The sequence below is a fragment of the Colwellia sp. M166 genome, assembly GCF_024585285.1.
In the GTDB taxonomy this organism is placed as follows: Bacteria; Pseudomonadota; Gammaproteobacteria; order Enterobacterales; family Alteromonadaceae; genus Cognaticolwellia.
The window spans coordinates 2,076,170-2,133,840 of record NZ_CP040755.1 but is presented as its reverse complement, the minus strand read 5'-3'; the positions used below and the strand labels follow the sequence as shown (position 1 = coordinate 2,133,840).

Sequence of the window (57,671 nt, the reverse complement as noted above, 5' to 3'; positions counted from 1 at the left end):
AAGGGGTTAATGAGTTAGCATATCGTTTTAATGGCGAGGATTCCAATATTAGCTTTAGCCGCACATCGCTCAATATAGATAATGATATAACTGTGTCATTTTGGATGAAACCCTCAAGAGATGAAGGTGTCATTGTTTCACAAGATTGGAATTATATCGGGCCAGAACATGGTTGGGCTATCTCGCTAGGTGCTAATAAACATGAAAGCAATAATGCTTTATCACTTACTTGGTCCTCTGGCGACTATAAAAATAATGCCAATAACAATAATGTTGTGCAAACTGCCGCTAATGTGGTGTCACTTGATGTTTGGCAAAATGTCGTTATAAGAAAAAATGCTAACCTTGTGGATATTTTTCTTGATGGCGTATTAGTTATGTCAAAAAACATTGCCTTTTCGGAAATAGCTTGGCCATTTAATAGCGAGCGACAATTATCTATAGGTAAAGGTATGAAGCACCCAGATATGTATAATCGTTATTTCGCAGGTGCTTTAGATGACTTAGCTATTTGGAATAGCGCTTTAACAAATGTTCAGATAGAGCAATTATATCGTCAAGATAATACTGAAAGCGTATATAAACTCGAGGTTTTGGCTAAGGATAATGCTGGTAATGTTGGCCGTAGTAGTGTCGACTTTTCAATACGAAAATGCAGTAATTAGCCCTAAAGTGATTTAATAGCTATAACATTATTTGATATATTTACATATCCTTTGCTTTATCTCACTTGTAGAGCATTGATTATCAATTGACAGCCTTGATATGGTAAATTGATCACGTTCAAACGTTTTATTGATACCTGGAATAAAGGTAAATGCAAATTTGTATCCTGCGTTAAGCGTTATGTCTAACGTTGTTTTATTGTAAGATTCGCTGCCCCCTACAGGGTAAGCCAATGATATAACCTCTTTTTTAATTTTCTCTTCTAGCAATGTTTTGGAATGTACAATTTCATGTAATTGCTCATCGTTTGATAAATGAGATAATATTCGATGAGAACATGTTTGTGAACCAATATCTATGCCATTTCGATTCATTTCATTTAGCATATCCCAGTCCATGAATAATTTTTCTTGCTCTAATTTAGCATCAAAGTTTCTCTTCGCTTTTGCCCTTAATATTTCCATTTTTTCATTGACTTGAGTGCTTTTGTTATCTTTGATTATTCTGAGTATTAACTGTATTTGCCTATGTTTTTCGGTAGTGGTAATATTTTTAGGGAATTCCCACGGAAGAGTTAAAAAGTCATTTAGATCGTTATTTTTTACTAACCAAGCGACTTCATCCCACCAAGGCAAAGTGTGCTGTGAAATGAAATCAGTCGCTATATAAAAAATTGCAGGGCAGTTTAGTTTTTTTAGAATTGGATAGGCAAGCGTGTAGTTATCTATATAGCCGTCATCAAAAGTAATGACTGCATATTTCTTGTCGATGGGTTTACCAGACTCTATCAACTTTAATAGTTGTTCGGAGTTTAGAACAGTAAAGTTCTTTTGGAAAAACCTAATATGTTCTTCAAATCGTGCAGCATCACAACTAAATACATTTGGATCAAAAGCGGTTTTATTCTTGTCACCAATTCGATGGTAGTTAAAGCAATAGACAGCATTAGGCCTTTTGTGCCATTTTAATTGATAAAGCCCTAATAAATTCTCTGTTTTTTGCCTTATTTTTTTCAACATTTATTTATTATCCTGCACTGCTGTTTTTATAAGTAGGTGCAGGTATTTGATAGTCTCGATAGGCGTTAGGATTGCCATTCTTTCCTGACTCTGCCGCTTTAATAATATTGAACATTTCCCTTGCTGAGACATAGTGAAGGACATAATTATCACCATCATTATACTTTTCTAATAAATATTGATTCATTTCTTCAAAAGGGTGACCAAGTAACGTATCCATATCTTGTTCTTGTGTACCATGGGTATGTATTTTAATAAAAAGCCAATCTTCTTTATTCTTCACGTGAATAGCTGTATCTACCCAAAGATCAATACGATCCTTAGTGGGTGGCATTGAACCTCTAATGTCACTATTTTCAATTTGTGGGAAAATACCTTTTTTACGATGCTTCCAATTTAAACCTAATGGCCCTGTTATTAGCATCATATCGCCCCAATTATGACCACCAACTTCTACTATCTTGCCTTTGTTATGAGATTTTGGCTGATCAGGATCGTCTTTGGCATAATAAATTTCATTAGCGTAGGCTGGTTGTGTATCACTTGGGGCAGATGGGAAAGTCAAATCTGCATAACAGCCGGTTTCTTTTAATACGATCAATTCATCATTAACACCGCACCATTTCCCGTCAGGGCGACTGTTATCTAAACACCAATTTCCGTGGATAAAAGTGTATTGCAATAACCCCGTATCTTCATTCCTAACGAAAGCGCCGTGATTAACATGCAAGGTCTCTGTGAAGCGTAATAATAACTTACGTAGATTATCACTGGTATCATTGTCATGGTGTAAATGAATTTCAATTTCACCAAAGCCAGCTGCGCATAAATTGGTTATTTTATCTAAGTGTTCTTGGCGATACTCTTCTTCGGGATAAAAAAATGAATGCTTAGGGTGGCAGCCATCAGCATCTTTAAATTGGCTTGCAACTTTTGGATAGTCTAAATGCCAACGCTCAACACGAGCACACTCTTGCTCATAAGAAATGTCTTTGCCCCACATGGGTTCATAATGATCGACAAAACAAAACATGATATGTTTTGGGCCAACGGTATGCTTGGTTTTTTTTAATTTACGCTTTAGGTAATGGCCTAACCACAAGTGCATTTGCTTTTTTCTGATGATCAGCGTTGTTAGTACAATGCCTATGAAAATAATGATGCTTATAGTGCTAAAAAGCATATTGTTATTCCTTAATGAGGTTTCGCTAAGTGGAAACTAAGCCAATAATTTGTGCGGCGTTGTGTTTCCACTGACGCTCGTTTTCTATGTAAACTCTAGCTCGTTTACCAACATGATTTTGTACTTCTATATTTGATGCAACCTCATATACACGCTTGACGCAGGCACTTTTATCATTTGCAGGAAAAAGCCAACCGGTTTCATTATCATTTACGACTTCAGTAATGGGAGAAAAGTCTGGCGCAACCACTCCTTTTTCCATCGCCATAAATTCAAATAGCTTCATAGGGGAGCCATAATCGTTTGAGTCAGGGAGGATTCCAAAATCCATCGCGGACAGATAGTGGCTTACTTCATTATGGGGAACACGACCTGTAAGAATTATTTGGCTCTCTAAATTAGCTTCAATAATCATGTTCTGAATTGGCTCTAAACTGACCCCATCCCCTACAAACAAAAGTACTAAGTTAGGATGTTCAGAAAGGTCTTTTACTATTTCTTCGATAAACCATTCTACACCATGCCACTTTGCAAAAACCCCAACATAGCCGGCCACTACTTTATCATCTATATTAAGTTTTTCTCTTAATTTTTTACCAGTGCAAGGATCTATTATGAAATTATCTAGATCCGCTGCATTTGGAGAAATAACGCTAGGGGCAATTTCACCATAGGCGTCGGTAGCAACTTGTTTGAATCGATTCGATATAAAAACTAGACCAGTCGCATTGCTAAATATCCATTTTTCAATCCATTTTGCTAATTTAATAAATGTTAATAAGCGAACTCGATGCACCAGGCAAGAGTCATTAATCTCTAAAATAATAGGGAGATTATTCTTTCTAGCCCACCAAACTGTTGCAAACATGAATAGTGAATAGCGTTCATATATCAACTCTATTTCTAAAGACTTCACTTTCTGCTTCACTCGCCAAAATGCAACAAAGTTATACATTAATTCAAAAAATTCAAATGTAAATTCAGGAACATATTTAGTGAGTTCTGTAAGTTTCGAAAAAAAACTAGTGCTTTTAATTTTTTCACCATACCCTTTAGTTGGCGACATACTCAGATTTGTATTTGATTCAGGTTCTGCTCCTGGCAATGAGAGTATGTTAACTACATGGTTCAGTTGCGTAAGACCTTTGACAACACCACGGATATGCGCTCCTTCAGCGCCCTGCCCTCGAGTTCTGTGATGAAATAATATATTCATAATAATTTATTGCTCCAATGCTTCTAATGTATAACCTTGTGTTTGCCATTTTGGAATTAAAATATCTAAGGCTTCGATACAACGAGGAACATCGTCATGAAAAAGTAAAATATCTCTTGGGTTCATAGGGTTAATTACAAAACGTTTAATAATGACATCTGATTTTTCTTTCATAAAATCCATAGAGTCACAACTCCAATGGATGGTGGGTATTTTTAACCGGGAGAGTTGATAGAGTAACCTCATGTCCCATCGGCCCTGTGGGGCGCGGAACATTTTACAGTCTTCATTGACAATATTTTTAATTAAAATATTGGTATCAACCACTTCCTTAATTTTTTGTTTCATCGTGCTTTTATGAAAGGGGAGGTGAGTAAAAGTATGGTTTGCTAATGCGTGGCCTTTTTGATGAATAAGCGTGAGCACTTCAGAATGTACCTTAGCGCACTCTCTAACAATGAAAAAAGTTGCTTTAACTTGATATTTGCCTAGAAGCTCTAGTAGGGGCGTCGTTACTTCAGGTACAGGGCCATCATCAAAGGTTAGATAAAGCGACTTCGATGAGCGGCCTTTATCAATCAAAAAGAGGCGATTAGGTATTAGTTTAGACCCTACGAAATATTTGAGCTTTTGTAACATTAAATCTACCGTTCCATTTTAATGAAAGTCCACTAGGGTACAGTGTAACAGAAAAATTATTATCACCAATATCAATTCACTAGCACTTCGTCTGTTTCTAATAAGTGTAAAAGGCTCTGTTTATTTTTTTTCCATGAAAACTGGCTGCTATGCCTTTTTATATCATTTCTAGACCAGTTTTTATTTAGTACTAATTGCAAGCCCCTTGCGACTGCATGTGACTGCTTGGCTTCAACCAAATGTCCACAAACTTTCTGGTCAATAACTTCTGGAATACCACCCACCCATGTAGCAAGTACTGGCGTTCCACAAGCCATCGCTTCTAGTAGCACATTAGGTACACCTTCATTGTAGCTAGGCAAAGCTACTAATCTCGCATTGACCATTAATTGTGGTAGGTCTCGATGGTTTATCGTGCCTAACATGCTAACTTTATTGCTGATATTTAACTGTTCAGCTTGTTTTAACAAAACACTTTTATTAACGCCTGGACCTGCATAGACTAACGTTAGGTCTGGATATAAATGACAAATTTCAGCGAAACCATTAAGTAACTCAAATATACCTTTTTCTTTTTTCAGGTTACCAACAAATAAAATATATGGGGTGGTTACCGGTGTTACTTTAATGGAACCAAATACTTGATGATTAACGCCGTTATAAATCACGTTGATTTTACTGCTTTCAATGCCCATAGCTATCATTTTTTCTTTCAAGGCATTAGAAACTGAAACAATAGCATTTGCGTGTTTAGCGGCTGCAACAATTTGTTTTGCTCTAGGTTTTATATTGCCATGCAAATTAATATCGTTGCCATGCACTTTAAAATAAAACTTTGTTTGATATATTCTACTTAGCCAGCTAACCGCAATAGCTTCAGGGAATGCCCAACTTGCAAATAAAATATGATTTTTTTTACGTTTTAGCCACAATCCAGAATGTATTAAAATAGAAAGAAACAAGAATATACTATAAAAACGTCTACCGATTTTTGGGGTATAAAAATAAGGCACATATCGAATGTTTTCTGTTTGCTTAAATAATTTTCTATTTTTAAACCAATCACCAAAAGCCACGGGAATTAGCATATTGCGTTGATACACATCATCGAGTTGTTCAAATTGTTGTTTGTTAAATGTGGCTCTATTTGGCTCCCACGGTAACGGATACAAATTGGTGATAATAGTTAAGTTATCTTTTTTAGACTTCACAAATAGTTACTCTATGCTTACCACTTACAGTTAGGGCTATTTCATTAACAATGGAAAAGTTTATAGCAAGCTCTCCTTGGGTATATTTGTTGATTTCGGAGGTGATTTTTTCTCGACTTAGTATGTCTAAGGGCGTATTTTCAATAATTAATATGTCGAGAGAGTCTAATGTTGTTTGTTTTACTTGAAAACGTTGTATACAGGTAAACTCTTTAAATAAATGAGGGAACAACTCGCCTGGAATTATTTTTCCTGAAGGTGTTTTTATAATGTCTAGTTTGCGTCCATCGACGCTTTTCATGATTGGCAATGGATTACCACAGCTACAAGCGGTCTCAATAAGCGTTGCTCTATCGCCGTTTAAGTAGCGAATAAGTGGCATGCCGTAATTATACAAATCAGTAATGGCTAAATCACCTGAGAGTCCTTTTACCGATTGTCCTTGTTCATTGACCGTTTCAATCACTAGGTGATCGCTGTTAATGTGAAGATTGTTATTTTTTCTACATTCAGCAGACATCAGCATAAACTCACGGCAACCAAAGGTATCATTTACTTGGCAATTAAATGCTTGTTGGATAGTTTCGCGTTGATGTGGATATAAAGGTTCAGCGCCGGTCAAAATAGTTTTTGGCTGATATACTGCAATCTTATGTTCTATTATAAAATTTGCTAACTCATACAGTGGGTTGACATAAGAGACTATCGCCGAGGGTTTATATCGGTAGATTTGATCAATATATTCCATCATATTGTTTTTATTCATCGCAAAAGAATTAAGCATCTTGCGATTATAAAAAGCATGATAAAGGTCGTTTTTTATAGCTTTTAAAAAAGTTTTTTCACCAATGTCAGCCCCCCACAAGTAAAGTGTTTTTTCGCCAAGGCCAGCACCTAGCCAACCATAACCTCGCCACATTATAGCTTCACGCCTAGTGTTACTTTCAAGGTTGTATTCAAAATGAAAGGGTTGTCCTGTTGAACCACCTGTCGACTTTCGAATATTGTTACTGTATTTACTAGAAACAAACTCTGCGTAATGCTGCTGGATATCCAACTTTGTAATTAAAGGTAAGGTGCTAAAATCAGTTAGGTTTTTTATATCTCGAATATCGGTTACACCAACCTCTTGCCATGCCTTACGATAAAAAGACGTGGTATTGTAAGCGTGGGAGAGTAATAAGGATAATTCTTGCCATTGATGTGCGGCAAGTTGTTCAGCGTTCCATTGCAAATGACTTTCATATTCATTCAGATGCCGTAATAACTCCTTTTTATTTAACATTTCATAAAAAGGCATTAAGTAATTGCGTAATATCTTCGAGTACATATTTCTTTTCCTGGTCGACCTTGGAAGCAGTGTTTGTCGTAGTGTTGAAATCTGCTTCGCTTGATTGCAATTTTTCAGTGTAATCAGAATTAAAAGAGTTGCCGCTTTGTGTTAAAAATAATGCATCAAGTAAAAATAACCCTGCTCATTGAGATGATCTTCATCTTTAATAATGAGGGGCGCATGATAAAAGAAAACACTATGATAGTTATCAAAAGAATAAATAAGAAAGCGAGCATTTATCACTTGATACTACGCCCTAAAAACCAAACCAAACCATACTATATTTTTCACGCTGTAACGCAGAATAAATAATGGCGGTATTTAAGAAGCCTAGTACAACAAAAAAACACATGAATTGTTCTTAAACCACCTATAATTCAAAACTCGTTAAGTCTACTATATTCAATGCACAGTGATTCATATTAGTTATATATTACTGTTTAATTTCAACAATACATTGACTATGCCATAATGTCATCATAAATAAATTTTTCAATAATTCATCATTAATCTAAAATTTAATAAGCTAAATCTAAGGCCCTTTATGTTTAAAAAACTGTTTTCAAGCTCCCTATTTAGATTTATTGAGAATATCATAACAGTAGCGATATCATTACTGCTAACCCCGTTTTTGATTACAACATTAGGCACTGAAAACTATGGTTTATGGTTGCTAATTTTATCAATGTTAGGGTGGTTTAATATTATAAATTTAGGCTTTCCTGCTGCTGTTCAACGTCATATAACTTGGGCATTGGAAAGTAAAAGCGACAAAAATTTAAACCGAATATTTTCAACGAGTGTTTTACTTTTTTCTGTCTTGGGTGCTATAGCGGTTGTTGGGCTATTTTCATTGGCTACAAACCCTTTAGTTTTTGGGATGACCAGTGCCAACGCTGAAGTTTTTACATTATCGCTAAGCTTACTTTGCATTAAAGTTTTGTGGGATTTTGTAATGTGCAGCTTCAATGGATTTTTTTCATGTTTACTTAGGTATGATATTGACGCGAATATTTCTTCTTTTAACGCAATTATTAAAGCAATTCTTGTCTACTTTTTACTCTTGGAACTCAATATATATGGTGCTGTTATAGCGACTTTAGCAGCCGATTTAATAAGTAACGTGTTAAAGATTATTTGTATAAAACGCTTGTTGCCTTCACTCAATTTTAGTGTGAAACATGCTTCATTGACGGAGTTTAAAGAGTTATTTCATTTTTCGAAACATGTTATAGCAACTGGCGTGGCTAAGACAATTAATAATAGAGTTGATCCCATTCTTGTAACTAAGTTATTTGAATTGTCCTTAGTGCCTATTTTTGGTATTGCAAGTCGATTAGCAGCACTTGTTGAAGGATTCACTATGTCAGTAAGCGGTGTTTTTCTGCCGATGTTTAATAAAATGGCTGCTAATAATAAAAATATGGAACACACTTTTTTAAAAGTAACCACGATAAATATTTTAGTATACTCTTGTCTATACTCAATACTCTTTGCATTCAGTGCGGCTTTTGTACAATTATGGGTAGGCCAAGAGTTTTTAAAATCTATCCCGATTTTAAATGTGCTTATTTTTTCATGTTTATGCCGTGCTGTTTTTCAATCAATTAGAGATTTACTCTTTGCACAAGCAAATCATAAATACCTGTCATTTGTGAGTATGTTTGGAGCAATATTTAATGTTGTATTGTCAATTATTTTAGCCAAGCAATACGGACTAATTGGTATTGCAATTTCAACAAGTATTAGTTTTCTTTTGTCAGATGTGTTACTTAGCTTGCTAGTAGTTAAAAAGTATAACGATTTTAACCTAAAACCTGTTGTTCTGCAGTTTATAACGGCGTTGATTCTTACTTATAGTATTGGTTTTTTTGGTCAGTACATGATCGAAAAATACGTCGCCATTACTTGGGTTAATTTACTGTTATTAGGGGTTATATTTACGCCTTTAATTATCACTATTAATATGTTTATTTTTGTCGATAAAGAAGATATTAAGTTCTTGTATGGTAAGTTAAGGTTGAAGCTGATTAAGTAATAAATCATTAGAAGATTAAGTAAGGGAAATGCTTAAATATCAGCATTAATTATCTAATGCTTTTTCATAACTCATCAGTACTTAAATATAAATACTTCCAACCGGCTATTAAGGCTGCAGAAGCTTATAAATACTGAAACCAAAGGTTACTTCATGCCATACTTAAGCATTCAATACGCCAAGAGAGTATATAAATAGAATATAGCTTGGAGAGCAAGTATTTATAGTAAATCATAGTTTCTTTATTTGGGGTTCTCGATATTATTGATGAATAATTCTTGCGGGATTACCTACGACGGCTGTATTGTCAGGGGGAGGCTTTTACGACTACAGCACCTGCACCAATCGTTACATTATTTCCAATCCTTTACACTACCTAAAACAATGGCCCATGAGGATGTCTTCACGTTATCTCCGATGCAAGGTACACCTAAGTCTTCGCTATTTTCACCTTTACTATTGTAGTGATATAGGAATAAACTTTACCATAAGTTGCTTTTTTATATATCACTATTGTTCCAAAGTGAGGTAAAAATAGCCCTCCCCCAATTTTCGTTCCCCTGGGGATCTGTACACCTGAAATAATTCGAGAAATTTTATAGATTGGAACATGTGCTACCCATTTATTATACGTTTGTTTATGAGAACTTTATCTCGGAATGAAATAGAATACCGGCATTGGAGAACCCACACTTTTTAATGCAATTGATTGATGCTTTATTATTCGTCTAGGAAGGTTCAATATATAAATTTTTGATTGAAGTTTTGACTGTGCGACAAAGCTAGATAATATTTTTTCATACTAGGGTAGAGTTGCTTACTTCTGTATTCGGCAAACGTTAAAGAGCCATGTATAACCCAATAGGTCGTTGTTACATGTGAGGTTGATTCTGTTATTTTAGATAGCCACGCTATACTTGCCGTACATTCCCCGATACTAGCGATAGCAATAATCTGGCCTGCTTCACGCTTAGAATTCATTTTCTCTATGTATTTAGAGCCGTATTTTTCTTCAATTTGTACTAATAAATTTTTTGGCAAGCTCTCGTCATGCATGAAAAGGCTGATACGTTTGTCATTGACTACTTTGTCCGTTTTATTACTCACAAATAATAGTACAATTTCTACACCTAATTTTTCTAATAATACTGTGCAGGCGAAATAAGCGACTGTAGACATGAAGCCTTGATTTCTGACTCGGGTAATTATTTTTTTAGCATGATTTATATTATAGTTCGCTTCACTAGTGTTTTTTCCATATCTGATCAGCACTTAAATATAAGTATTTCCAACCTGCTATCAAGGCTGCTAAATTAAGACTACAAAAACTTATGCATACTGAAGCCAAAGGTAACTTCAGGCCATACTTAATCATGCAATACGCCAAGATAGTATATGAATAGAAGATAGCTTGGAGAGCAAATATTTGTTGGTAGATAAAGCCATTTAATAATAAGCTAGTTGCTAGCATTGCTAGCAAGCTATAAGGCATTATTAATCGTAAAACTTTATGTGAAAAAAATTGAAAGAATAAAGGATTACGTAGAGGTGACATTAACCAAGGTAACTTAGATATTAACTGAAAGTTACCAGCCAATGTGCGGACCTTTCGGTGGAACTCCTCTGCGGTTGAAGACGAGCTAGTATCAATTGCTATGGCTAAAGGTTCAAATTTTATTTTGTAACCTTTATCTACAATGGCCATCGGAATGAACATATCATCTAACAATATATCTAACGGAATATCTGGGATCAGAGAGCGTTTTGCCATATAAATTGCACCGGTTACGCCAAGCATAGAATGGAGTTCGCTTTCTTTTTCTCGAATCCACTTTTCATACTTCCAATATAACCCTGGATCACTTTCATTATTATCGCTATCTGTTTCGATTTTCAAATTCCCAGAAACAGCACCAATATTAGCCCCGTCAATTAAAAAGTGTTTTACCATATTTTTTAAAGCGTGAGTGCAGAATGTTTGTCTAATATCCGCAAATGCAATTAAGTCGGTTGTTGCTTGTGATAATGCAATAGCTAGAGCATTAGATTTTCCCTTATTTTTTTCATACTCTATAAAAGTCAAATTAGGGTGGTTTAATGCGTTAATTATTGCTGCTGGATTATCTGTTGAACCATCAGAAATTACGATAATATGGATTTTATCTTGTGGGTAGTCACTTTTTTTTAAGTTATCTATTCTTGCTTTTAATTGGTTAGCACCATTATATATACATAGAATAATTGAAAGGGCTGGTAATTCTGCATCTTTTAATTCAGGCAGTTTTGTACGCGACTTTCTAAATGTTAGCACTTTAAGTATTAAAGGATACCCTACAAAGGTATATGCTAATATGAACGCACAAGACCAAAAAATTATATCCATGTATATTTAAACCTATTTTATTTAATGCATGATATTTTACATAAATAAAAGTATAAGTAATACAGCCTTGAGCAAAATAGTCTATGAAGTTAAAATAGTTTTTTTGTGCGCTTGAATTTACTTAAGGGACTTATGTATGAAGTTCGTATTAATTTGCCATGATGACGAGCCCTTGACAAATGAAGGGATGGCAAGATGGTTAGCGTCATTTTCAGAGTTAGCTGGCATTGTGATAATCTCTGAAAACTCATCACGGATAACAAAACGTATAAAAATGGAGGTTAAACGTTCAGGCATTCTGGGGTTTGTCGATGTATTAATGTTCAGACTCTATTATAAATTATTCATGGCTAAGCGGGATGTTAAATACAATTTAGAAGCAATAAATGAATTAAGGCTTAAATATCCTGAAATCCCCATAGATACTAAAATACATCAAACACAGTCACCTAATAGTGATGATACAATCGCTTTTTTACAGTCTATTCCACATGATTTCGCTATAGCCCGGTGTAAAAGCATTTTAAAGGAAGATGTCTTTATTCAAGCTGAAATAGGCACTTTTGTTATGCACCCTGGGATTTGTCCAGAATATAGAAATGCTCACGGTTGTTTTTGGGCGATGGTAAATGAAGATTATGACAACATAGGGATGACCCTTTTAAAAGTAGATAAGGGGATAGATACAGGCCCTATATACGGTTACTTCAAAAACGATTTTGATTTACTACAAGAAACACATAATACGATTCAAGCTAAAGTGGTCTTTGATAATTTAGATGCCATTAAAGATAAGTTCATTGAAATTTACCAAGGGTTAGCTGTGCCACTAGGTGTGGAGGGAAGACATTCAGGAACGTGGGGGCAACCATGGTTAAGTAAATATATTCTATGGAAAAATAGTTATGTAAAAGGCCCGAGTAAATGAAAGCAATAACGTTATTGTATCATGATGTAGTAAAAAATAATGATTATCAAAGTTCTGGTTTTCAGAGTAGTGATGCAGATTATTACAAATTAGATGAAAATGAATTTATTGCACAATTAGATGCAATAAAAGCAAAGTATAGCTATAAAGCGGAAGACCTTACACTGCTTCATAAAAATGAACAAAATGATATTGCTTTCTATATTACATTTGATGATGGAGGGAGCAGTTTTTTGACCACTATTGCTAGTTTACTAGAAGCTAGAGGCTGGCTCGGTATTTTCTTTATTTCCACCGACTATATTGGGACACCAGGATTTTTAATAAAAGAAGAAATTGTAGAGTTACGAAAACGCGGTCATGTCATTGGTAGTCATTCTTGCTCTCACCCAAAGCGCATTAGTAGCTGTAGTTATCAAGAACTAATAAATGAGTGGAAAAAAAGTAAAGAAAAACTTGAAATTATTTTAGGTGAAGAAGTTGAAACAGCATCTGTGCCAGGAGGTTTTTTATCTAAAGATATCGAACATTCGGCTGCAGAGGTGGGTTACAAGTCTCTGTTTACTTCAGAACCTCAGAAAACTATTTACGAAATTGATGGTTGTCAGATAGTTGGACGTTATGCTGTTACGCGCGGTACGTCAGCAACACAGGTATTAGCGTTGGCCAGTAAATCTTTAACGATCGCACAAATATGGCAGTACGCTTATTGGAATCTTAAAAAATTCGCAAAAAACAATTTTTCATCATTATACGCTCGATTTCGACTTAGGATGCGTCGATAAAATCTAGCTAATTAAAGAGCAATTTTCAAGGCGAGATAAACCACAATAATGATGGCCCAGCTATAGAATATCGATTTGATGACTAATGCTTTATTAATAAATTGGCTAAGTTCGGGGAGTAGCTTGACAACTCGGTAATGTGACGCGATGGTCATACCCATAAAAATAAAAAGTAAGACAGTGTATGAACGGCTTAGGAAGAAGCCCGTTACCATAAAGCCCGTCATTGAAAAAAACAGGGTTTTATTAATTGCTAATTCATTTCTTTGTTCTTCGGTTAAGTCAACTTTAAACTTTGTATGTTTAATGAATAAAAATCCTGACATGATGGTAAAAACTAAGGCTCCGCCCCAAAGGCAGTAACCTATAAAACCAAGCTCACCAGCAACTAAAACGTAAGAGTTATGTGCAGTTAAGCCGTGATGATCAACAAAGGCGCCTTTACCGATACCTAAGGGATAAGATATTAGCATTTGTATGCCAAAATACCAGGCTTCAAGGCGTCCTCGCGCCGACTCGTCAACATTACTTTGTAAAATAAGTAGTACCATTAAAGCAATTGGTGCAAATAATAGCGCAGCAAAGAATAACTTTTTTCCTGCTTTCATCACTAAGTAGTAAGTGCCTATAAGGGCCACAACACCAAGTGCTGTACCTCTTGAGTGAGTTATATATACGCCATAAAGTACGCAAACAAGTATTATGAGCATCATTGTTTTTGTAAATAATTTTCCTTTTGCATAAAAATATAAAATAAAGGGAATGTTCATGACAAAAAACATTCCTATATCATTAGGATCACTAAAAAAACCAAGATAAGTAATACGCCTAGCGTCAGTGCCTGGAAGGTGGTATGCCTGGGTATTTAAAGCCCAGCCTTGCCATAATGTATCAGTTTGTTGTACATGACCATTGTGTATCATACATAAGCTTGCGACTAAGCAAACGATCATTATCCAGTGTTGGCGTTTAATACTAGAGATGCAGTTGCTGAAGAGAAATAAAGGAATAATGGTAGTAGATAAGTACATATTTGCTTGTGATATCCCCCACATTCCAGAGCCATTAATAAAGCCTGAGAGTATAATAAGAGGGTATAATAAAAACAGCATGATGTGTTGAGGAGCAACATTGAGTGGCCTTTGATTAATGAGTGCCGCGAGAAATGAAATAATAGCGAAATACATTATTATGCTCCATTCAATTGAAGCTAAAAACATTTCATGAGGCCGGATTAACACAGCTGCCGCATAAAGAAATAGAGAAAAAAAGGCAAAGGTAGAGTTTTTATCTTTAACTTCTGGTTGATACCGTGCCATAGGAAATAAGTCCGTTAGATGATTTTTATGGTGTTTGATTTTATTAGTAAGTACTAACTGTTAATTAAATTTCAAGGCTAGTTTTTTTTGCAACCTACACAGCCAGTATTTAAAAAGTTGCCTTTCCTGCCTGACTGTAAACATATCAGCAATTTGATTGCAGCTATAACTATTTTTGTAACTTTGCTGGTGCTCCCCCATCATGAAGTCATAACAATCTAAGGCATTATTTTCAATGCTCCACTGGTGTAAAGAAAAACCTGGTGACAATGAAGCGTAGTTATTTTTCCAGCCACTTTGATAAAAATATAAACAATTATCGCCGATTAAATAATAATTAATTGCCGCTAATTTTCCTTTAATCTTTAAAATGCTTATTTTACATAAGCCTTGTTTTATTAGGTTTTGATGAAAAATATTAAAGTCTGCGCTGGTAAATGCTCCTGATTTATTTTTTAGTCGCCATCTTTGCGTATGAATTTCTTTTAATTTCAGCCAATGGTCTTGCAGTTGATCCGTGTCACACCAGAAAAAATCTGCATTGTTTTCCAATAACAATTTTTTGCACTTGTTCCACTTATATCGATTATTTTTACTAAGTAAAACTTCTTTGGAACATGCGTTATAAATAGCATAGCGAGTACCGGCAACGTTTACTCTAGCTTGAGGTAAGTGTTTACTAATTTTGAGCAGATTAGCTTGCTTGGATATTGCACGCCAAGTGAGGTTGTCATATGTTAACGCTTTAATTTGATTCGCGATTTTTGCATGTATTTCATCATGTTTAATGCTTATTAATATATCTTGATACTCTGAGGCGACTTCTGCATGTTCCACTTCACCTTGCCCTATTGGAAATAGTGCTTTGTAGGTAATGCCGAACGCTTTTTTATTTTGTATATAAAAGGGGGCTAGCACTGATAAAGTGTCATCAGTAGTGCCAATAATAACGCTTAATTGCCAACTTTTTTGCCAGTAGACATTAATCCACTCTAATAACCATTCTGGGGAAGTAAAAAAACCGTCTGGTGAATTTTTAGCAAGTTTTTGCCATTGCGACTTATAAGTGACTAATTCATCAATGCTTTTAATGATTTTCCAAGATATTTTAAGTGTCAAATTATACTTTCCTTGAAAAAATTTGTCAGATATTGAATAGTCTTTATTAAGGGTAAGCGCAGGAGCCTCTTTACTAATTAAATGTTAATATGGGAAAACACTCAATTAGTATTCTGCTATATTTTTTAATAATAACAGCGAGTTTGTAATATTTAAATAGAAAAATAGCTTCCTTCAAAGGAATATAAATAAATGAAAGCGGCTATTGGGTGAAACAATATTCATTATCTTATATATTCTTATGAATATCTCTACTATTATATTTACACATATTAAGTAATTATAAATATAAGAATGACAAAGCAACTTAAAATTATCCATATCGTTAGCAGTTTAAATGTCGGTGGCGCTGAACGCTTTGTGATAGATTTAGGCGAGAAGCAACTTTCCTTAGGAAACGAAGTTGCTATTTTATCATTCAGTTCAAATGACGATCCGTTAGTTGAAATAGCAAAAAGTAAAGCTATAGAAGTTCATAGTATAGAAAGAGCTGCGTCTTTTTTTGGGCAATTGAAAATATTACTTACCTTAAAAAAATTCGATATAATTCATATCCATACCGCTTATGCCTTAAAACCACTGTCAATTGTGATGAAAATTATAGGCGGTAATCGATGTGTTTATACCCGTCATGGTGCTGCACCAAACAACTCTTTGGAGTGGCAAAAAATTCATCAGAATTTTAAACCTTATATCAAAGCCATGTCATTTGTTTCTCAAGAGTCAGCGGAGATTTTTAAATCAAATTATCCTTGGCATGATATTCCAATGAGCGTTGTGGATAACGGTGTGTTATTACCTGATTTAGTTTCAGTCAACCGCGTATCAGAAAATAAACTTCATATTGGTAGTGTGGGCCGACTAGTACCATTAAAACATCAAATATCTCTACTAAAAGCTCTTTCGATATTACCTAAAGAAATTCAGCAATTAATCCAGCTTCATATTTTTGGTGACGGTGAGTGCGATCAGAAACTGCGTGCTTTTGCAAAAGACAATTTGCTTGAAGCTAACATTCGTTTCTATGGAATGGTGACGGAACGTGATCAAATATACCCTACGTTCGATTGTTTAGTTGTTACGTCTGAAACTGAGGGCTTATCCCTCGTTATTATGGAATCTATGGCCTACTGTAAGCCGGTGATCGCAACAAGTGTTGGAGGTAATCCTAAGCTTGTAAAACATAATGAAAATGGTTGGTTGGTAGATTATGACGATCACGAGCAATTAGCTAAATTGCTGTGTCATCTTAGTGAAAACGTGCAACAAGTAACAGCATTTGGATTATCAGCAAGAGAGTATATTACCAAAAATTTTTCTTTAGCAACCGCTGTTAATAAATATGCAGAAATATATCAAAAGTAGTATCAAAGTAATTGCAATTGTTGTCTTTAGCATTAGCTTTTTGGCAAGTGTTGTCGTTTTTAGTTTACCTATCTGGGCAAATTTCGATTCACTTTTAATGCTCGAACACTTAATTATATTTGCGCCTCGTTGGTGGTTAATTTCCTTAATTTTTATATTGTTAACTTTCTGGCAGTTTCTTGGTAAACGTCAGCGTTATATGCTCCCAGTATTGTTTTATATTGCTATTGTTTATTCTGATTTCCAAGTACCTAATGTATTCAATTTCAATAAGGAAGGACATACGAACATTAGAGTTGTTACCGTAAATATGGGTGAAGGCAGTCAATTAATTAAATTGAAGCAAGTGATTAAATACTATCAACCAGATTTACTTTTATTGCAGGAAATAAAATCTAAATCAATTGATGAACTTAATGCTGATTATGAGTTTACAGATTGTGAAGGTAGCCTTTGTTTGCTGAGTAAGTATCCATTCGAGCGCACAGTATCATTAAGTCGAAGTATGCTTAATGGCTTTGGAAATTTTGCAGTGTCGTATTCAGTCGTGATTAATGAGCAAAATATCAACGTATCAAATGTTCACTTTGAAACGCCGAGAGAGGTGCTGCTAGATATTATAAAATTGGGTAGGTTAAATGGTAGAGCAATCGAGAAGGCTGATAATCGAGAGCTAGAAGCTACTATTTTTGGTGAGACAGTAAAAGGAAAAACTAATGTAATTATCGCCGGGGATTTTAATATGCCTGACGATGATCCTATCTATGTAGCGAACTTTTCATGGCTTAGTAATGCAATTAACGAGCGTGGTTTGGGTTTTAACCATACGCAATATATTAATTGGCAGGGAGTTCCCTTTTTAAGCTTTCGTATTGACCATATTTTATACTCTGAAAATATAACAGCGAAGCATGTGAAAATACTTGCATCCCTTGGCGGAGATCACCGACCTGTAATGACGTCATTACAGGTCGGTGAATAATATGATCTGGTTTATTAGGTTCCTATCTCTTATCACAATAGTGCTTTTTTTCGGAAGCACTATCGCAAAAGAAGCTATAACCTTTCAAGTATCTTTAACTAAAGATAAAACACAACTGTTACTGCCGGTGCCTAATCGTTTAATTACAGTTGATGCCACTATTCAATTAACTGAGATGGATACGGATATTACTATTAAATACGAAGTATTTAATAGTTGGCCGGCGTTAGCAGGAAAGAAGTATATTAGATTATTACTGCTTGAAGTTGATCAAAGGCCAGGGGATAACGTTTCACTCACACTCGAATGGGATAATGAAAAATTAAAAGCCAGCGATCATGACTTAGTTGTACAAGAACATTTAAACCTTATTTTTCCGTCGTCAAATTGGTTGGCACAAGCTTTATTATTGCACCCAAAATCGTCGGCTTTAAACTCGGCATGGTATGTTGAGCCATTATCAGCTTATGCTAACTATTTTACAGATCATACAGCTTTGACTAAAAATGGTTACCCAATGAAAAGAGCTTCGCAATGGCTTTATGATAAGCCTCAAGCTATTTATCAGCTTTTTATTATGTCTAATAATAACGATTGGTTAGAAAAAGCTAATTTTTTAACAAAATATTACATTGAGAATATTGATCAAAATGGCCTTTTTAAGCTTATTGATAAAAATGATGTTAAGTACTCGATGCCTAAGGGACTTCTGTACCGATATTTACTTAGTGCTGATGATAAAGCTCGAGAAGCTTTAACAAAGGTATACCTTAATTCTTTAACTTGGGAGCCAGAATACAATCTCGCAAGAGGTTTCTGGACCGAGCGTAACCAAGCAGCAGCACTAAATGCAGCTATTTCTTATTGGGAATTAACTGGTGAGGTTTCTGCGTTGGAGCGCATTAATCAAATCATCGATGCAACCGTAGCAATGACATTTAATCCGGTCAGTGATTGGAATTTAGTCGGTTGTCCACAACACACTTATAAGTCTCATGAAGGGCAAGGAGGTAATTCTGCAACGTGCTCTCCATGGATGATGTCATTGCTTAGTGATGCTTTATGGCGATATTATCGTTTGACTGGAGATACGCGAGCGGCCTCATTAATAGAGGTCTTTGGTGATTTTGTTCTCAACCATGGTATATATTGGGGTAATGAGAAAGTGGACAATATAGTGATACCTAAATACCTGGTTGCATTAGAAAACCCAAGGTATGAAAGTAATGATCAATGGACTGATCATCAACATACTTGTGACGTCGCTGGTTTATTAGGGAAAGCTGCTTATATAAAAAGTGTAAATAAAGTAGATGATTTGTTGTTTACGGAATTATTTTCGGTATTTATTCAACAATGCAAAAAGAGTTTTGAACGTGCTAAATCTAAAAATAGCACTAATACGTGGATTTTTAAGCCTCCTAGAAGATTTAGTTGGACGTTTTCAAGCACTAGTGACCTTCCTTGGCTAGTTGACCTGCTTTTAACCGAAAATAAACAACACAGGTCTAAAGATTAAGCATCACAGCTTGTTTTACATAGTATAAACTTCCAGTGGAGTTTACTTTTTTCGATACTTATTAGCCCTGTCATAAGTCTATTCAGCTTGAACTGTCTTGGTGTTGCTGACCTCTTCAGTGCTATTTCATAGCTAACTTTGACAATAGCGTTTTTACTACCTTGATAAACAAAAAATACTTGCCAATCATCTTCAATATGACTGCTTTTAACTTTCCATTCTTTCGGAATTAATTCATTGCCGAAGAATGTCGCTTTACTATCTAAATCATCTTGATTAAATGAATATATATTATAAGTAGTCATATCATCTGAGTTGTCAGTGACAATATGCTCTACAGAATAATAAAATAAACGTTGAGGTTGTGGCTGCTTTATAGGTGACTGATTTTCTTGTAAGTTATTTATAGTGGGAGAAATCAGTGCTTTTAGTGAAACTGATGAAACTATAAGCGCGAAAATGGTAAAAATTAGTACAGATGGAGCGGCATTATTATTCGTAAAAGAACCTGTTTCTTTTACGGGTAAAGCAGGACTAGCCAGTCGACCACCCCAAGTAAAAAGTAAAATCATAAATGGCACATAAAGATACCAGCCAAAAGTATTATGGTCTTCCATTAAGCTGCTTTCCATATTGGTATATTCACCGATTAAAATAAGTGCGGTGATTCTTATCCAATTAGTCAGTAATGCGCCGAATATTGTGAGAGATAAAAATAAGATGGCTCGTTTAGTGTCTTTTATATTAAGAAAAATAAAAAGTGTACCAATCGCGAGTGAAACAATCATGTATCTTAAACCACTACAACCGTCTGCAATTTCGAATACTCCTGCGGGAATAGTGACAAAGTTACCCTCGACATAGGTTGGTACGCCTGTAAAACTCATAATATAAGTTACAGCCGTTATTGATAAGCTTTGTAATAAAGGGACCAGTAGACCCCAAAATGGTAAGATAAAAACTAAAAAAGCGGCAGGAAATACAATGCTCCAATTGAATTTGTAAAGCATATTAACACTGGTTATACATACGGCTAATAATGCCCCCCAATAACCAATACTTATTTGAGCGTTACTGGTGACAAATAATAAATAGCAACTTATGAGTAAAGAGATGGCGGGAGAAATGGCTAGTGTTTCTCGAAATTGCAATTTTCCACTTAACGATAGCTGGTAATAGAGATAGAGACTAATAAAAGGTACGAGGAAAGCATGAGAGTATGTGCCATCATCAAAGCCATGCCGCCATAAAGTGACCAGAATAGGAGTGTTCAACGCACAAATAGCAGCAAAAAGGACAAATATACCGATAAGGGGCTTGTTGGCTGTTGTTATGTCAAAAAAAGTCGCTTTAGTCATTATTTGTCTTAAATATCTATATTGTAAACGTTAATACTACCGAGAATATCTAATCAGTGATACTTGTTTTTCCTATAGACACATACGGTTTAGCTTACTCATTTGATCTTGCTTTAGGCAAAATAAATGAGAGGATCATAAATATAACATTTATAGGTCCCTTAGCTCGCCAACGTGAGAGTTCACAGGTACGTTGCAAAAAGTTTAATAATGAGAGTAAGCCATTGTGCTTATATAGTGTGTAGCCGTGTTTTTTTAAAATGTCGTTTCGGCCATAAAAGATAAACTGCCATTTTGCAGATTCATTACCATGATTATCTCTTCGCAGCCATGTTAATGCTTCGGGTATAAATTGGATTAGATAATGATTTGTTATCAGCGTTAGAAATAAATCATAATCTTCCACTCTAACTTTTGGGTCAAACCCTCCTACTTTTAGAAAAATACTTCTTCTTATCATGAAGCTAGAGGGCACTACATGTGATTCTATCGCACTATTTTTTAAATCTAATATCTTTGGCTTATTAAGGCATGTCTCAATGATATTCATGTCTTGTGAAAATATATTCACGCCAGTATGGCAACCGGCTAACTCAGGGTTATTTATTAATAAATGTTCTTGTTGTTGATTCTTTTCAGCTTGCCAAATATCGTCAGCATCTAAAAATGCTAGATATTCACCCGTTGAATTTTTAGCGCCTGTATTTCTAGCCTGTGCTATACCAAGGTTGACGTCGTGATCAATAATTGTAACTTTATCGCTAAGTTGTGCTAAAAACTGTCGACTTTTACTTGATGAACCATCATTAACGACAATGATTTCTTTGGGCTGACAAGTTTGTTGTAGAACAGAGTTTATACACTCTTCAATATAATCATCATTATTATAGAAGGGAATAATAACAGAGGTTTTTCTCATTTTGTGCTATCGCTTATTTAATTGCGCTGAATAATACTGGATTTGGCTTACCCATTGCTCAGCTGAAAACGTTTTTAGTGCATAGTCTCTGCCTGAAAAATTCACTGTCTCTATTTCTTTTGATACAAGCTTTTCTATAATCTCTTTTCTGTTTTTTGTACATAAGGTTGTATGAGGTATCACATTATTAAAAACGACATTTAAGCCAAAATACAACGCTTCTATAATCATTCGAGGAAAACCATCGTGTTCGGTAACTCTTAGAAGTATATGGGATTTTTTATAAAGCTCGATCATTGTGTTTTGGTTAACAACGCCTAGGGATTCCGCATTAGGTAAATCAGTTGTTCTTAAAGCGTTATTACCAATGAAAATAAACTTCAACTGCGGTGTTGATTTAGCAATATCGAGCATTAACTCAGCGTTATATAACCACTCTCTACCCTCATTTGTGTATATTAAAACAATTTTTTCTTTCGAAATTAATTCGTCATGAAGTGTCTTTTTAGCATCGAAATATAATGGTGTAGGGGATATCCAATGTTTTGACTTTATGCTTAGAACTTTTAACTCTTCACTTAACCATGTACTGTTAGTTAAGTGTAATTTAATCAGTTTATTTAAAAGAAATATCGAAAGTGTTTTTTTGAAAAATGGTAATTTATTTAAGTTGGAAACATCGGTACCAGTCCAAAACTTGATAATTTTAAAGCCTTTAAGTTTTATTTTTAATGCTGTTTGTATCGCCCTTCGAGTGTTAGTGTTGAAATAGATAACAAGATGTTCATTGGCATTAAATTTTGATAACTCTTTATTAGTTCGACAAACAGAAAAATTATCATAACCTTGGGTTAGTGCCTGCCACTGTTCTATAATTTGATGCTCTCCAAATAATATAATTCCAATACTGCTATTTTTTAAGTTAATCATTTTTAACATTTTCTCGAAGCGAATAAAAAATAATATAGGAATTTTTTAGAAAACCTGTTTATTTAAGTCTTGACATTGTTACAGTTATGTTAATGTATAGGCACTTGTTTTATCGTTGTTCTGGTCAAAATTAAGTATGTTAAATATTGCACATATTCTAAGCAGTTTGCAAGTTGGAGGGGCCGAACGATTTGTAATTGATTTGTGCCGTAGCCAAAAATCACAAGGGCATAATCCAATAATCATTTCTTTAGGGCGTCCGGGAGAGCAACTAGAGTCAGAATGTGATGCTCATGGGATCATATTTTTTAGTACTAATCATTCACCTATATTTAAACTCATTCAAGTAACTTTGCAGATTAGAGCAATGGATATTGTGCATGTTCATAGCCCTTACGCTTTAAAGTTTCTTCAGGTGGTTGCCTTTTGCTTGAAAGGAAAAATCATTTATACCCGACATGGCGCAGCGCCACTTATTGGGAGACTATGGAAGAATCTACACGTGAAGATGCAGCCGTTTATTAGTGCGATAACGTTTGTTTCGACAGAAGGTATGGAGAATTTTCAAAATTTTCACCAATGGACAAAAACGCCATGCTTGGTTATCGATAATGGAGTGTTAATTAAAACCACGGACTTTAAAAGAGCTAGTTCAGAAAAAGTACACATTGGTTCTGTGGGGAGAATGATCCCACTAAAAAATCAATTTTGTTTACTTGAAGCATTAACGAGACTAACTGAAGAAGTACAGAAGAATATAGTCGTCAATTTTTTTGGTGACGGTGAATGTTCGACGACTTTAAAGGATTATCGTGCTAAAAATTTACCAAACATAACTGTTAATTTCCATGGCATGGTAAACGATAGGGAAAATATTTATGCCAATATGGATGTTTTGGTCGTTTGCTCTGAGACTGAAGGTTTATCGATGGTGATCATTGAGGCTATGGCAAATAAAATACCTGTGATTGCGACAAAAGTTGGAGGGAATCCTAAACTTGTTTTAGAGCAACAAACAGGTTGGCTATTCGAATACGATGATAATGCAAAGTTAGCTGAAATTATTGCAAATATTGTAGAAGATAAACATATTCTCGAGCCTCTAGCTGAAGCAGCTTTTAATTATATTAATGCTAATTTCTCGATCGAATCATCAGCTAAGAAATACGCACAAATTTATGAAAATAATTAATGCTTACTGCGCTATCATTTACGCCCGTCATCAGGGGTTAATACAAAAGACTCTAAAGAATGCTGAAATTATTATTTTAGCCGGAGTTATGCATTAGTCGCTTGTTATTACTATCCTTATTTTGTAGTTGTAGGTGAGAAAACAATTGAAATCAGTGGATGTTATCTTTAACAGCACTATGCTAATATTTATCGTTATAAAAGTGCATAAATCTTAGAGCGACATAATTTTGTGCAGCGTATAAAAACTATTAATTAGGTCAAAAGTCTTTGGCTTGAAAGGGATGATATCATGAGACTGATTAAAATTGTTGTATGTGGACTGATTCTGTCAATCGGCACCGTTAGCTGCGGAGAAAAGCAAACGGCGAGTTCACATATAGCTACTGCCAAAAGCTTGAACGAAACAAGCCAAATAAATCAAGTTATTATTGAATTGAAAAATGCGATTCAATTAGAGCCAAAAAATGCAGAAGCGCGTTATTTACTTGGCCAAAGCTATTTAAATCAAGGTAGCGGTGTCAATGCAGCGAAAGAATTAGAAAAAGCCCTGAGTTTACAGTTTCCTCATAATGAGGTTGTTCCTTCGTTAGCTAGAGCCTACTTACTAACTGAAGATGATACAGGCATTTTATCTCTTGACGAACATAGTGATAAATTATCGAACACGGCTAAAGCGCAATATTATGCTTATAAAGTTTTAGCCGCTTTAAGAGCAGAAGATAAAGTCGTAGCTGAGTCTGCTGCAGCATTAGCGAATACGGCTGCGCCTAACGATGTCTATGCTTTGATAGCGAGTAGTTATTTAAAGTTAGCTAATAATGCCCATGAAGATGCTGAAAAACTAATTGCTCAAGCATTGGTCATAGCACCTAACAATCCTGATGCGTTAATGTTGCAAGGGCAAATATCAACAGCCGTAAAAGATTATGTTCAAGCAAGTAAAAGTTATGCTCGATATGTTGAATTACAGCCTTTGTCAGGCATAGGCTCAATTTACTTAACGGAGTCTTTGTTAAAAGAACAGCGCTTTGATGAGGCAGAAGCCTATGCTGACTCTATTTTAACTAACTTTCCTAACCAAGCATTTGCTCATTATGTCAAGGCAGCAGTCAAGTTTCAGTCAAAAGATTATAAAGCAGCAAAAATGCATGCAGAAAAAGCATTAACGAGTAATTTCAATAAACCTTACCTACAACTGATTGCGGGTATAAGTGCTTACTTTTTAAATAGCTATGAACAAAGTTATATGCATTTAAAACCAGTAGTGAGATACCTAGCACCAGAGCATCCAGCACGTAAAATGTTTGCTTATAACCAGCTACAGCTTGGTTTGGTTACTGATTTAAATGAAAGTATAGGCGAGCTTAACCCAACTTCAGATGCCGATATCAACTTTTTATCTTCGCTAAGTTTTCAATTAGCAAAAATAGGCGCATTTGAACAAGCAAAAGAGATATCTGAGAAGTTAATCACACAAGCTTCTAGTGAAGAAACATCCTCTGCGGAAAGTAATATGCGCGAGGGCTTTTTGAAATTAATGCTAAATGACCCCTCAGGTATTAAAGACTTAGAAAAGGCTGTCGAACAAGACCCAAATATGAAGGGAGCAGAATTAACCATTGCTTATTTAGCTATTGAAACGGGTGACTTTGAGCAGGCCGAGCGTATCGCTAAAAAATGGCAAGCCGCTTATCCTGAAAAGGTGGAAGGCTTTAATATCCAAGCTGCAATATACATTAAGCAAGGTAACTTTGAGTTAGCGGCAACGACTTTACATAAAAGTCTTGAATTACAAGCTGAAAACTTATTTGCGCTAAGAGAACTAACGAGGCTATCTCTGCGTCAAGGTAAAAAAGATGAGGCTAAGCAATGGTCATCTAAGGCAATATTATTATTTCCTAAAAATGTCAGCATTTTAAAGCAACACTATTTTATGGTTAAAGATGATCTAACCTTAGAAAAAATTAAGATGCTGTATGAGAACGAAAAAACAAATATTCAATATGGAATGTTATATGCTGAGGTGTTACTTGAGCTAGCAAAATTTAACCAAGCAGATGAAGTGCTGGCGTCTTATCCAACGTCAATTAAGTCACCGAAAAAACTTTGGCAATTAAAAATCATTACCAAAATGAAGCAGAATAATAATGCAGAAATGCAGAAAATTGCTCAAGACTGGTTGTTGACTAATCCTTATCAAATTGAACCCGTATTATTGCTTGTTAATAGTTACTCGGTAGCTAAAGAGTTAAACCGAGCGTTAAGTTTGATTGATAAGGCTATGATTAGTCAGCCGAATAATGCTAAAGTTTTACAGCTTGCAAAAATGAAGTTGTTACTAGATTCAAACAAAGTTCATGATGCTAAGGATTTGTTGCAAGCATTAGAGCAACAAGGCTTAAGTGAAACTAATCGCCAAGGAATGCAAGGGCGGATCTTATTGCTTGAAGGGGACTATGTCAATGCTTTGCCGCTTTTGGAAAGGTTTTATCAAGCTATTCCATCTAGCCAAAATGCAATTTTTATTGCGGTTGCCAATGCGAGAAATAACCAACGAGAGAAAGCGATAGCTGGACTCGAGCAGCATTTAGATAAAGATCCGCAAGCAGATAAAATTAGAGCGTTACTGGCGAATTTTTATACCCAGTCAAACCCTGAAAAAGCGATACAAAGTTATGAGGTGATAGTGGAAGCTCAGCCTAATAATGCTATTGCTCTTAATAATTTAGCATGGTTGAATTTAGAGTCTAGTAATTATGAAGCCGCTTTAGCTTATGCTGAAAAAGCTTATGAACTAGCGGGTAGTATTGCTAATATATCAGATACTTATGGACAAGTACTGCTAAAATCAGGTGATAAAGTTGCCGCGCTTGTTAAAGCTGATGAAGCCTACTCAATCTCATTGGGCAAAGATATTGATATTGCGCTTAATTATATCGAGTTATTAATTCTTAATAATAAAGTTGATATGGCGAAAAAGTTACTTACTGAGGTTAAACCTAAGAGTGATAAACAAATAGCAAAGTTTAATGTACTGCTTGCTAAACTTTAGTTTATACCGGCTCTTAGCGGCAAGGAATAACTAATGAGGCAAAATAAAACCCAGTATGAGGCACTGGGTTTTTTATTTGGTAAAGTTATTATATTATTTAAGTGGTTTTATCTGCGTTTATGTTATTAGGCTTATTTACGTTGACGCCTTGTTAATGCAATACCGATCAGCCCTAAGCCAAAAATTGCTAACGATGCTGGCTCAGGAACATTTGGCCGGTTATTTAATCCGGTAACAACATTATCAAACTCTCCGGCAATACCTGTGCTATTAACCATAACGCTATCAAAAGCAAAACCGTTATCAAAGGTAATATTTACATAAGCATTGGAGCTTGGGTCGCTTTGGTTGCCTGATGAACCATTTTGTAAATTTAGCAATGTTTGGCCAAGAATGGTTGCACTGGTTCCAGCAACACTATCAAAAAAGGTAAAGTCATTGTAATTATCGACTGAGCCCCAGTAAAAACCAAAGTAATCAATCAGAGCGCCGCCACCTAAATTAGCTAAAAAGCCCGTATAGTCAATAGTTACTGTGCCTGAACTGCCAGCTGCCGGCGTAAAACCGTAACACGTAGTATCTTCAATGGCGGGGTTGCCATTGCCTGGTTGTGCAGCAGTGTTAAGGATATTACCGATACCAACAGCAAAGCCACCACCGGTTGTGCTAAAGTTAATGCCAGAAGCGCCTAAGGTATTAACACCACAGCCTGCAGCAGTAGCTGCGGCATTATAATTATATGATGTATCTGCAGCACCTAAACCTCCGGGTATTATACCGTTGACATCTGTTACAGGCGTTCCAATATCGAAAGTCTCAATAAATAAACCGCTTGATGCATCTTGACTGTTGTTTGCATTGACCAAACTACTGGTTATACCTGAGCCATCTGTTGCTGCTTGACCACCAAAATTTACAATGATGCCAGCATTGGCTCCTGTACAAGATAGCCCTACTAATAAAGCGAGTGCTTTCACACGAGTATTGTTGATTAGATTTTTCATTATAGATAATCCCTTAAAAAGGTTAATAAGAATATACTTCTACAACTTTGATGAAAAATGCATTCAATATGCCAGTTTTTTAATTGCTTGCTAATACAATATCTTGGTTGGTCGATTTTTGTACACTGAATCTATCTGTCTTGTAATTGTAAATTTTCCTGACAACGAAATTGAGTGCAAAGCAGGTGATATAACTCGTGCAAGTGATACCGTTGCGGGCAATCAAAAATAAGCCTGATTAGAGATAAGGGGTCATTATTTTAAATTGGTCAGCATAAAAAAGGCTTGTTACTGAGTAACAAGCCTTGATAATCACAATTAAAAGTTAGAGCGTTTTGGAGTATGACGCTCTAGCTAAAAATAAATACTTACTTTTGAAACTTACGTTTACGATTAGCTAAACCTAGACCAAACAACCCTAAGCCAAATACGGCAATGGACATTGGCTCTGGAACGTCTCTATTGCGTGTTGTTAAGCCCGTAACTATGTTATCAAACTCACCGGCGATACCAGTACTTGTTACCACAAAACGGTTCCAAGAAAAGCTTTCAAAATCAATGTTAACGTAGGTGTTTGATGTTGGTGCACCTTGATTGCCTGACTGGCCACCTAATTGAGTTAATAATTGGCTACCAGTAATAGACACTGATGTGTTATCTGTATCGTTAAAAAACTGAAAGTCATTATAAGTATCTACTGAGCCCCAATAAAAGCCAAAGTAATCTAGTTGTGCGTTACCAGGGATAGCGTTTAAGAAGCTTGTGTAGTCAACTTCAACTGTACCTGAACTCCCGTTCTCAGGTGTAAAACCATAACAAGTGCTGTCGATGTAATTTGCAGAGCCGGTATTACCTGGTCTGGCTGCTTTGCCGGGTAAGTTTTGACTTGCAACACCTAATCCGCCACCTGTTTCAGTAACTGTAATACCATTTTGACTTAAAGTGTTAACCCCACAGCCATTTGATGCACCAGCAATATTATACTGTTCGTCTGCCATTCCTGGTAAATCTGTCATTGCAGTTGCAATATCAAAAGTTTCAATAAAATAGCCATTACTTGAGTCAATTAAGTTACTTTGGTCGACAAAGCTACTTGTTAGGCCAGATCCATCCGTTGCCCATTGACCTGAAGCGACATCATCACCAAAAAAAGTAATGATAGTTGCATTTGCTTGTGTGCATGTAAGCACTGCGCCTAACGCTAGGCTGCCTATAGTTTTTTTATTAATCAATTTTTTCATACTTCACATCTTCCATTGGTTTGATTTAAAAGCATCATCTATTTCCTGTGATTAAATAAGCATCAAATATGCCATTATTATTATTTTCAATTAAAACAATTATGTATGATTTTTCAATGTGAGTGAGTGATTAAGTTTTTTTTGGGCTGTAAAATATACTGACAACGACTATATTTTACCTGAAAGCGGGATGAGAGGTCTAAGAATAAGCCTAGTAAAACATTAATTTTCAAGATGATATTAATAAATAATCAAGCTATAGCTGATAGATTTTTTTAAGATTATACGTTTTGATTAAATCAGCTGAGTTGGGATAAAAGTCGTTGTCATGAGCTATGTGGCGGATTTTAAACTTAGCTTGACAGCATTGCTCTTGAAGGTCGTGTGCTCTGGGGTAAACTAATACCAATTTGATTAAATTTCTTCCCAATTCAGAGCTCGAGTTTAAAGGTTTACATGCTGCGTATTGATTTTGACAAGGTGCTCACAGGGACGTGAGTCATTAGAACAACGCAGGAGCAGTTGTCGAGAGTAACCCTTATCTTCAATCAATGCCTTGCCTGCATGGATGTAGGTACTGAGGTTCAGTCTGGAACTATGAACCTGTGCCTCTAAGCCTTTTAATTCTCGCTGAGTGGGAAAGAACTTTATCAATTTGGTATAAGTATAATGCTGTTTTAATTATACCGCTTGTTCTAGGACAGCTAGTAGCGTTTAGAGTGAACTGGCAAGGAACGCATAAGGCTATGTCGGGTTATACCTTCCAGGGCTAAGCACTTTGTTTGGATCTAATACTGCTTTCAATTGTGCTGTTGTTTGCCAAAAGTCAGAATTTTTGTCTAATAAGTATTGTTGTTGATCTATATTCAAGCGATAAGGAACAAAGCCCTTTTTTAGTCCTTTAGTGACCAGTTCTTTTAAGCAGTTGTGAGCATCTGCCACTGCTTGAGGGTTCTCCCGGTCAAAGACAATAGGTATCGTACTGTCAACACAATCATGCTTTAAATTAGTAAAGGTAATAAAAGGTTCGATATGATATTTAGGGCATACTTCTCTGACAAGCTGGGTAAACTCTTTCATGGCGCAGGGTTTCATCGGCATTAAGGGAGCATACCAGAGTAATCCACAATTATCTTTTCCAGGTGAAAGCTCAGAGCTAGCGAGTATATTTGTATTTTTATGGCGCCAGTAAGGTAATTTTAATGCCACTTTATTTGGTTTACCTAGCATTATTTCATTACCCAACTCAAACGATTTTAATTGCTCTTTTATCATATGAAGTGGCGTAATCAGCTTAAAAGCGAGCTCGGGTAGATTAGCAATGACAAATTTGCCAAAACGCACTATAAAGCTATTTGAAAATATTTGCTTGCTAGGTAAAGCTTTAAAAATATTAGAAATTTCTTGTTGAGCTATTTTTACCACGCCCTCACTACCATAGATGCTACCGACAATTGTCCAATAAGGGATATCATGTTTTTTGGCGAGCTTTCCAACATCGTTATCAGACATTACTTTATGCTGATCTGAGCCGTTTGGATTATCTGCCAACATAGCTAAAACACGACGTCTGTCCATTAAGTTGATAGAGCCAACAATCCCTTCATATTCTCTTAATACCTGTCGAATAATTGGTACAGCCCGATCAAGTACCTCATCATCTTTCAATTGAATGAAAAATGATGAGAAGGCCGGTTTACGAGAAGCGAGCCGTATGGTCATTTCAGTTACAATGCCAAAGCTTGACTGTGTAAAAAGGGCATCTAAATGTGGTCCAAGCCCCCATTTAAAGGTTTTATCAACAAACTTTGTTTCAGATTGATCTAACTCATAAATTGCTGATTGAAAAGGTCGACCATTTGCCCAAATACCTTTAATAGCATTGACGGCACTAAAGTGATCACTGTGAGGCGTAATGCCGTATCCACGCTCAATGGCATTACCCACTATTGAGCAATCAGGCCCAGCACCGGTAACGGGAACCATGAAGTTATCGCCACGATTAATTAAAAATGTACTCAGCTGTTTTTGTGTCACACCCGGCTCTAAAGTAACTAAACCTAATTCCTCGTCAAAAGCTATTTTAGTTAATGTTGATAGATCTAATATTAAGGTTTTACTATTAGGTTTAGGTGGCTGACTGGTACCATAACCCCAATTCCTGCCACTACTGATAGGATGAATACTGAAGCTTAATTGTTCGTTATCACTAACTAAGTTGGCTAATTCTAGCAGGGCTTTTATGTCATTTTTATCATGAGGTTTAACAGCGGCAATAACCGTACGTTTTTTCTCAGGAAAGCTGTTAAACCCTTCGGTACCTTGGGTGTACTTTGATAAATCATTATCTTTTATTAATAGTATAGCGTTTTCGTTTATTACGCTTTTAATTCTTTGATGGATATCTAGCATTTGGGTAAACGTCCTGTCATTTTGTTAACTTATTAATATCTGCTTAGCATGATTTGTAACTCGTTAGTATATGAGGTCTTGGCGTAATGCTAGGTGATAGTCGCTATATGCTTGCTAATATCCCTTGATATTTCTTTGTACAAGCATTTGAATCCAGGAGATAAGTTCTCCATAAATATTGTAGAATTAATATAATAGGGAGCTCTTAAACCATGATAATCAATGGCTTCACCAAGTTGAATGAAATTAATGCCAACAAATTTCATACTACGAGCTAGTCTTGGCTCCATCATGACATATACATGTTTAACGCCGGTTTCAATACTCATAGTTGCAGCAGCCATATATAAGCCAATAGCAATAAATGGAAAGCAACGTAGTTCGGTTTCTGAATAACTAGACTCACTAATTGCACCAATTGCTGAGCCTTTGAACTTATCGGTTTTACGTCGTCTAAAATCAGCTTTTACGGCAAGACGAGAAATTTCAGCAATTTCGTGGCGTGGAAAGTTACTTGGATGTAGTTCTTTATTCTGGATGGCTTCGAGACAATATTTTTCTATCGGCAATACTTCCGATGCATTTGCCGATTTTACCACTCGAACACAGCTGGTATAAGTATTAGAGGGTTTATGTTTGATCATTGAAAAAATCGATTGGGCATCAAATTCATCTTGCTCTTTGCCTTCATCTTTTACTTTTTCAAAGGCCAATTCTTCACAGTATACATTATGGCGAATACGGAATACTTCATCTCTAAGTTCATCGTTAACGGCAACTTCAGGCTTTAAGAATTGAGTGAAATGCTCAGCAATGTTCATTGCATCATGATTAACTTTCATTGATGCAATGCGTTTAGTGATATTTCCAATTACCGGCGCATTTAGCAATTTCTTGCTCCAATTCATTAGACCTCAGCTCCCTTATATATGATAATTTATGTTTACTATTATTACTTTTTTTTAATCTGCTTGTATAATCATTTAGCATTATCAGTGAGTAAGTATAGATTATATTAGTTAAGTACTTATTACATACTTGGCTATTTTAAGCAATTTTATCTGTTTCACTACCGAGTTTAGCTTTAATAGGGACTATTTCCATTGCGGTTTGATAACCGATATCAAACAATGAAAACTTTTTTGCTTCACTCATGCCAAAGTCAACAGCAGAGCACAAACCGGTATTGATGATAATGGTATTGTGCCAAAATGCGTCATTAATATATTCACGTGAAATAGTGGTCATAAAAGTACGGATCAGTAAGGTGACATAGTTAACGATGGGGAACATGCCATTGGTTTTAAGGTCATCATACTCATGCTCACCACGTAGACGAAAACACAGTACTGGCGTACCATCCATAGCCCAATCACGGTGTAAGGCATCTTCAGATAATATACTGCCATCAACCATCAAGTGTTGGCCAAATTTTTTGAAACTGAACACCAAGGGAATTGACATAGAGAAGCGCACAGCTTGAGAGATCTTCATGCCTGGTGTCCGTTCTCGATTAAAAATAACCGGGCGGCCTGTTTTAACATCCGTTGCGACAATATGTAAGTTTCGTTCGAGCTCGATAAAGGTTTTTCCTTGTAAGTGATGATCCACCCATTGCTCGAAGACATCACCAGAGCTTAGACCACCATTACGAATTAAACTGACTAATGAAAAACCTCTAAATTGGTTATAGTTTGTGGTTATTGCAATATGCTTAATATTGTCTATCGACAGTCCCGCAGCATATAAGCTTGCTATGATACTGCCACCAGATACCCCGACAATATGAGAAAAGTTAATATGCAAATCTTTTAATGCTTGCAATACGCCGATATGAGCAGGTAACCGTGTTCCACCGCCAGCTAAAATAGGTACAATACTTACCACGCATTCTTCTCCATGTACTTAGGTTATTTAATTATGGGCAAAAATTTAGAATTCGCTAGCGACAAAATGTGCTAACTTCAACGATAGTGATAAATTTTTAGGAAGGGTGAAATATGAGTCGACTATTATTGCGACTATTATTGATGAGTGTGCTGTTCAGCTCGACAGCCTACAGTAGCTTAGTTGAAACCGTGGGGTTAATAAAGCCTTCTGTGGTTGGTATTGGTGTTTACACACCTACAGGACAGCCAAAAAATCAACTGTATGGTAGTGGCTTTGTTATTGGTGATGGCACTTATGTTGTTACCAATAGTCATGTTATTGCTAAAGAGCTAGACGAGGGCTTGTTGCAAGAATTAGTTGTTTTTACTGGTAAAGGAGTGGCGGCAAAAGTAAGAATAGCGACCTTGATTGCTACAGATAAAGAGCATGATATTGCAATTTTGAAAATTAAAGGTCAGCCATTACCGGCATTACAACTTGCGCAAAGCAAGTTTAAGCCTGAAGGAAGTTCTATTGCATTTACGGGGTTTCCCATTGGTGCAGTACTAGGGCTTTATCCTGTGACGCATAGAGGTATTATTGCTGCGGTAACGCCAACCATTATTCCGGTTGATGATTCAAGACAAATCAGTATTGCGATGATTAAGCGCTTAAGAGATCCTTATTTAGTTTACCAATTAGATGCAACGGCTTACCCTGGCAATAGTGGCAGTGCTATGTACGATCTAGAAACAGGTAAGGTTATTGGTATTATTAATAAAGTTTTTGTGCAAGAAAGTAAAGAAACGGTGATCAGTAAACCCAGTGGCATTACTTATGCGATACCGGTTAAATATCTTCATCAACTTTTGAAACAACATAATATTAAAAGCTAGCCGTTGTTAATCTTCAGCATTAAGGCGTTGATTATGTTCCATGGCTTGATTGCTTAATAGTGTGGATATGGCGACAAGCTCAATTTTATTCTGTTTAAGTAATGGTAACAGCTTAAACAAAGCTGCAATTGTTTCAGGATGGGGATGAGCAATCGCCACGACACCATGATAGCGTTTAGCGTCTCGTATTAATTGCTCGAATTGACTTTGGATATAGCTATATTCTAGTTTATTGTCGAGAAAAATATGACGATGTAGACTAGGTACACCAAAGTTTATTGCTATTTTCTCTGCTTGGCTGGCACTGGTGGTCATACTGTCGACAAACATTAAATTTCTTTCACTGAGAAATTGCATGGTCCAAGCCATGGGTTGATATAATTCAGTTAGTTTGCTGCCCATGTGGTTGTTAATGCCTAAAGCGAAAGGTATCTCTGTAAAAGCATTGGTTAAACTTTGTCGAATACTACTTTCATTCATTGTGCTGGTGAGAGCTCCTGGACCGAGTTTTTTGCCATTTTTTGCTTCCATTGGAATGTGCAGGATGACCTCATTATTTTGTCCTTTCGCCTGTAACGCTAAACTCTTTCCATAGGGGGTATGCGGCAAAATTGCGTAACTGATAGCACCGGGTAAATAAAGCGCTTGAACATCACTTTTTCGATAACCAAGGTCATCAATAATAATCGCAACTTGTGCTGATTGGGCATAAATTAAAAAGGGACAGAGCAAGCTTAATATCAGCAGTAATCGAAGCACGGTAAGTTTTTCTCATGTTAAATAACGCTTTTAGGTTAACAGTTCGGCAGGGTAAAATCGATAAGTTCAACAGCTAAGAGTGCAGAGGATTATCGACACCAAAGTTTTGGATTGACGGCTTTACCTACATGCCTAATCTCAAAATACAACCCAGAGTCAGCTTGGCCACCACTTTGGCCAACTAAAGCTATAGGTTCACCGGCTTCAACGCGCTCGCCTACAGACTTAAGTAATGCCTGGTTATGACCGTATAAACTCATATAACCATCGCCATGATCAACAACTGATACCAGCCCATAACCGTTAAGCCAATCAGAAAAAAGAATTGTGCCACTGTGAATGGTTTTAACTTGTCGACCAACGGGGGCGGCAAGAAATACCCCTTTCCATTTTAGATAACCTTGTTTACTTGAGCCGAAGTTGTGACTAATCCGGCCTTTAACTGGCCAATTAAGCTTACGTTTTAATTTACTTAAGCCCACTAAGTTTTCAGCCGCTTGTGCAGCAGCAGCCATTTTTTTCAGCAAGGTTACAAGAGCTGATTCTTCTCGCTCCAATTTGCTCAGCTTTTGTTGGCCAGTAAGGGCTTTTTGATTCAAGGCTTTTAGGGTTTGCTGTTGTTTTACTTTTGAAAGTTCAAGAATTTGCTTTTGTTGGCTTTGCGCCTGAGTTAACTGAGTAAATTGTTCAGCTTTTACTTGCTGTTGAGTCCGAATGTCATTTAATTTGGCAATAGTACTTTTAAAGGTGTCTATTTCCTTAATGCGAGCAACATTGAGGTACTGGTAATGGGTTATTGTACGTTGCACACTGCTGGGCTGTTGTTGATTAAGAATTAGTTTTAAGTAGTCGTGATGTCCGGCAGAGTAGGCTGCTCTTAATTGCTTGGCTAATATTTGTTCTTGTTGTGATTTAGCTGACTCTAGTTGCTGCTGTTCATCAGCGAGCTGACTAATTTTTTTGCGCACGGCGAGCAAGCTTTGCTTAGTTTCTCGTAGCTTTTTAGTCATTTCTCCGATAGCTAAGTCATCTGTTTTTAATTGTTGTTCTAAATCGGTAATTTTTACTGTGGTGTTTGATAATGTTTGTTTTTGTTGGTTAATTCTGCGTTGAATATCATTGAGTTGTTGATTTGTTTTTGTCGTGTTTTTTGCACTTGTGTCAGCTTGGCCGTAGGCCGTTAGCGAACAGAAAAGTAGTAGCAGCGTTATATAATAAACATAGCCAAGGTTAAATTGACTATGTTGGTCTATTTTTGTTGTGCTATTCACCTTAAGAAAATCTTGCTGCTAAATTAACTTTAATAAATTACTACCTGTCATTTCTTCCGGCTGAGGCATATCCATCAGTGCTAGTATCGTTGGAGCTATATCGCTTAAAGCTCCCGTTTCAGCTATTTCTGCATTACGACCAATATAAATCAGTGGTACGGGTTCACAAGTATGTGCGGTATGAGCTTGTCCTGAAACATTGTCCATCATTTGTTCTGCATTACCGTGATCAGCGGTAATTAAGCATTCACTATGGGTTTTTTCTAATGCAGTAAGTACTCGCCCTATACTGGTATCGACTGCTTCACAGGCTTTTACTGCAGCATTAAAGTCTCCGGTATGCCCAACCATATCACCATTAGGGTAATTACAAACAATAAAATCATGCTCTGCACTTTCGATAGCGGCAACTAACTTATCGGTTAGCAGTGTTGAATTCATCTCTGGCTGTAAGTCGTAAGTTGCTACTTGTGGCGAAGGGACTAAGATGCGTTGTTCACCATTAAAAGTGTCTTCTTTGCCGCCACTGAAGAAAAAGGTTACATGGGCATATTTTTCTGTTTCTGATATCCGCAGTTGAGTTTTATTATGCTTTTCTAACCATTCTCCTAGTACATTATTCAGTTGTACTGTCGGGAAGGCGCAAGGGGCGTCGATATCTGCCGCATACTCGGTTAACATAACAAACTCGCTAAGTTTCGGCTGGCGTTGGCGTTCAAAACCTGAAAAGTTTTTTTCGGTAAAGCAGCGAGTAAATTGACGAGCACGATCGGCGCGAAAATTCATAAAGATCATGGCATCGCCATCTTGCACTTGAATAGTATCGCCATTTGGCAGAGTGATAGCAGAAGCTTGAACAAACTCATCATTTTCATCACGTGCATAGGCGGCATGTAAAGCGTCTGTAGCTTGGCTATATTGAAATTCAGCTTGGCCTGAAACCATTAAATTATAAGCTAACTCGACTCGCTCCCAACGTTGATCTCTATCCATAGCATAGTAACGACCAATAACCGAGGCTACTTGTCCACAGCCGAGCTCATCAAACTTTGCTTGTGCTTTTATTAGCGAGGCTTCAGCACTACGTGGCGGAGTATCACGACCGTCTAAAAAGGCGTGTAAGTAAACTGACTTTGCCCCTTGCTTAGCCGCCATGTCTAACATAGCAAAAATATGCTCTTCATGGCTATGAACACCACCTGGCGATAATAAACCAAAAACATGGATAGCTTTGTTATTATTAACGGCGTTTTCAACTGCTTTAACTAATGTTGGGTTGTTTTGAAATTCATTATCTTCAATAGCTTTGGTGATGCGGGTAAAGTCTTGATAAACAATTCGTCCGGCGCCTAGGTTAACATGACCGACTTCAGAATTGCCCATTTGCCCGTCTGGTAAACCTACCGCCATACCGGATGTTTCAATCAACATATGCGGCTTATTGGCCATTAAGTCGTCTATTACCGGTGTTTTGGCATGATAAATGGCATTTGATTCTGGGTTTTCTCGATACCCCCAACCATCTAAAATAATAAGAACTGTTGACTTCTTGTTTGGCATCACGGTTTCCTTTATACGAACAAAGATAAGTAAAATTATTTTTCACTCTGAGTATATCAAGACATGCAGTGAATATCTTGTGTCTGTTAAGAGAAAATGTTTCGAAGTGGAGATCAAATTTCATTGATCGCGCTTAAGTTATTTCAGCAATCTGATTGACGATGAAAAGTTCAGTTTGGGTTTAGTTTATTAGCCTGTATACTATGGCAAATTTTTAGTTAATTAGAATGTAACACTTATGGATCAACTTATTACTTTTGCAATGAGCCAACCTTTACTTAGTACGGCTTGGCTGGTTATTGTTTTACTGATTATTGCGATTACGATCAGAATTCAAATGTCACCGATCAAACAATTAAGTACACAGCAAATGACTTTTTTAGTGAATAGAGAGTCTGGTGTTGTGGTCGATAGTCGTAGCGAAAAAGATTTTAAAGCCGGGCATATTATCGATGCACTGCACCTTGATAATGAAAAAGTGAGTAAAAATGACTTCGCTACTCTTGAAAACCATAAAGATAATCCCATCATTGTAGTATGTAGTGCTGGTCTTAGTGCTGGCAAAGTCGCTAACCAGCTAGCAAAAGCCGGCTTTACCCGCGTAAATTTACTAAAAGGTGGTATGAATGCTTGGTTAAGTGCAGGTTTACCTGTCACCAAGTCGTAAGCACCTAACAACGGATTATCATGATGGCAGTTGACATATATACCAAAGTAACTTGTTTTTATTGCATGAGAGCGAAAGCTTTACTTGATGATATGAATGTTAGTTATAACGAAATTAAAATTGACGGTGATGCCCCATTACGTGAAAAAATGATCACACGTAGCCAGGGAGCTGCAACAGTACCTCAAATATTTATTAACAACAGCCATATTGGTGGTTGTGATGATTTATTTGCATTACACGCGCAAGGGAAATTAGCTTCACTTTTAGCATTATAATATCAGTGAAAAACTTAGCATAAAAGCCATTGGATAATGGCGTAAATAGACAGGAAATAAACCATGGCTGACGAAATTCAAAACAACGAAGAAGCAACAAACGAACAAGCAGTGCCACAATTTGCTATTCAACGCGTATATACCAAAGATATCTCATTTGAAACGCCTAATTCACCGGCAATTTTTCAAAAAGAATGGAAGCCTGAAGTACAATTAGATATTGACACTAAATCGGCTAAACTTGCTGATGATACTTATGAAGTAACATTATCTCTAACAGTAACCGCTAAAGTTGAAGAACAAACCGCATTTTTAGCAGAAGTTAAGCAAGCAGGTATTTTTACTATTGGTAATATCCCTGAAGCACAATTAGCACACACTATTGGTGCCTTCTGCCCGACCACGTTATTCCCATATGCTCGTGAAGCTGTGGCCAACTTAGTTAGCCGTGGTTCATTCCCACAAATTAACTTAGCCCCGGTGAACTTTGAAGCCTTATTTGCTAATTACGTACAACAACGTGCGGCACAAGCAGAGCAAGTGCAAGTAAGCACTGAAACGCACTAATTTATGAACCCTAATTCTGCCGCAATTTCAGTTATTGGCGCTGGCTCATACGGCACCGCACTGGCAATCTGTTTAGCGCGAAATGGTCATAAAACCTTGCTTTGGGGGCGTGATGCTAGTCACGTTGCCGAAATGGCGAGTACGCGTGCTAATGAGAAGTACTTGCCGGGCAGTAAGTTTCCTGAGCCATTACGGGTTAGTGATGATTTAGCTAAGGTGGTTGCTGCTAGTAAAAACATTCTATTAGTTGTGCCTAGTCATGCTTTTGGTGAAATGTTGGCGCAAATAAAACCACATTTACGCAAAGATGCACGCTTGGTGTGGGCAACTAAGGGCTTAGAGCATGAGTCAGGACGTTTGCTGCAAGATGTTGCTCGCGAAGCCTTAGGGAATGAAATTTCTTTAGCTGTGCTCTCTGGCCCCACTTTTGCTAGAGAAATGGCGGCAGGGCTACCAACAGCAATATCGTTATCTTCAACAGATGAACAGTTTGTTAGTGATATTTCTAACTTATTACACTGTGAGCGAACTTTTCGCGTTTACAGTAATAGCGATTTTATCGGTGTGCAGTTAGGTGGAGCGGTGAAAAATGTCATTGCCATCGGTGCTGGCATGGCTGACGGTATTGGTTTTGGTGCGAATGCTCGTACAGCATTGATCACCCGTGGCTTAGCAGAAATGACCCGTTTAGGTTGTGCGTTAAATGCAGAGCCTTCAACATTTATGGGTATGGCTGGTTTAGGTGATTTAGTCTTAACTTGTACTGATAATCAATCGCGAAATCGACGTTTTGGCTTAGCCTTAGGTGGTGGAGCTGAAGTTGAACAAGCGATGGCTGATATTGGCCAAGTAGTGGAAGGCTATCGTAATACTAAAGAAGTTTATCTGTTAGCGCAGCGTATGGGCGTGGAAATGCCTATTGTTGAGCAGGTTTATCAGGTGCTTTATTGCGGTAAAGATGCCAAGTTAGCCGCTGCAGATTTATTATCTCGTGAACGCAAATTTGAATAGCTGAAAATTTAAGTTATTATTTTAATAGGCATACACTATTTATGGTATATGCCTTTTTTATGCGCTAATGAGTAACTGATAAGCTTTAAATTGAATTTGCAAAGCCTAATTGGCGCCAAGCTTCATAAACAATAACGGCAGTGGCATTTGATAAGTTCATACTGCGGCTATCTTTTAGCATCGGGATCCTGATTTTGTCTTGATCTGGAATTTGTTGTCTGACTTCTTCGGGTAATCCTCCGGTTTCAGAGCCAAATAACAGGTAATCACCAGATTGAAAGCTAACATCACCATAATAGCCGGTAGATTTAGTGGTAACGGCTAACACACGCTTAGGCTGTTCAGATTCAACAAAGCTTTGATAATTTGCATGACGCTTTAGGGCCGCAAACTCATGATAATCTAAGCCCGCTCTGCGTAATTTTTTATCTTCTAGATCAAAGCCTAATGGTTCAATAAGGTGTAATCTAAAACCGGTATTAGCACATAGTCGGATTATATTGCCAGTATTGGGTGGAATTTGAGGTTGAAATAAAACGACATCTAACATATTAAGTGCTTAATAAATTGTATAATTGCAGCATTATACCGTGCTTGCAGCGAATGCTTAAGTCTTGCTTGATAAATAACGGCTTAATATTTATTACTAGGAGTTCAAATAGTGAAACAACCACTAGATTCGAATCAATATGCTTACCTTGTTAGGCTCGCAGCATTTGCGGCGACAGCAACGGCATTAATCTTAGTGTTGCTAAAGCTATATGCGTGGTTTGCTACAGATGCGAGCGCTATGCTTGCCTCAGCAACGGATTCAATTCTAGATTTATTTGCCTCGATTATGAATGTGGTCATTTTGCGCTTTGCTCTGGCGCCGGCAGACAAAGAACATAAATTTGGTCATGGTAAAGCAGAAAGTCTTGCTGGCTTAGTACAAGCTGCGTTTGTGCTCGGCTCAGCATTATTATTGGTGTTTAATGGCCTAGATCGTATTATTAACCCACAGCAGATCGTACGAACGGAAGTTGGTATGGTTGTTTCTATCATTGCCATTGTGATGACATTGTCTTTAGTGATGCTACAAAAATACGTTATCAAGCGCACTAAATCTGTGGCGATTAGTGCCGATGCTCTACATTATCAATCAGATTTATTATTGAATTTAGGGGTACTCGCTGCGCTATTTTTAAGTCAAGGCTACTGGCTACAAGCTGATGGCGTTTTTACTGTTGCGGTGGGGATATTTCTATTAATAGGTGCGGGTAAAATAATCTGGACCAGTGTTCATCATTTAATGGATCATGAACTGACAGATGAAGAGCTAAAAACCATTAGAACAATTGTATTAGCACATGAAGGTGCGCATGGTTTACATGAATTACGCACACGGCAAGCAGGTCCTGATCGCTTTATTCAATTTCATTTAGAGTTAGATGAAAAGTTATCATTGCTCGAAGCTCATGGTATTGGTGAGGCTATTGAAAGTGAAATTATTCGAGCATTGGCACCCTGTGAGGTCTTTATTCATCATGATCCACTGTCAGTGGTTAAGCCTTCAGACAAAAAAAAAAGCTTTGTGAGCGATTAAATCTGAGTCGTTATTGATGCTGAGCAAACCAAGCTATAGCATTATTTATTGCAATATCACGGTATTGATCGATCTCAAAAAATAGTTCGTGATAGGCGCCAGATACCACTATCGGCTTAACTTCAGGGTAATAACTTGGCTTAAGTTTATTGAGTTGTAGGCAAAAATTATTCTGGGCATTATTAGCAATAATGCACTCTTTCTCTGCTTGCATCAGCTGTATTGGCAATGATAATTTTTTCAAGTCAATGAATAGTTTATCTGTGTTTTTCATTGCCTGTTGCAACCAATGAAATGTCACCCCTCCAAGCTTTAGCTCTGGGCGTTGATGATACAAATCACGAAAACGTTGAAAACGCGGTTGTGAGTGCATTAAACGGTTTTCATCAAATGAACTTAGATTGCTATCGCTTTGTCCGAGAAAATACCACGGAGTATTGGACAGGCAATTATTTATTATCGTGCCTGTTGTGACTAAAAATTTAGCTAACCAAGTTGGCAGACCATTACTTGCGATAGCGATCATCGGAGAACTTAAACTTAATGCTTTGATATTGTTAGGATAAATCTGAAGATATCTTAACGCAATAGCACCGCCCATTGAGTGTGCCAGCATAAAAGAGTTTTGCTGATGTTGTGGATACGTTACGGGTAAAACTTGACTGAGTAATTGATGTAAGTCGCGCGCGTAATGATCAAAACTCTCGACATAGCCTTGTAAACGATTAGCTGTTAAGCGCATAGAAAGCCCTTGGCCACGATGATCAATAATCACACAGTCATAGCCTAAAGCATCTAAATCAAAAGCTAATTCTTGATATTTTAAGTAGCTTTCTGAACGACCGGGAACAATCGCAAGGTAAGGCTTATCAGGGCGTGTAAAATTAGTGGCATAAGCAATATCAACCTGATCAACGGTAGTGAATGAGGCTTGGTGGATAGATTGCCAAAACTTTTTGATGGCGGCAATTTTTTCTGCAGTGAGTGCACGCTTACTTACTAAGTTTGCTGCGCTAGTCAATGAGCTAATCCTTATAAGGCAATAAATAGAAAATAAAACTAGCCGTTACTTACTAGCCAATACTTAAAGTCGTGTTTTACTACTCTCTATCGGTAGTTTAATGGTCACAGTGAGGCCATTATTTGTATTGTTGCTTGCACTGATAATGCCATTATGGGCAATAACAGCTTGTTTGGCTATTGCTAAACCTAAACCTGTACCACCGGTGGCTCGATCGCGTGCCTGCGCTACTCGGTAAAATGGTTCAAACAATTTAGGCAAATCATCGACAGGAACTCCAGTGCCAGTATCGACAATTTCAATGATAAAATTAGTATTTGTTTTATTCAAGTAGACGTTAAGTTCATCGTTGCCATGACTATATTTTACCGCATTAATCAAAATATTATTAAAGGCACTGGATAAAAGTGTCGGATCTGCTTGGATTAAAGCCGTGCTTTCACTGTGAAAGTTAATGGTAATAGATTTTTCATTGGCGATATATTGCGCATCTTCGATGCAAAGTATTAAGAGTTGCTTAAGGTCGACAGACATTAACTCCATTTGGCTTATGGTGTTCTCTAAACGCGATAAAGATAAAACATTGCCAATCATTTCATCGAGCCTAGCCACTTCTAGTTCACAACGTTGTAGATGCTTATGAAGCGTCGCTTGCTCTATGTCTTTTTGTTGCGCCAAGCCTAGGGCAATTTGTAATCTAGTCATTGGTGATCTAAGTTCGTGCGAAACATCAGCCATAAGTCTTTGATGAGAACCAATATTTTGTTCCAATTTTTCCGCCATTAAGTTAAAGCTGGCTGCACAAGTACCAATTTCATCATTGCGCTGTGCAATTAAAGGTACGCGAGCACTGAATTCGCCATCGCCAAAGCGGGTGGCGGTTTTTTGCATTGCTATCAGTGGTTTTGTGAACGAACGAGTGAGTAACCAAAGTAAAATCGAACTGATGATGATAGGAATAGCCAAACGTATCCAAGTCGGAATATGTTGTATTAAACCGCCAAAGGGAGGCTTTCGATCACGGCTTGCAAGAAATAATTGATAAGGTGTACCTGCAATATCAAAGGCTAAGGGGCCGGTCATTCGATAAAATTCAAACTTTACCGTCGTGAGGCTTTCCAAATTGTTTTCACTCAAAAAATTTTTTAAGTTTTCAATTTGCCATTTTTTTGATGAGTGTATTTGATTAGTTTGCATATTTTTTAACAGTAATTCGCGATCTGCTTTTCTTGATAAAATACTCAATGTTGCCTGCGGCGTTTTTGGTGGACTGCGTTTAATTAAGAGGTCAAGTCGCTTAATTCTCGCTATATCGGAATGGTGACTAGGGGCAATAAAACTTTTGGTTCTAAATTGTTCGGAAACCAGTCTAGTGATGCCAATGGTTAATATGACAATTAACCAAAAGCAGATAAATAATTTCGCACCAATAGAAGAAAATTTCTCTCTAAGTTTTAGCATTACGCTAGCTCTCCTGCCAAGAAAATATAACCGGCACCCCGGATCGTTTTAAGCTTGTCATTTGGGCTAAAAGGTAACAGTTTTCGTCTAATATTACTGACATGCATATCGATACTGCGATCAAAAGCGCTTAGCTTTCGTTTGAGTACTTGCTCTGATATTTCATCTTTACTGACAATACTGCCAGGCTTTGACATTAAATATTCAATGATCTGGTATTCAGTACCGGTAAGCTCTATCTGTTGATCATGACAACTAACCTGTCGTGTTGCATGATTAAGCATTACGCCGTTAACTTTCAATGATGAGCTTGCTACTTTACTATTTTGCACAATGTTGATTCGGCGTAAAATAGCATTTATTCGTGCTAATAATTCACGGTGTTGAAACGGTTTGGGTAAGTAATCATCAGCGCCTAGCTCTAATCCTAATATACGATCGGCATTATCACCTTTAGCGGTCAGCATCAAAATAGGGGTTTTATGATTACCGCCGAGGGCTTTTAATACTTCGAAACCGGTTAATCCGGGCATCATAACATCTAATAAAATTAATGAAATATTATCATCAAATGCTTTTTCTAAGCCTGTTATACCATCATGGCAACAAATTAATTCGAAACCTTCTGTCGCAAGGTAATCAGATAGTAAATCAGCGAGCTCTTTATCATCATCTATTAATAAAAGTTTATGCTTTTTCATTGTTGCTCTCGTTAACCGCTAATAATCTATTGCCATAATAGCGTATATATTTACGACTTTTTAAGATCTTTACATAACATTTACGTTGGTTTGCGTTTCTTTTCGTTGTGCAATTTATACTGGTGTTGAATTAATTGAGGAGTACAATTTATGAAAATGCAAAGACTATATTCAACAATCAAACCGTATGTTGCGATGGCTGTTATCGCACTGACAATGACTAGCCTTAATGTGAACGCTATTGGTCACAAAAATGAAGAAAATAATCCGAGTGCCCAGCACCAAAAGGGTGAAGGACACGGTAAGCATCATAACAAAATGAAAAAGCACTTTCATCGCTTAGTTAAAAAACTAGCTTTAAGTTCAGAGCAGGAAATTAAGCTTAAAGCTATTTTCGCTAATATGAAAACTAAGCGCCAAGAGCAAAAAGATCCGCTTGCTGGCTTTAAAAAGCAAGTTGAATCATTGATGCTAGCAAGTGATTTCGATGAAAACAGCTTTGCAGCTATCTATGCAGAATACCAACCGAGTTTTCAAGAGATGGCTATGCAAAAGGCTAAGACTCATCACGAAATTATGCAAGTATTAACGCCTGAACAACAAAAGAAGTTCACAAAAATACAACAGCATAAAGGGCGAGGTTGATAAGCCTGAGTTTAGCTTAATAGGCTAAATGAGAATATTTTAGACATTTTGCTTTCTACCACTTGGCCATTTTTTTTGGCCGGTAGAAAGCGCCATTCTTCCATGGCGTTACGGATGGTGTTACGGAAGTAACTTGCTTTACTTCTGCTTTTACTTTCAAACTGCAGATCTTTTACTAAACCGTTTTTATCGATGTTGAACTTGACCATAATTTCTAATTCTATGCCTTTTCTTTTCGCAGAAGAAGGATATTTAGGTTCAACAGAGCTGATTAACTTAGCGGCAATATTTGTCGGGTTGAGTTTTAATACCTTGCTGGCTTTATCAGCTAGCATGGCTTGATTAGGTCCGTTCTTGTTTATCTGGTTCACTGATGACTGTTGGTCGATGCCATCATGAGTTTTGTTTAACGCAGCTATTTTATCATATTGAGACACCTTAGGTTCGGTTAACAATGAAGCAAGTTGCTGCGCGTAGGGATTTGCTTTTATTGTCGTATTTTTTGAATCTGTTCGTTCGAATGCAATTTCGGACATTGACTTTGTTCGTCGGCTATTGCTATTAAGGTTATCACTGGTGTGTGTTTGACTCGTTAACTCTGCATGGTGCTGGTTGGTATTCTTTTTAGTGTCTGTATTGGCTCGAACAATCGGCAGTTCATTATAATAAGCTGTGGTTTTGTGCTCATTAGTCGGCTTAGATTTATCTAAAGGTGCTTTTACTGTAAAAGCGTTATCTTTTTTTATTGCCTGCTGAAGTGAAACATCACGGCTGTTTGCTATAGATTCTTGACGGTTATTTGAATCCTCAATAGCTAATAGTTGGCTTGCAAGAGAGGTATTAGATTGGGCCGGTTGAAAAGTTAAAGGCGCATAAGTTATTAAACTTTCTCTGAGTGTTTTAGGTGAATTTTGAATTGAAATACTGCCCGATTGCAAATCAATGATCGGCAAAGTCAATGAGTATTTAGAAAATAGAAAAACAATAGCGAGCAATACAGTGCAAGATGCTAACCATTTGCCGGAATCGGTGCTTTTTGTACAATGTTGTTGATCTAATAATCTCATAACACGTTGTTTTAAATCACCACCAGAGGCCGCCATAGCCATATTAGGAATGGTGTGGTGACGGTGTTTTTGGCATAACGATGCGGTGTCAGCCAAGGTATGTGCATAGGCAAGTGGACTACCACTATGCTGCACGGCAATATCATCGCTACAGTATTCTCTTTCATTGCGCATTTGTTTGGAAACCCAACTCACGGCAGGATGAAAAAATAAAAGAATTTCAACCAGAGTTTGTAGAAAGTTAACCAGATAGTCATGGCGTCGAATATGGGCTAGTTCATGCAGTAATAGCATATCTAGTTGTTGTGGTGATAATCCCGAAAGCATACTAAAAGGAATAAGTACTATCGGTTTTAGCCAACCTATAGCCATTGGCACATTGGTTTTGCTAGAGACTAATAAGACTACTTTTCTTGATAGCCCAACTTTATTGATTAAGCCCTCAAAACGAACTTGCAGCGCTAAATCAACGGTCGTGCAACCTTGAGTTGGTAGTTTGTTCACATTGTATAGCTCGATGGTTAACTTAAGCGCAAGTGTGAAAACAATAGCAAGCCAAAGCATGGCAAGTACTGGTAAATATTCCAGCCATTCAATATACCAAACATTTGCTTGTATCTGCTCTAGGTAAAGACTTTGATCTACCAGTGGCAATGCATGTACAAAGTTGGCTACTTGCCGGTATTCAATATCGTAAATAATAAAAAATGTGACGGCAGGTAAAATTAAATTGGCTAGCATCGCCATAGAGCTTAGCGCGTAGCGTAATTGAGACTTTTTATAGGAGATTAATGACAGTAATATTTTTAATACTAATGCAACCAAAACTCCTTGCCATAAAAAATGGATAAGAGTGATGGCTAAACCAGCTAATAATGGACTATTTATTAAGCTTTCCTGCATCATGGATAGTTTGAATTACCTTTGAGTTTTAATTGATTATGATTGTTGCTCTAGCTCATTGAGTAACTGTCTAATATCCTCAATTTCTTCTTTACTTGTCGAGTTATCTAAAGCACGCATCACCAACTTTGAGGTTGAACCGCCAAATGCTTTTAAGACTAAATCTTTCAATAAAGACGATTGTGTGACCCTCTCACTATTCGCCGGAGCATAAACATGTGCTCGATTACTTTCATCACGAATAACCAAGGCTTTTTCGTGCATTATTTGTAATATTTTCAGTACTGTAGTATAGCCCGTCTTTTGAGTTTGGCTAACTGTTTCATGAATTTGTCGAACCGTGGCAGGTCCCATTTTCCAAAGGATATTAAGTAACGTTAGCTCTGCTTCCGTTGGTTTAATATCTGATTTATCTCGTGACATTGAGATTCCTTAAGGCGAATATTTTCAGAATTATCATACGAATATGCTCGTATATTATTCCGACCATCCTAGCTTGAGATGAATAAATGAGCAATAGTAATTGCAAAATTGTTTTGATTAATTAACCTCAGCTCGGGATAAGAATTAATTAAATTGAACTAAGTGCCCGTTCCACGATCCGATCTTTCGACCAAGAAAAAACAGAAAGATAATAAGGAACGGGCATGAATAAACTAGTTGAAATATTCTGTGATGTCGATGATTTTTGTCGCGTATTTATCCCACAATGGGAGAAACAATTAATTGCTGATGGAAGTATCAAGCGAAATCGTCCATGCCGTATGGCTATGAGTGAGATAATCACTATATTAATTGCTTTTCATACATCAAATCATCGCGACTTTAAAAATTATTATAAAGGTTATATTGCTAAGTTTTATCGTTCACATTTCCCTAGCTTATTGAGCTACACTCGATTTTTAGAAGTGATGCCTAAAGCGGTCGTTCCACTTTCTAGCTACTTTTCAATACTTAAAGGTGAGTCTACAGGTATTGAGTTTATTGACTCTACAAGCATAAAAGTATGCCATAACTTAAGAATTCCTAGACATAAAACATTTGACGGTATAGCCGAACGGGGCAAAGGAACAATGGGTTGGTTTTATGGGTTCAAACTACATTTAGTCACTAACTTTAGAGGTGAAATAGTTGAGGCTAAATTAACTACTGGCAATGTTCACGACACAAAGCCCGTATTAGCCTTAGCTAAAAACTTAAAAGGGAAGTTATATGCAGATAAAGGCTATATAAGCAAAAAAATTAACAGTTGGTTTGAAGGAAAAAGGAGTTGATTTGATAACAACCGTGCGCCGTAATATGAAAGCCAAAGCTATGTCGTTATGGGATAGAGCAATGTTATCTAGACGGTTTATTATTGAAACGATAAATGATCAATTGAAGAATATATCTCAAATAGAGCATTCGCGTCATCGTAGCCCTAATAGTTTTATGTTGAATTTACTGGCAGGTTTAGTGGCTTATTGCCTTAAAGAAAATAAGCCAACCCTTAATATTAGTGACGTAGAGAAGAATGCTATGGTTAGGGCTTAACCCGATCTGAGGTTAATTAGCAAAAAAAATTAAAAGTTATAGTTATTCAGGGTTTTGCTGATATTCGTTAACTGATGAGATAACTTGGCGTGAACGGTGTGGAAAGTTACTGAAAATACCATCCACTTGGTATTGTAAACACTGTTTGATTTGCTCAGGGTTATCTACCGTATAAACCCAAACTTTCAGGCCACGACGGTGAGCGTCATTAACGATTTCAGTATTGAGACAGTCAATAGTAAGGTTTAACAGTTTAACTTTTAGCTTGATACAAAACTTAGCATAATCAATTGGGCAGCAGGCAATTAATGCTGCTGTAGTGATTTTGGGTAGATGCTCAACGGCATAGGTAAGAGCATGATGATTAAAAGAAGAAATAATGATTTGTGAGTAAGTGATTTCATTATTCAGCTCTGCGTTTCGCAGTAATGCTATAAGCATTTGCATTTCATTAGCAAGCTGAGTGCCTTGCGCGACAGATTTCAATTCCATATTTATCAAACACTGAGTGTTGATACACTTTAAAGCTTGATTTAGCGTACAGATATTATATCTAGCACTGATAAGTTCAGCCAGTGGCAATTGATTAAAGTGAACTTTCGCGGCACCGTTGTACAGGTAACTATCATGCAGGAGAATAAATTCACCGCTGGCTTGATGAAATTGCACATCAAACTCGATACCATCACAGCCTTGTAATATTGCTTGTTGAAATGCTAAAAGTGAGTTTTCAGCAAACTCACCGCTAGCACCTCTATGGGCAATTACTAGCATTTTCTATTGCCTAGATGGCTAAGAATGACAGTCATCGAGCACGACTTAATTACTTGTCATGGGATTTAATAAATCGGCATAATGTTCGCCAAGACGAGTGACGGTTTCAGGTCCTGCTTGTTGATTAAACCTCACCATATTAGGTGCAAAGGTGGTGACAACCGTTGAACCTAACTTGAATCGACCCATTTCGGCACCTTTTTCTAAGGTTATAGCACTCGCGCCAGTTGTAGGGTACTGCCAACGAAAGACATCTTTGCCAGCGGGGGGGGTTACTGTGCCAGCCCAAACCGTTTCAATACTCGCGACAATAGTAGCACCGACTAGTACCATTGCCATAGCACCTTGCTCAGTGTCAAAAATAGCGACTACCCGTTCATTACGGGAAAATAAGTTCGGTACATTATTGGCGGTTAAGGGGTTAACTGAAAATAAATCGCCAGGGACATAAATCATTTCACGTAAAGTACCCGTGACTGGCATATGAATACGGTGATAATCTTTCGGGGCTAAATAAATACATGAAAATTCACCGTCTTGAAATGGTGCGGCAGTGTTTTTATCACCACCAAGTAAGGTTACCAGGCTGTAATTAAAGCCTTTTGCTTGAATAAGCTGCCCTTGTTCAATAGGACCTTGCTGACTAATAGCGCCATCGACAGGATAACAAATGGTGCTGTCATCCTGAAGAATAGTGCGGGCACCATCTTCAAGTTCGCGAGTAAAAAAATCATTGAAAGTTTTAAAGTCAGTAGCATTTTTTAGCTTAGCTTCAGCCATATTAATATCATAAGCTTTAATGAAATAACTGATAGCTTTAGTCGTGAGCCAGCCTGCTTCGGCGGCAGCAAACTTACCTACAAGTCTTGAAATTCCGTGTTTTGGCATCAGGTATTGCAAAGCGATTTTTAATTTATTAATTAACACTATTTTTCCTTAATTTTTTCGTTTTTACAGTTTAATCATTAAAGCGTGACGTTAAGGTGTTATCACCTAAACTGGCTAATATCTTTTGGAAGCTGGCTAAGCGTTCGGGGTGAATTTTACCGGCATTTTTTGCTGCGACTAAGGCACAGCCAGGATCACTTTGATGTTTGCAATCTCGGAATTTGCAAGTGCCTAAATACTCATCAAATTCGATAAAGCCACTACTGACTTGCTCTGGTGATAAGTGCCACAGACCAAATTCGCGGATACCAGGTGAATCGATAAGATCGCCACCTTGTTCAAAGTGGTATAATCGAGCCACGGTTGTTGTGTGTTGCCCAAGCCCTGAGTTTTCTGAAACTATTTTAGTCACCACCCCTAATTCAGGCATTAAGGTGTTAGTAAGTGTTGATTTCCCGACACCAGATTGACCGACAAATATACTGGTATGTTGGCTGAGCTGTAATTTTAATTCGCTAATGCCTTCAGCTGTTTCGTTACTAACATAAGTAACCTGATAACCGATATTACGATAAATATTCAGTTGTTTTTCGATTTCATCACGATTGCTATCATCGAGTAAGTCGACTTTATTCAATAAAATAACTGGCGTGATACCGGTTTGTTCAGCGGCAACTAAATAGCGATCGATGATATCAGCATTAAAGGCTGGTAATACTGATGAAACAATGAGGATTTGGCTAATATTAGCGGCAATGGGTTTAACGCCGTCATAAACATCGGGACGACTCAGTACTGAATCTCGCTCGTGCACGGCTTCGATTACGCCAGAAATACTATGTTGGGTTTCTTTGCCTTTGCGCCAAAGTACCTTATCTCCACAGACTAAAGAGCTAATACTGCGACGTAAATTACACCGGAAAATTTCACCATCACTACTTTCGACATCAGCATGTTGGCCAAAACGACTGATGACAACACCATTTTCGGCGGCAGCAAGTTCATCATCTTGCCATTGCACTTTTTCAGTAGATTTGCGTAACTTTTTACTTTGGTTAGCTTTGATCTGCCGTGCTTGACCTTTGGTTAGTTTTTTGGCTTTAGCCACAAATTATTCTCATTTTATTTCGACTCTATATTACTATGATAACTTACCTGAGCAAATTACAAATAAATTCAATCGTGCTACATTCTCACGTATTATATACTTAAGCATGATTTAAATGCATGTGTAATCGCGCCTTACTGACAACAGCTGACAAGATTTGTTTGCTTCAAGAGGTTAGCATGATGAAGACTAATTGAGATAGGAAAAACAATGAGCGCTAATGATAGCAATTTAATTTGGTTAGATTTGGAAATGACCGGCCTTGAACCCAGCACAGATGTTATCTTAGAGATCGCTACTATAGTCACCGATAGTCAGCTTAATATATTGGCAGAAGGACCTGTTTTTGCCATTCATCAAAGTGACGATGTGCTAGAAAATATGAGCCAGTGGTGCATTGAGCATCATGGTCGCTCTGGTTTAACACAAAGATGTCGCGAGAGCGTCACGACATTAACACAAGCGAGCACTGAAACTTTAGCTTTTTTAACCCCTTATGTTACAAAAGGTAAGTCACCCATGTGCGGTAACAGTATAGGGCAAGACCGGCGTTTTCTTAATAAGTACATGCCAGAATTTGAAGACTATTTTCATTACCGTAATCTTGATGTCAGCACCATAAAGGAGCTGGCGCGGCGATGGCAGCCAGAAGTGCTTGATAAAGTGGTTAAAACGGGCGCGCATTTAGCCTTAGATGATATTCGTGAATCTATTGCGGAACTCAAGGTTTATCAGCAACACTTTTTTAAGCTTTAATCTTAGTTTGCAGTAATGTAATAAAAAGATGCATTGTATCTTTTTTTTATAAATTCCTAGTAGGTCTGACCAGTGTATTGCACTCTAGGTCTACCGCATTATTTTCTCTTAAGGACTTTTATGGGTAATCGCTTTAGTCGGGCCATTAATACTATTAAGAAACTACCGAAATTTAGTCATTCGTTTTTATTTACACAATTATTCTGTTCTCAGGTCAAATATGCTCGCACGTCCAAAGTTATTATTGTTGATATAAAACCGCAGCAAGTTAAATTGCTGATGAAAAACCATAAAAAAGTACAAAATCATATTGGTGGCGTACATGCAATTGCCGCTGCACTATTAGCGGAGTCAGCAACGGGTATCGTTTTTGGCCTGAACCTACCTGATACTGCTCTGCCTTTATTAAAGTCAATGACCATTCACTACCAGCGTCGAATGCAAGGTGATTTAACCGCTATTGCGAGTATTTCTGAATCACAAATTTTCGAGCTGAAACAAGAAAAAGGCAATATGGACATTGTCGTAACCATCACTGATGAGTCAGGTCAACAGCCGATAGTGTGCATCATGAGCTGGGCTTGGGTAACAAAAAAAGCTAAATAACCTGGATTAAGCTATTTACTCAATAATGTTATTTAAGGGCCTGTCAGCGTCTTTTGTCATCCATTCATAGCTGCCGAGCTTTTGAAAAGTATTGCTCGGATTAACTTTGAATGTGCAGATGTTGATATCCACTTTGGCTTTAATGATGAGAGCAATGAGTAAATGGCTAGGCCTACTGATTAATCGTTGCTAATTGAAGTGAAATCCATAGACTGTTATATATTCAAATAACTGGCGAGTATTTAAAATACTTACCTTATTGTTATTTGGCTAAATAAACTACTTTGACTTGTTAGGATTTTACCTCATTCATGGATTCAACACTGCCGTTATACCGTCAGCTTTCAGGCCGCTTTTTGTTATTGGGCTTGAGCTTCTTCTTACTTTGTTTTGTAGGGGGCGCACTTTACTTTCAATACGAGCAAGACTTAGCTGTTGTTAAGTACCAGCAATTACCGACGATTGAAAAGTATAATCAGCGGCAGTTGTTGTTGATTGGGCATGAGCGTCTACTTAATGAGTTGATTGATAGTAAGTATGCGACAAAACTTAGTGAGCATTACCAAATACTTAATGATAAGTTAAAAAATATCTCTGTCTTAAGTCGCAATAATCGACGATTAATTGTACGGTTAACGCAGCGTCTGCAAATGCAAGCTGAAAATGTACGAAGCATAGCCGATAGTGAGCGACGAAATAATCAACTTAAAGACAATGCAATCATACAATTAACACTAGTTGCTGACAGTTTATCGGCCGTAATTGTGAGGCAGAGCCAGCAGCAACAAGAATTGTACCGACAAATAACGCAAGATAACTTGACGGATCGAGTCACTGCCATACGCGCGAAGGCACTAAGTGATTTGGTGAGTAACTTAGATACTAATCGTCAGTTCCGGCAAGCTCTCATTAATGCTTTACTGATGTTTAATCAACTTGATCTTCAATATGACTTGATTAATTTTGATTACATACAGCAAGAAACCAATCATGAAATAAAACAATGGTTGGCGAATGAAGCAAATATTGTCGATAAAAATCAGCAAGAAAACTCGCTATTCGAACAATCTTCCGTGTTATATGCCTTGTTGTTTAGTGAACAGAGTATTTTTGCTAAATGGCGGGGGCAGCTTCGTAGGGTAAACACTTTACAAGCTGAATTAGTTCAACAAAAAGCTGAACTGATGCCGTTACTTGATAAAACACTCATTATTCCAGCACTTAAATCTTCATTGCTTGAGCGACAACTGAGTGTTTGGTCATCACAAGCTAATATAGGTTTGCAGGCTAAGGACACTATTTGGATTGTGATTGCTGTCTTTTGTCTGCTTGTCGTTTTTTTTATCATGGCCTTATTCAGTATACGAAAAAAAATAAAGCATAGTGGTGCGCAAAGTATTGCTGCAGTAAAAACATTAGTCCTGAAAGGTGAAGTACTGACGCCAATACCCAGCCATGAAGTTACAGAAATTATAACTTATATTAAGCAGCTTTTTCGTCCTGAACACAGTGAAACTGATTTTCAAGAGCAACGGCAACAATATCAAAAATATGTCGGTGCTATGTCTCAACATAGTGGCTATATTTTTTTTCAGCTGCCGATAGAGTCAAAGAAAAAACAACAGCAACTATGCAAACTCTTAGCTGTGGACTTCACCACTCAACATTGGCGTCATTGTTTCAGCCGAGCCGAGGTTCGCGTTATTCTGTCAATTGCTCGACGAGCTAAAGATCATCACAGTGTTGAAAAAGCATCCTTAATGAGCAAACAAGGAAAGGCTGTCGAGCTAACTATTGAATATATTGATGGCACATGGTGCGGTAGTTTATCTAATGCCGAAACCTATCGACTCATTAAAGATGAAAATAGTCAATTGCGACGACAACTTCAGCAGCAAAATCAGGCAGACAAGCTGGCAACTATGGCAAGCTTTCAACATATTATCGAGCAGATAAGTGCCGCTATGCAGTACAGGCAAATGTTGTCGTTAGTAAGTGGTGATGAGCAGTACGCCTATCAACAATTACTGCAATTACTCTGTTGGAGTGAGCAACAAAAAATTAGCGCCCAATTACGTCGAGATGACTTTGTCTTGACCCTCTCAACGGTGAACTTTAGCAATGAGATGCATACGGCTTTGTTCAGCGCTAGTTTACGACAACGGGCCAATAATAATGTTATTTATTTAAATATTGCTGATAATGTTACGAGTTTAGTCACGCTTGAAAGTGAACTATTTCAAGCTATGATTGATACGACATGCCAGTGTATGCTGACTGAGCAGCGTGGTGTTGAGCTTGTGGTAGATGTTCAGGTTATTGATGTTAATAGCGCTCAGCAAATAGTACAAGTGAGCTTTCAAGTTAATAATACATCGCATACCAAGCCGTTATTTCAAGTTATTGAGCAATTAGCCAATGACGATGAAAAAAGCATTGATGTTGATATCAGCAGCCAAGTTTATCTACGTGACTTGCAGCTAGTTTTTAATGTCAGCGATAAAGTCAGTCAGCAGCTAGAATTAGCAGGGAAATTTTCTTTTCAATTACCTTTAGCAATTATTGAAGAGCTTGAGCAAAATGACCATGATGTCTCGGTGAAGCTGACTAAATGCGCGATTTTAGTTATTGCAACAGATAAAAATAACCGTGCAAGAATTTGTCAGCAATTTATCAATAGCAAAGCTGTTATTGAAACGATGCAAGACCTGTCCTTATTTCAACGACAAATAAGCATTAAGCATTTAACCAATCATCGTGTTGATATCATTATTTTGTCGCCGGAAGTCTATGCTTCTGACTATGATTTAGTTACCCAGCACTTAGCAACTCTACCTGTGAAGCTACAACCCAAAATATTGGTTATTCAACCCTTTGACTGTAATGTATTGCAAAGCAGGGGATTATTCAGTAACTGTAATTTACCTTGGTTTGCTCAAGAGCTAGTAGCTAGTGTTGCTCAGTTGAGAAATAATACAAAGCAGATGAATGTCTTGCTTGGGCCGGAAAGTTTTTCAGCTTTTAAATTTGTCTCAACACAGGTAGAGGTTTTGCTCGGTATAACTGTGCTGAGCAAACATCAGACATTGATCAGAATATTGCAATGGCTTGGACTGGAAATTACTTTGGTATCTCAGCAAGAGCGTTTGGATAGCTTGTGGCAGTCGGGACGTTACTTCGTGGTCATAAGTGAGTTTTTACCGACACAACTAACGATAGAAGCGTCTTCTATAAGCGCTCGCGGTGTTTTTTCGTTATTAGATGATGATTACAATAGAACTGATATTAGTCGCTTGCAGCTACCAAAAGCTTGGTATAGTGGTGAAATAACGTCGGTGTTAGACATTGAAACGTTAACAGAGCAATTATCGCCTTGGTTAAAAGTCGATAACAGCATGGCTTTGCCTGAGGACAGCTTAATTACAGCACAAGCACAAGGTAAAGCAATTGAAAATAGTAATGTCGTTGAACAGGCTCCCTCCAACCTGAACTATGTTGTTAAAAAACCAGCTATAGCTGAGATTGTGCCACGGCTTCATACATCTGAGGGAGCGCAACAAGAAACCATGTCAAATGATGCGTTTGATTTAGTTCAATATGCTGATAATCAGGGTTCTGCAGCGTTAGCGGCTTTTATGTTAGATGAATATGTACTTGATATTCATGCTAATGCACTCGCTTTGCATCATGCCTTAGCACAACAAAATTATCACTTAGCTTTACAGTCTTTAAAATCCTTGACTATACTAGCAAAGGTAATTGCTGCAGAGTCTTTATTAACGAATTGCTTAGGGTTTAAGCAGGTCCTAAACCAAATGTTAAGCAAGCAACCTGACAATGCAACGCTTCCCGGTCAACTATTGTCAGAACAGCAAAAAGAACCATTGCAAGCACAGCTATATCATCTCACACTATGCCTAGAGCAATTAA

At 37.1% G+C, this 57,671-nt stretch carries 49 protein-coding genes and 1 pseudogene (2 of these 50 running past the window's edge); 20 read left to right on the top strand and 30 right to left on the bottom strand.

From position 1 onward, the window contains the following. Positions 1–665 carry the 3' end of an Ig-like domain-containing protein gene (locus tag FGD67_RS09670; protein WP_257174817.1) on the top strand. It extends 3,091 nt beyond the left edge of the window, so the window shows 665 of its 3,756 coding nt (coding positions 3,092–3,756); its start codon lies beyond the left edge, outside the window; it ends in the stop codon at positions 663–665. 27 nt (positions 666–692) lie between these two features. Here the strand turns inward: FGD67_RS09670 and FGD67_RS09665 are convergent, their stop codons facing one another. The 6 genes from FGD67_RS09665 to FGD67_RS09640 all read right to left on the bottom strand — a co-directional run bounded on the left by FGD67_RS09665 (position 693) and on the right by FGD67_RS09640 (position 7,264). Next, positions 693–1,685 carry a polysaccharide deacetylase family protein gene (locus FGD67_RS09665; protein ID WP_257174816.1) on the bottom strand — a complete coding sequence of 331 codons (993 nt, stop codon included), beginning with the start codon at positions 1,683–1,685 and terminating at the stop codon, positions 693–695. 7 nt (positions 1,686–1,692) lie between these two features. Continuing rightward, positions 1,693–2,868, bottom strand: a complete 1,176-nt coding sequence (locus FGD67_RS09660; RefSeq protein WP_257174815.1) for a hypothetical protein — start codon at positions 2,866–2,868, stop codon at positions 1,693–1,695. 25 nt (positions 2,869–2,893) lie between these two features. Beyond that, on the bottom strand, positions 2,894–4,084 hold the full coding sequence (locus FGD67_RS09655) for a glycosyltransferase family 4 protein (RefSeq protein WP_257174814.1): 1,191 nt from the start codon (positions 4,082–4,084) through the stop codon (positions 2,894–2,896). 6 nt (positions 4,085–4,090) lie between these two features. Next, positions 4,091–4,723: a polysaccharide deacetylase family protein gene (locus FGD67_RS09650; RefSeq protein WP_257174813.1), complete on the bottom strand. Its 633-nt coding sequence runs from the start codon at positions 4,721–4,723 to the stop codon at positions 4,091–4,093. 71 nt (positions 4,724–4,794) lie between these two features. Beyond that, positions 4,795–5,934, bottom strand: coding sequence for a glycosyltransferase (locus FGD67_RS09645; protein WP_257174812.1), 1,140 nt, complete (start codon positions 5,932–5,934; stop codon positions 4,795–4,797). Further along, complete coding sequence (locus FGD67_RS09640) at positions 5,924–7,264, bottom strand: phenylacetate--CoA ligase family protein (RefSeq protein ID WP_257174811.1); 1,341 nt, start codon at positions 7,262–7,264, stop codon at positions 5,924–5,926. The genes FGD67_RS09645 and FGD67_RS09640 overlap by 11 nt, the downstream gene beginning before the upstream one ends. A 547-nt stretch (positions 7,265–7,811) precedes the next feature. Between FGD67_RS09640 and FGD67_RS09635 the strand changes: the two genes are divergently transcribed. Further along, a complete protein-coding gene (locus tag FGD67_RS09635) occupies positions 7,812–9,305 on the top strand; it encodes an oligosaccharide flippase family protein (protein WP_257174810.1) in 1,494 nt (497 codons plus the stop codon). A 738-nt stretch (positions 9,306–10,043) separates the two neighbouring features. Here the strand turns inward: FGD67_RS09635 and FGD67_RS09630 are convergent. Both FGD67_RS09630 and FGD67_RS09625 read right to left on the bottom strand, forming a co-directional pair. After that, positions 10,044–10,484, bottom strand: coding sequence for a hypothetical protein (locus FGD67_RS09630; protein WP_257174809.1), 441 nt, complete (start codon positions 10,482–10,484; stop codon positions 10,044–10,046). 64 nt (positions 10,485–10,548) lie between these two features. Next, entirely contained in the window at positions 10,549–11,688 is a 1,140-nt protein-coding gene (locus FGD67_RS09625; protein WP_257174808.1) for a glycosyltransferase, read from the bottom strand. A 136-nt stretch (positions 11,689–11,824) separates the two neighbouring features. Here FGD67_RS09625 and FGD67_RS09620 point away from each other — a divergent pair, with 136 nt between their 5' ends. Both FGD67_RS09620 and FGD67_RS09615 read left to right on the top strand, forming a co-directional pair. Continuing rightward, positions 11,825–12,616, top strand: coding sequence for a hypothetical protein (locus FGD67_RS09620; protein ID WP_257174807.1), 792 nt, complete (start codon positions 11,825–11,827; stop codon positions 12,614–12,616). Further along, the gene (locus FGD67_RS09615; protein WP_257174806.1) at positions 12,613–13,401 is read left to right on the top strand and encodes a polysaccharide deacetylase family protein; all 789 of its coding nucleotides are present in this window, start codon (positions 12,613–12,615) and stop codon (positions 13,399–13,401) included. The genes FGD67_RS09620 and FGD67_RS09615 overlap by 4 nt, the downstream gene beginning before the upstream one ends. A gap of 11 nt (positions 13,402–13,412) precedes the next feature. On the opposite strand, the gene FGD67_RS09610 is transcribed toward FGD67_RS09615, so the two are convergent. Together FGD67_RS09610 and FGD67_RS09605 are read right to left on the bottom strand one after the other, a co-directional pair. After that, positions 13,413–14,720, bottom strand: a complete 1,308-nt coding sequence (locus FGD67_RS09610) for an O-antigen ligase (protein WP_257174805.1) — start codon at positions 14,718–14,720, stop codon at positions 13,413–13,415. A gap of 60 nt (positions 14,721–14,780) precedes the next feature. Further along, complete coding sequence (locus tag FGD67_RS09605; RefSeq protein ID WP_257174804.1) at positions 14,781–15,839, bottom strand: GNAT family N-acetyltransferase; 1,059 nt, start codon at positions 15,837–15,839, stop codon at positions 14,781–14,783. 294 nt (positions 15,840–16,133) lie between these two features. On the opposite strand from FGD67_RS09605, the gene FGD67_RS09600 reads away from it, so the two are divergent. Genes FGD67_RS09600 through FGD67_RS09590 form a run of 3 tightly spaced genes read left to right on the top strand, consistent with a single transcriptional unit; the run spans position 16,134 to position 19,705 of the window. Then, positions 16,134–17,204 (top strand): glycosyltransferase family 4 protein, encoded by a 1,071-nt coding sequence (locus FGD67_RS09600; protein WP_257174803.1) that lies wholly within the window; start codon positions 16,134–16,136, stop codon positions 17,202–17,204. Positions 17,205–17,244: 40 nt separating this feature from the next. Next, positions 17,245–18,186, top strand: coding sequence for an endonuclease/exonuclease/phosphatase family protein (locus tag FGD67_RS09595; RefSeq protein ID WP_257174802.1), 942 nt, complete (start codon positions 17,245–17,247; stop codon positions 18,184–18,186). 1 nt (position 18,187) lies between these two features. Further along, on the top strand, positions 18,188–19,705 hold the full coding sequence (locus FGD67_RS09590) for a hypothetical protein (RefSeq protein ID WP_257174801.1): 1,518 nt from the start codon (positions 18,188–18,190) through the stop codon (positions 19,703–19,705). Here FGD67_RS09590 and xrt read toward each other — a convergent pair. The 3 genes from xrt to FGD67_RS09575 all read right to left on the bottom strand — a co-directional run bounded on the left by xrt (position 19,702) and on the right by FGD67_RS09575 (position 22,912). Further along, the gene (gene xrt / locus FGD67_RS09585; protein WP_257174800.1) at positions 19,702–21,063 is read right to left on the bottom strand and encodes an exosortase; all 1,362 of its coding nucleotides are present in this window, start codon (positions 21,061–21,063) and stop codon (positions 19,702–19,704) included. The two genes, FGD67_RS09590 and xrt, sit on opposite strands and share 4 nt — an antisense overlap. A gap of 94 nt (positions 21,064–21,157) precedes the next feature. Next, positions 21,158–21,982, bottom strand: a complete 825-nt coding sequence (locus FGD67_RS09580) for a glycosyltransferase family 2 protein (protein ID WP_257174799.1) — start codon at positions 21,980–21,982, stop codon at positions 21,158–21,160. Between the two features lie 6 nt (positions 21,983–21,988). Continuing rightward, a complete protein-coding gene (locus FGD67_RS09575) occupies positions 21,989–22,912 on the bottom strand; it encodes a hypothetical protein (RefSeq protein ID WP_257174798.1) in 924 nt (307 codons plus the stop codon). A 136-nt stretch (positions 22,913–23,048) separates the two neighbouring features. Between FGD67_RS09575 and FGD67_RS09570 the strand changes: the two genes are divergently transcribed. Together FGD67_RS09570 and prsT are read left to right on the top strand one after the other, a co-directional pair. Then, positions 23,049–24,104, top strand: a complete 1,056-nt coding sequence (locus tag FGD67_RS09570) for a glycosyltransferase family 4 protein (protein ID WP_257174797.1) — start codon at positions 23,049–23,051, stop codon at positions 24,102–24,104. A 291-nt stretch (positions 24,105–24,395) separates the two neighbouring features. Beyond that, the gene (prsT, locus tag FGD67_RS09565; protein ID WP_257174796.1) at positions 24,396–27,158 is read left to right on the top strand and encodes an XrtA/PEP-CTERM system TPR-repeat protein PrsT; all 2,763 of its coding nucleotides are present in this window, start codon (positions 24,396–24,398) and stop codon (positions 27,156–27,158) included. A 131-nt stretch (positions 27,159–27,289) separates the two neighbouring features. On the opposite strand, the gene FGD67_RS09560 is transcribed toward prsT, so the two are convergent. The 5 genes from FGD67_RS09560 to FGD67_RS09540 all read right to left on the bottom strand — a co-directional run bounded on the left by FGD67_RS09560 (position 27,290) and on the right by FGD67_RS09540 (position 33,702). Beyond that, positions 27,290–28,162 carry a PEP-CTERM sorting domain-containing protein gene (locus FGD67_RS09560; protein ID WP_257174795.1) on the bottom strand — a complete coding sequence of 291 codons (873 nt, stop codon included), beginning with the start codon at positions 28,160–28,162 and terminating at the stop codon, positions 27,290–27,292. Between the two features lie 368 nt (positions 28,163–28,530). Then, positions 28,531–29,403 (bottom strand): PEP-CTERM sorting domain-containing protein, encoded by an 873-nt coding sequence (locus tag FGD67_RS09555; RefSeq protein WP_257174794.1) that lies wholly within the window; start codon positions 29,401–29,403, stop codon positions 28,531–28,533. A gap of 744 nt (positions 29,404–30,147) precedes the next feature. Further along, positions 30,148–31,815, bottom strand: a complete 1,668-nt coding sequence (locus FGD67_RS09550; protein WP_257174793.1) for an FAD-binding protein — start codon at positions 31,813–31,815, stop codon at positions 30,148–30,150. 89 nt (positions 31,816–31,904) lie between these two features. Continuing rightward, positions 31,905–32,723 carry a PEP-CTERM/exosortase system-associated acyltransferase gene (locus tag FGD67_RS09545; protein ID WP_257174792.1) on the bottom strand — a complete coding sequence of 273 codons (819 nt, stop codon included), beginning with the start codon at positions 32,721–32,723 and terminating at the stop codon, positions 31,905–31,907. Positions 32,724–32,862: 139 nt separating this feature from the next. Then, on the bottom strand, positions 32,863–33,702 hold the full coding sequence (locus tag FGD67_RS09540; RefSeq protein ID WP_257174791.1) for a patatin-like phospholipase family protein: 840 nt from the start codon (positions 33,700–33,702) through the stop codon (positions 32,863–32,865). A 113-nt stretch (positions 33,703–33,815) separates the two neighbouring features. Between FGD67_RS09540 and FGD67_RS09535 the strand changes: the two genes are divergently transcribed. Continuing rightward, entirely contained in the window at positions 33,816–34,580 is a 765-nt protein-coding gene (locus tag FGD67_RS09535) for a serine protease (protein ID WP_257174790.1), read from the top strand. Positions 34,581–34,586: 6 nt separating this feature from the next. Here the strand turns inward: FGD67_RS09535 and FGD67_RS09530 are convergent, their stop codons facing one another. The 3 genes from FGD67_RS09530 to gpmI all read right to left on the bottom strand — a co-directional run bounded on the left by FGD67_RS09530 (position 34,587) and on the right by gpmI (position 38,170). Further along, on the bottom strand, positions 34,587–35,339 hold the full coding sequence (locus FGD67_RS09530; RefSeq protein WP_257174789.1) for a divergent polysaccharide deacetylase family protein: 753 nt from the start codon (positions 35,337–35,339) through the stop codon (positions 34,587–34,589). Positions 35,340–35,428: 89 nt separating this feature from the next. After that, positions 35,429–36,610 carry a murein hydrolase activator EnvC gene (locus FGD67_RS09525; protein ID WP_257174788.1) on the bottom strand — a complete coding sequence of 394 codons (1,182 nt, stop codon included), beginning with the start codon at positions 36,608–36,610 and terminating at the stop codon, positions 35,429–35,431. A gap of 18 nt (positions 36,611–36,628) precedes the next feature. Further along, complete coding sequence (gene gpmI, locus FGD67_RS09520; RefSeq protein ID WP_373567868.1) at positions 36,629–38,170, bottom strand: 2,3-bisphosphoglycerate-independent phosphoglycerate mutase; 1,542 nt, start codon at positions 38,168–38,170, stop codon at positions 36,629–36,631. Positions 38,171–38,408: 238 nt separating this feature from the next. Here gpmI and FGD67_RS09515 point away from each other — a divergent pair, with 238 nt between their 5' ends. The 4 genes from FGD67_RS09515 (at position 38,409) to gpsA (ending at position 40,693) form a co-directional block, all read left to right on the top strand. After that, positions 38,409–38,837, top strand: a complete 429-nt coding sequence (locus tag FGD67_RS09515; protein ID WP_257174786.1) for a rhodanese-like domain-containing protein — start codon at positions 38,409–38,411, stop codon at positions 38,835–38,837. A gap of 20 nt (positions 38,838–38,857) precedes the next feature. Further along, positions 38,858–39,115 (top strand): glutaredoxin 3, encoded by a 258-nt coding sequence (gene grxC, locus FGD67_RS09510; RefSeq protein ID WP_257174785.1) that lies wholly within the window; start codon positions 38,858–38,860, stop codon positions 39,113–39,115. Between the two features lie 63 nt (positions 39,116–39,178). Continuing rightward, a complete protein-coding gene (secB, locus tag FGD67_RS09505) occupies positions 39,179–39,682 on the top strand; it encodes a protein-export chaperone SecB (RefSeq protein WP_257174784.1) in 504 nt (167 codons plus the stop codon). Between the two features lie 3 nt (positions 39,683–39,685). Next, complete coding sequence (gene gpsA, locus FGD67_RS09500; protein ID WP_257174783.1) at positions 39,686–40,693, top strand: NAD(P)H-dependent glycerol-3-phosphate dehydrogenase; 1,008 nt, start codon at positions 39,686–39,688, stop codon at positions 40,691–40,693. A gap of 85 nt (positions 40,694–40,778) precedes the next feature. Here the strand turns inward: gpsA and trmL are convergent, their stop codons facing one another. Next, a complete protein-coding gene (gene trmL / locus FGD67_RS09495; protein ID WP_257174782.1) occupies positions 40,779–41,243 on the bottom strand; it encodes a tRNA (uridine(34)/cytosine(34)/5-carboxymethylaminomethyluridine(34)-2'-O)-methyltransferase TrmL in 465 nt (154 codons plus the stop codon). A 111-nt stretch (positions 41,244–41,354) separates the two neighbouring features. On the opposite strand from trmL, the gene FGD67_RS09490 reads away from it, so the two are divergent. Further along, positions 41,355–42,278, top strand: coding sequence for a cation diffusion facilitator family transporter (locus FGD67_RS09490; RefSeq protein WP_257174781.1), 924 nt, complete (start codon positions 41,355–41,357; stop codon positions 42,276–42,278). A gap of 10 nt (positions 42,279–42,288) precedes the next feature. Here the strand turns inward: FGD67_RS09490 and FGD67_RS09485 are convergent, their stop codons facing one another. The 3 genes from FGD67_RS09485 to FGD67_RS09475 form a co-directional block, all read right to left on the bottom strand. Continuing rightward, on the bottom strand, positions 42,289–43,299 hold the full coding sequence (locus FGD67_RS09485) for an alpha/beta fold hydrolase (RefSeq protein ID WP_257174780.1): 1,011 nt from the start codon (positions 43,297–43,299) through the stop codon (positions 42,289–42,291). 63 nt (positions 43,300–43,362) lie between these two features. Then, positions 43,363–44,760 carry an ATP-binding protein gene (locus FGD67_RS09480; RefSeq protein WP_257174779.1) on the bottom strand — a complete coding sequence of 466 codons (1,398 nt, stop codon included), beginning with the start codon at positions 44,758–44,760 and terminating at the stop codon, positions 43,363–43,365. Then, entirely contained in the window at positions 44,760–45,461 is a 702-nt protein-coding gene (locus FGD67_RS09475) for a response regulator transcription factor (protein WP_257174778.1), read from the bottom strand. Before FGD67_RS09475 ends, FGD67_RS09480 begins: the two co-directional genes overlap by 1 nt. Positions 45,462–45,611: 150 nt before the next feature. On the opposite strand from FGD67_RS09475, the gene FGD67_RS09470 reads away from it, so the two are divergent. Further along, a complete protein-coding gene (locus FGD67_RS09470) occupies positions 45,612–46,106 on the top strand; it encodes a Spy/CpxP family protein refolding chaperone (protein WP_257174777.1) in 495 nt (164 codons plus the stop codon). An 11-nt stretch (positions 46,107–46,117) separates the two neighbouring features. Here the strand turns inward: FGD67_RS09470 and FGD67_RS09465 are convergent, their stop codons facing one another. Next, positions 46,118–48,079 carry a M56 family metallopeptidase gene (locus FGD67_RS09465; RefSeq protein WP_257174776.1) on the bottom strand — a complete coding sequence of 654 codons (1,962 nt, stop codon included), beginning with the start codon at positions 48,077–48,079 and terminating at the stop codon, positions 46,118–46,120. Positions 48,080–48,112: 33 nt separating this feature from the next. Further along, positions 48,113–48,499, bottom strand: a complete 387-nt coding sequence (locus tag FGD67_RS09460; RefSeq protein ID WP_257174775.1) for a BlaI/MecI/CopY family transcriptional regulator — start codon at positions 48,497–48,499, stop codon at positions 48,113–48,115. A gap of 224 nt (positions 48,500–48,723) precedes the next feature. Between FGD67_RS09460 and FGD67_RS09455 the strand changes: the two are divergent. Beyond that, positions 48,724–49,609: pseudogene (locus FGD67_RS09455) on the top strand (IS982 family transposase). Between the two features lie 42 nt (positions 49,610–49,651). Here the strand turns inward: FGD67_RS09455 and FGD67_RS09450 are convergent. Genes FGD67_RS09450 through rsgA form a run of 3 tightly spaced genes read right to left on the bottom strand, consistent with a single transcriptional unit; the run spans position 49,652 to position 52,379 of the window. Further along, complete coding sequence (locus FGD67_RS09450; protein WP_257174774.1) at positions 49,652–50,383, bottom strand: glycerophosphodiester phosphodiesterase; 732 nt, start codon at positions 50,381–50,383, stop codon at positions 49,652–49,654. Between the two features lie 45 nt (positions 50,384–50,428). Then, on the bottom strand, positions 50,429–51,310 hold the full coding sequence (asd, locus tag FGD67_RS09445; RefSeq protein ID WP_257174773.1) for an archaetidylserine decarboxylase: 882 nt from the start codon (positions 51,308–51,310) through the stop codon (positions 50,429–50,431). Between the two features lie 31 nt (positions 51,311–51,341). Further along, on the bottom strand, positions 51,342–52,379 hold the full coding sequence (gene rsgA / locus FGD67_RS09440) for a small ribosomal subunit biogenesis GTPase RsgA (RefSeq protein ID WP_257174772.1): 1,038 nt from the start codon (positions 52,377–52,379) through the stop codon (positions 51,342–51,344). Between the two features lie 210 nt (positions 52,380–52,589). Between rsgA and orn the strand changes: the two genes are divergently transcribed. The 3 genes from orn to FGD67_RS09425 form a co-directional block, all read left to right on the top strand. Further along, a complete protein-coding gene (gene orn / locus FGD67_RS09435; RefSeq protein WP_257174771.1) occupies positions 52,590–53,135 on the top strand; it encodes an oligoribonuclease in 546 nt (181 codons plus the stop codon). Between the two features lie 120 nt (positions 53,136–53,255). Then, complete coding sequence (locus FGD67_RS09430) at positions 53,256–53,741, top strand: DUF4442 domain-containing protein (protein WP_257174770.1); 486 nt, start codon at positions 53,256–53,258, stop codon at positions 53,739–53,741. A 311-nt stretch (positions 53,742–54,052) separates the two neighbouring features. Next, positions 54,053–57,671, top strand: the 5' portion of a protein-coding gene (locus FGD67_RS09425; protein WP_257174769.1) for a hypothetical protein. 23 nt of this gene lie beyond the right edge of the window; only the first 3,619 of its 3,642 coding nucleotides appear in the window; it begins with the start codon at positions 54,053–54,055; its stop codon lies beyond the right edge, outside the window.

Excerpts from the sequence above, each read along its gene's own strand:
- FGD67_RS09665 (WP_257174816.1), bottom strand. The coding sequence starts at position 1,685 with ATGTTGAAAAAAATAAGGCAAAAAACAGAGAATTTATTAGGGCTTTAT.
- FGD67_RS09660 (WP_257174815.1), bottom strand. The coding sequence starts at position 2,868 with ATGCTTTTTAGCACTATAAGCATCATTATTTTCATAGGCATTGTACTA.
- FGD67_RS09655 (WP_257174814.1), bottom strand. The coding sequence starts at position 4,084 with ATGAATATATTATTTCATCACAGAACTCGAGGGCAGGGCGCTGAAGGA.
- FGD67_RS09650 (WP_257174813.1), bottom strand. The coding sequence starts at position 4,723 with ATGTTACAAAAGCTCAAATATTTCGTAGGGTCTAAACTAATACCTAAT.
- FGD67_RS09640 (WP_257174811.1), bottom strand. The coding sequence starts at position 7,264 with ATGTACTCGAAGATATTACGCAATTACTTAATGCCTTTTTATGAAATG.
- FGD67_RS09635 (WP_257174810.1), top strand. The coding sequence starts at position 7,812 with ATGTTTAAAAAACTGTTTTCAAGCTCCCTATTTAGATTTATTGAGAAT.
- FGD67_RS09630 (WP_257174809.1), bottom strand. The coding sequence starts at position 10,484 with ATGTCTACAGTCGCTTATTTCGCCTGCACAGTATTATTAGAAAAATTA.
- FGD67_RS09625 (WP_257174808.1), bottom strand. The coding sequence starts at position 11,688 with ATGGATATAATTTTTTGGTCTTGTGCGTTCATATTAGCATATACCTTT.
- FGD67_RS09620 (WP_257174807.1), top strand. The coding sequence starts at position 11,825 with ATGAAGTTCGTATTAATTTGCCATGATGACGAGCCCTTGACAAATGAA.
- FGD67_RS09615 (WP_257174806.1), top strand. The coding sequence starts at position 12,613 with ATGAAAGCAATAACGTTATTGTATCATGATGTAGTAAAAAATAATGAT.
- FGD67_RS09610 (WP_257174805.1), bottom strand. The coding sequence starts at position 14,720 with ATGGCACGGTATCAACCAGAAGTTAAAGATAAAAACTCTACCTTTGCC.
- FGD67_RS09600 (WP_257174803.1), top strand. The coding sequence starts at position 16,134 with ATGACAAAGCAACTTAAAATTATCCATATCGTTAGCAGTTTAAATGTC.
- FGD67_RS09590 (WP_257174801.1), top strand. The coding sequence starts at position 18,188 with ATGATCTGGTTTATTAGGTTCCTATCTCTTATCACAATAGTGCTTTTT.
- xrt (WP_257174800.1), bottom strand. The coding sequence starts at position 21,063 with ATGACTAAAGCGACTTTTTTTGACATAACAACAGCCAACAAGCCCCTT.
- FGD67_RS09580 (WP_257174799.1), bottom strand. The coding sequence starts at position 21,982 with ATGAGAAAAACCTCTGTTATTATTCCCTTCTATAATAATGATGATTAT.
- FGD67_RS09575 (WP_257174798.1), bottom strand. The coding sequence starts at position 22,912 with ATGATTAACTTAAAAAATAGCAGTATTGGAATTATATTATTTGGAGAG.
- FGD67_RS09570 (WP_257174797.1), top strand. The coding sequence starts at position 23,049 with ATGTTAAATATTGCACATATTCTAAGCAGTTTGCAAGTTGGAGGGGCC.
- prsT (WP_257174796.1), top strand. The coding sequence starts at position 24,396 with ATGAGACTGATTAAAATTGTTGTATGTGGACTGATTCTGTCAATCGGC.
- FGD67_RS09560 (WP_257174795.1), bottom strand. The coding sequence starts at position 28,162 with ATGAAAAATCTAATCAACAATACTCGTGTGAAAGCACTCGCTTTATTA.
- FGD67_RS09555 (WP_257174794.1), bottom strand. The coding sequence starts at position 29,403 with ATGAAAAAATTGATTAATAAAAAAACTATAGGCAGCCTAGCGTTAGGC.
- FGD67_RS09550 (WP_257174793.1), bottom strand. The coding sequence starts at position 31,815 with ATGCTAGATATCCATCAAAGAATTAAAAGCGTAATAAACGAAAACGCT.
- FGD67_RS09545 (WP_257174792.1), bottom strand. The coding sequence starts at position 32,723 with ATGAATTGGAGCAAGAAATTGCTAAATGCGCCGGTAATTGGAAATATC.
- FGD67_RS09535 (WP_257174790.1), top strand. The coding sequence starts at position 33,816 with ATGAGTCGACTATTATTGCGACTATTATTGATGAGTGTGCTGTTCAGC.
- gpmI (WP_373567868.1), bottom strand. The coding sequence starts at position 38,170 with ATGCCAAACAAGAAGTCAACAGTTCTTATTATTTTAGATGGTTGGGGG.
- FGD67_RS09515 (WP_257174786.1), top strand. The coding sequence starts at position 38,409 with ATGGATCAACTTATTACTTTTGCAATGAGCCAACCTTTACTTAGTACG.
- grxC (WP_257174785.1), top strand. The coding sequence starts at position 38,858 with ATGATGGCAGTTGACATATATACCAAAGTAACTTGTTTTTATTGCATG.
- secB (WP_257174784.1), top strand. The coding sequence starts at position 39,179 with ATGGCTGACGAAATTCAAAACAACGAAGAAGCAACAAACGAACAAGCA.
- gpsA (WP_257174783.1), top strand. The coding sequence starts at position 39,686 with ATGAACCCTAATTCTGCCGCAATTTCAGTTATTGGCGCTGGCTCATAC.
- trmL (WP_257174782.1), bottom strand. The coding sequence starts at position 41,243 with ATGTTAGATGTCGTTTTATTTCAACCTCAAATTCCACCCAATACTGGC.
- FGD67_RS09480 (WP_257174779.1), bottom strand. The coding sequence starts at position 44,760 with ATGCTAAAACTTAGAGAGAAATTTTCTTCTATTGGTGCGAAATTATTT.
- FGD67_RS09475 (WP_257174778.1), bottom strand. The coding sequence starts at position 45,461 with ATGAAAAAGCATAAACTTTTATTAATAGATGATGATAAAGAGCTCGCT.
- FGD67_RS09470 (WP_257174777.1), top strand. The coding sequence starts at position 45,612 with ATGAAAATGCAAAGACTATATTCAACAATCAAACCGTATGTTGCGATG.
- FGD67_RS09465 (WP_257174776.1), bottom strand. The coding sequence starts at position 48,079 with ATGATGCAGGAAAGCTTAATAAATAGTCCATTATTAGCTGGTTTAGCC.
- FGD67_RS09460 (WP_257174775.1), bottom strand. The coding sequence starts at position 48,499 with ATGTCACGAGATAAATCAGATATTAAACCAACGGAAGCAGAGCTAACG.
- FGD67_RS09450 (WP_257174774.1), bottom strand. The coding sequence starts at position 50,383 with ATGCTAGTAATTGCCCATAGAGGTGCTAGCGGTGAGTTTGCTGAAAAC.
- orn (WP_257174771.1), top strand. The coding sequence starts at position 52,590 with ATGAGCGCTAATGATAGCAATTTAATTTGGTTAGATTTGGAAATGACC.
- FGD67_RS09430 (WP_257174770.1), top strand. The coding sequence starts at position 53,256 with ATGGGTAATCGCTTTAGTCGGGCCATTAATACTATTAAGAAACTACCG.